This is a genomic window from Pseudomonas putida, assembly GCF_050990305.1.
In the GTDB taxonomy this organism is placed as follows: domain Bacteria; phylum Pseudomonadota; class Gammaproteobacteria; order Pseudomonadales; family Pseudomonadaceae; genus Aquipseudomonas; species Aquipseudomonas putida_AH.
The window spans coordinates 5,603,438-5,659,135 of record NZ_CP158817.1 but is presented as its reverse complement, the minus strand read 5'-3'; the positions used below and the strand labels follow the sequence as shown (position 1 = coordinate 5,659,135).

Annotated in this window: 52 protein-coding genes, 3 tRNA genes and 1 pseudogene (2 of these 56 only partly in view); 23 read left to right on the top strand and 33 right to left on the bottom strand. The window is 58.8% G+C overall.

The features are described 5' to 3' along the window. From ABTV22_RS25705 to ABTV22_RS25685, 5 genes and pseudogenes are all read left to right on the top strand, one after another. Window positions 1–70, top strand: a tRNA-Pro gene (locus ABTV22_RS25705) (it extends 7 nt beyond the left edge of the window). Between the two features lie 5 nt (window positions 71–75). Next, window positions 76–151 (top strand) — tRNA-Lys (locus ABTV22_RS25700). Window positions 152–244: 93 nt separating this feature from the next. Beyond that, a tRNA-Pro gene (locus ABTV22_RS25695) sits at window positions 245–321 on the top strand. 146 nt (window positions 322–467) lie between these two features. Then, window positions 468–1,190: pseudogene (locus tag ABTV22_RS25690) on the top strand (MCP four helix bundle domain-containing protein); the annotation flags it as partial. Between the two features lie 39 nt (window positions 1,191–1,229). Next, window positions 1,230–2,093 (top strand): methyl-accepting chemotaxis protein, encoded by an 864-nt coding sequence (locus tag ABTV22_RS25685; RefSeq protein ID WP_433741514.1) that lies wholly within the window; start codon window positions 1,230–1,232, stop codon window positions 2,091–2,093. Between the two features lie 190 nt (window positions 2,094–2,283). Here ABTV22_RS25685 and ABTV22_RS25680 read toward each other — a convergent pair whose 3' ends face one another. From ABTV22_RS25680 to ABTV22_RS25665, 4 genes are read right to left on the bottom strand one after another with little or no spacing between them, the layout of a single operon-like run. After that, the gene (locus tag ABTV22_RS25680) at window positions 2,284–3,582 is read right to left on the bottom strand and encodes an NAD(P)/FAD-dependent oxidoreductase (RefSeq protein ID WP_433737180.1); all 1,299 of its coding nucleotides are present in this window, start codon (window positions 3,580–3,582) and stop codon (window positions 2,284–2,286) included. A 60-nt stretch (window positions 3,583–3,642) separates the two neighbouring features. Continuing rightward, window positions 3,643–3,816 carry a DUF3094 family protein gene (locus ABTV22_RS25675; RefSeq protein WP_007996394.1) on the bottom strand — a complete coding sequence of 58 codons (174 nt, stop codon included), beginning with the start codon at window positions 3,814–3,816 and terminating at the stop codon, window positions 3,643–3,645. Window positions 3,817–3,867: 51 nt separating this feature from the next. Then, window positions 3,868–4,395 carry an MOSC domain-containing protein gene (locus tag ABTV22_RS25670; RefSeq protein ID WP_433737179.1) on the bottom strand — a complete coding sequence of 176 codons (528 nt, stop codon included), beginning with the start codon at window positions 4,393–4,395 and terminating at the stop codon, window positions 3,868–3,870. Further along, entirely contained in the window at window positions 4,392–5,018 is a 627-nt protein-coding gene (locus tag ABTV22_RS25665) for a DUF1780 domain-containing protein (RefSeq protein WP_433737178.1), read from the bottom strand. Before ABTV22_RS25665 ends, ABTV22_RS25670 begins: the two co-directional genes overlap by 4 nt. A gap of 220 nt (window positions 5,019–5,238) precedes the next feature. On the opposite strand from ABTV22_RS25665, the gene ABTV22_RS25660 reads away from it, so the two are divergent. Genes ABTV22_RS25660 through ABTV22_RS25650 form a run of 3 tightly spaced genes read left to right on the top strand, consistent with a single transcriptional unit; the run spans window position 5,239 to window position 9,097 of the window. Then, window positions 5,239–6,594 carry an aromatic acid/H+ symport family MFS transporter gene (locus tag ABTV22_RS25660; protein WP_433737177.1) on the top strand — a complete coding sequence of 452 codons (1,356 nt, stop codon included), beginning with the start codon at window positions 5,239–5,241 and terminating at the stop codon, window positions 6,592–6,594. Further along, window positions 6,591–7,811, top strand: a complete 1,221-nt coding sequence (locus ABTV22_RS25655) for a benzoate/H(+) symporter BenE family transporter (protein ID WP_433737176.1) — start codon at window positions 6,591–6,593, stop codon at window positions 7,809–7,811. Before ABTV22_RS25660 ends, ABTV22_RS25655 begins: the two co-directional genes overlap by 4 nt. Window positions 7,812–7,828: 17 nt before the next feature. Next, window positions 7,829–9,097, top strand: a complete 1,269-nt coding sequence (locus ABTV22_RS25650) for an OprD family porin (protein ID WP_433737175.1) — start codon at window positions 7,829–7,831, stop codon at window positions 9,095–9,097. A gap of 8 nt (window positions 9,098–9,105) precedes the next feature. Here the strand turns inward: ABTV22_RS25650 and ABTV22_RS25645 are convergent, their stop codons facing one another. Further along, window positions 9,106–9,348 (bottom strand): DUF2790 domain-containing protein, encoded by a 243-nt coding sequence (locus ABTV22_RS25645; RefSeq protein ID WP_433737174.1) that lies wholly within the window; start codon window positions 9,346–9,348, stop codon window positions 9,106–9,108. Window positions 9,349–9,469: 121 nt separating this feature from the next. Here ABTV22_RS25645 and ABTV22_RS25640 point away from each other — a divergent pair, with 121 nt between their 5' ends. Together ABTV22_RS25640 and ABTV22_RS25635 are read left to right on the top strand one after the other, a co-directional pair. Then, window positions 9,470–10,402 carry a LysR family transcriptional regulator gene (locus ABTV22_RS25640; RefSeq protein ID WP_433737173.1) on the top strand — a complete coding sequence of 311 codons (933 nt, stop codon included), beginning with the start codon at window positions 9,470–9,472 and terminating at the stop codon, window positions 10,400–10,402. A 76-nt stretch (window positions 10,403–10,478) separates the two neighbouring features. Next, window positions 10,479–11,168: an energy-coupling factor ABC transporter permease gene (locus tag ABTV22_RS25635; protein WP_433737172.1), complete on the top strand. Its 690-nt coding sequence runs from the start codon at window positions 10,479–10,481 to the stop codon at window positions 11,166–11,168. Window positions 11,169–11,213: 45 nt separating this feature from the next. On the opposite strand, the gene ABTV22_RS25630 is transcribed toward ABTV22_RS25635, so the two are convergent. After that, window positions 11,214–11,552, bottom strand: coding sequence for a hypothetical protein (locus tag ABTV22_RS25630; protein ID WP_433737171.1), 339 nt, complete (start codon window positions 11,550–11,552; stop codon window positions 11,214–11,216). A 288-nt stretch (window positions 11,553–11,840) separates the two neighbouring features. Between ABTV22_RS25630 and ABTV22_RS25625 the strand changes: the two genes are divergently transcribed. From ABTV22_RS25625 to ABTV22_RS25605, 5 genes are read left to right on the top strand one after another with little or no spacing between them, the layout of a single operon-like run. Continuing rightward, window positions 11,841–13,307 carry a c-type cytochrome gene (locus tag ABTV22_RS25625; RefSeq protein ID WP_433737170.1) on the top strand — a complete coding sequence of 489 codons (1,467 nt, stop codon included), beginning with the start codon at window positions 11,841–11,843 and terminating at the stop codon, window positions 13,305–13,307. 43 nt (window positions 13,308–13,350) lie between these two features. Beyond that, window positions 13,351–15,126 carry a cytochrome c oxidase subunit I gene (gene ctaD, locus ABTV22_RS25620; protein ID WP_433741513.1) on the top strand — a complete coding sequence of 592 codons (1,776 nt, stop codon included), beginning with the start codon at window positions 13,351–13,353 and terminating at the stop codon, window positions 15,124–15,126. Then, a complete protein-coding gene (locus ABTV22_RS25615; RefSeq protein WP_433737169.1) occupies window positions 15,123–15,815 on the top strand; it encodes a cytochrome c oxidase subunit 3 in 693 nt (230 codons plus the stop codon). Before ctaD ends, ABTV22_RS25615 begins: the two co-directional genes overlap by 4 nt. Window positions 15,816–15,821: 6 nt before the next feature. After that, a complete protein-coding gene (locus ABTV22_RS25610; protein ID WP_433737168.1) occupies window positions 15,822–16,535 on the top strand; it encodes a heme-copper oxidase subunit III family protein in 714 nt (237 codons plus the stop codon). Between the two features lie 13 nt (window positions 16,536–16,548). Continuing rightward, complete coding sequence (locus ABTV22_RS25605) at window positions 16,549–16,866, top strand: cytochrome C oxidase subunit IV family protein (protein ID WP_433741511.1); 318 nt, start codon at window positions 16,549–16,551, stop codon at window positions 16,864–16,866. Between the two features lie 131 nt (window positions 16,867–16,997). Here ABTV22_RS25605 and ABTV22_RS25600 read toward each other — a convergent pair whose 3' ends face one another. The 6 genes from ABTV22_RS25600 to pilB all read right to left on the bottom strand — a co-directional run bounded on the left by ABTV22_RS25600 (window position 16,998) and on the right by pilB (window position 22,391). Then, the gene (locus ABTV22_RS25600; protein WP_433737167.1) at window positions 16,998–17,552 is read right to left on the bottom strand and encodes a magnesium transporter; all 555 of its coding nucleotides are present in this window, start codon (window positions 17,550–17,552) and stop codon (window positions 16,998–17,000) included. A gap of 230 nt (window positions 17,553–17,782) precedes the next feature. After that, window positions 17,783–17,983 carry a DNA gyrase inhibitor YacG gene (gene yacG / locus ABTV22_RS25595; protein WP_433737166.1) on the bottom strand — a complete coding sequence of 67 codons (201 nt, stop codon included), beginning with the start codon at window positions 17,981–17,983 and terminating at the stop codon, window positions 17,783–17,785. Then, on the bottom strand, window positions 17,980–18,603 hold the full coding sequence (coaE, locus tag ABTV22_RS25590; protein WP_433737165.1) for a dephospho-CoA kinase: 624 nt from the start codon (window positions 18,601–18,603) through the stop codon (window positions 17,980–17,982). The genes yacG and coaE overlap by 4 nt, the downstream gene beginning before the upstream one ends. Next, the gene (locus ABTV22_RS25585) at window positions 18,600–19,472 is read right to left on the bottom strand and encodes a prepilin peptidase (RefSeq protein ID WP_433737164.1); all 873 of its coding nucleotides are present in this window, start codon (window positions 19,470–19,472) and stop codon (window positions 18,600–18,602) included. Before ABTV22_RS25585 ends, coaE begins: the two co-directional genes overlap by 4 nt. A 1-nt stretch (window position 19,473) precedes the next feature. Next, window positions 19,474–20,691 carry a type II secretion system F family protein gene (locus tag ABTV22_RS25580; RefSeq protein WP_433737163.1) on the bottom strand — a complete coding sequence of 406 codons (1,218 nt, stop codon included), beginning with the start codon at window positions 20,689–20,691 and terminating at the stop codon, window positions 19,474–19,476. 2 nt (window positions 20,692–20,693) lie between these two features. After that, window positions 20,694–22,391, bottom strand: coding sequence for a type IV-A pilus assembly ATPase PilB (gene pilB, locus ABTV22_RS25575; protein WP_433737162.1), 1,698 nt, complete (start codon window positions 22,389–22,391; stop codon window positions 20,694–20,696). Window positions 22,392–22,617: 226 nt separating this feature from the next. Here pilB and ABTV22_RS25570 point away from each other — a divergent pair, with 226 nt between their 5' ends. Further along, window positions 22,618–23,034, top strand: coding sequence for a pilin (locus tag ABTV22_RS25570; RefSeq protein ID WP_433737161.1), 417 nt, complete (start codon window positions 22,618–22,620; stop codon window positions 23,032–23,034). 309 nt (window positions 23,035–23,343) lie between these two features. After that, entirely contained in the window at window positions 23,344–23,697 is a 354-nt protein-coding gene (locus tag ABTV22_RS25565) for a BON domain-containing protein (protein ID WP_433737160.1), read from the top strand. 232 nt (window positions 23,698–23,929) lie between these two features. Here the strand turns inward: ABTV22_RS25565 and ABTV22_RS25560 are convergent, their stop codons facing one another. From ABTV22_RS25560 to dksA, 16 genes are all read right to left on the bottom strand, one after another. Then, a complete protein-coding gene (locus tag ABTV22_RS25560) occupies window positions 23,930–24,226 on the bottom strand; it encodes a DUF2845 domain-containing protein (RefSeq protein ID WP_433741510.1) in 297 nt (98 codons plus the stop codon). Then, entirely contained in the window at window positions 24,226–27,177 is a 2,952-nt protein-coding gene (locus ABTV22_RS25555; protein WP_433737159.1) for a DUF748 domain-containing protein, read from the bottom strand. Before ABTV22_RS25555 ends, ABTV22_RS25560 begins: the two co-directional genes overlap by 1 nt. Window positions 27,178–27,270: 93 nt before the next feature. Further along, window positions 27,271–28,287 carry a class I SAM-dependent rRNA methyltransferase gene (locus ABTV22_RS25550; protein ID WP_433737158.1) on the bottom strand — a complete coding sequence of 339 codons (1,017 nt, stop codon included), beginning with the start codon at window positions 28,285–28,287 and terminating at the stop codon, window positions 27,271–27,273. A gap of 158 nt (window positions 28,288–28,445) precedes the next feature. Next, on the bottom strand, window positions 28,446–29,318 hold the full coding sequence (locus ABTV22_RS25545) for an oxygenase MpaB family protein (protein ID WP_433737157.1): 873 nt from the start codon (window positions 29,316–29,318) through the stop codon (window positions 28,446–28,448). A gap of 128 nt (window positions 29,319–29,446) precedes the next feature. Beyond that, complete coding sequence (gene acs / locus ABTV22_RS25540; RefSeq protein ID WP_433737156.1) at window positions 29,447–31,384, bottom strand: acetate--CoA ligase; 1,938 nt, start codon at window positions 31,382–31,384, stop codon at window positions 29,447–29,449. A 170-nt stretch (window positions 31,385–31,554) separates the two neighbouring features. Continuing rightward, window positions 31,555–33,219 carry a glucose-6-phosphate isomerase gene (gene pgi, locus ABTV22_RS25535; protein WP_433737155.1) on the bottom strand — a complete coding sequence of 555 codons (1,665 nt, stop codon included), beginning with the start codon at window positions 33,217–33,219 and terminating at the stop codon, window positions 31,555–31,557. 226 nt (window positions 33,220–33,445) lie between these two features. After that, window positions 33,446–33,826, bottom strand: a complete 381-nt coding sequence (gene panD, locus ABTV22_RS25530) for an aspartate 1-decarboxylase (protein ID WP_003228271.1) — start codon at window positions 33,824–33,826, stop codon at window positions 33,446–33,448. Window positions 33,827–34,003: 177 nt separating this feature from the next. Beyond that, the gene (panC, locus tag ABTV22_RS25525; RefSeq protein WP_433737154.1) at window positions 34,004–34,864 is read right to left on the bottom strand and encodes a pantoate--beta-alanine ligase; all 861 of its coding nucleotides are present in this window, start codon (window positions 34,862–34,864) and stop codon (window positions 34,004–34,006) included. Beyond that, on the bottom strand, window positions 34,861–35,661 hold the full coding sequence (gene panB, locus ABTV22_RS25520) for a 3-methyl-2-oxobutanoate hydroxymethyltransferase (RefSeq protein WP_433737153.1): 801 nt from the start codon (window positions 35,659–35,661) through the stop codon (window positions 34,861–34,863). Before panB ends, panC begins: the two co-directional genes overlap by 4 nt. Window positions 35,662–36,035: 374 nt before the next feature. Beyond that, window positions 36,036–36,527, bottom strand: a complete 492-nt coding sequence (gene folK, locus ABTV22_RS25515) for a 2-amino-4-hydroxy-6-hydroxymethyldihydropteridine diphosphokinase (RefSeq protein ID WP_433737152.1) — start codon at window positions 36,525–36,527, stop codon at window positions 36,036–36,038. A 3-nt stretch (window positions 36,528–36,530) separates the two neighbouring features. Beyond that, on the bottom strand, window positions 36,531–37,931 hold the full coding sequence (locus ABTV22_RS25510) for a polynucleotide adenylyltransferase PcnB (RefSeq protein WP_433737151.1): 1,401 nt from the start codon (window positions 37,929–37,931) through the stop codon (window positions 36,531–36,533). 756 nt (window positions 37,932–38,687) lie between these two features. Continuing rightward, the gene (locus ABTV22_RS25505; RefSeq protein ID WP_433737150.1) at window positions 38,688–40,124 is read right to left on the bottom strand and encodes a sigma-54-dependent transcriptional regulator; all 1,437 of its coding nucleotides are present in this window, start codon (window positions 40,122–40,124) and stop codon (window positions 38,688–38,690) included. A 22-nt stretch (window positions 40,125–40,146) separates the two neighbouring features. Continuing rightward, window positions 40,147–43,101 carry a sensor histidine kinase gene (locus tag ABTV22_RS25500; protein WP_433737149.1) on the bottom strand — a complete coding sequence of 985 codons (2,955 nt, stop codon included), beginning with the start codon at window positions 43,099–43,101 and terminating at the stop codon, window positions 40,147–40,149. After that, window positions 43,085–43,261: a hypothetical protein gene (locus tag ABTV22_RS25495; RefSeq protein WP_003176118.1), complete on the bottom strand. Its 177-nt coding sequence runs from the start codon at window positions 43,259–43,261 to the stop codon at window positions 43,085–43,087. Before ABTV22_RS25495 ends, ABTV22_RS25500 begins: the two co-directional genes overlap by 17 nt. Window positions 43,262–43,338: 77 nt before the next feature. Beyond that, window positions 43,339–44,235 (bottom strand): tRNA glutamyl-Q(34) synthetase GluQRS, encoded by an 897-nt coding sequence (gene gluQRS, locus ABTV22_RS25490; protein ID WP_433737148.1) that lies wholly within the window; start codon window positions 44,233–44,235, stop codon window positions 43,339–43,341. Window positions 44,236–44,430: 195 nt separating this feature from the next. Continuing rightward, the gene (gene dksA / locus ABTV22_RS25485) at window positions 44,431–44,874 is read right to left on the bottom strand and encodes an RNA polymerase-binding protein DksA (RefSeq protein WP_095196562.1); all 444 of its coding nucleotides are present in this window, start codon (window positions 44,872–44,874) and stop codon (window positions 44,431–44,433) included. Window positions 44,875–45,207: 333 nt separating this feature from the next. On the opposite strand from dksA, the gene ABTV22_RS25480 reads away from it, so the two are divergent. Further along, window positions 45,208–46,380, top strand: coding sequence for a pyridoxal phosphate-dependent aminotransferase (locus ABTV22_RS25480; protein WP_433737147.1), 1,173 nt, complete (start codon window positions 45,208–45,210; stop codon window positions 46,378–46,380). Beyond that, window positions 46,380–47,093 (top strand): DNA/RNA nuclease SfsA, encoded by a 714-nt coding sequence (sfsA, locus tag ABTV22_RS25475; protein WP_433737146.1) that lies wholly within the window; start codon window positions 46,380–46,382, stop codon window positions 47,091–47,093. Before ABTV22_RS25480 ends, sfsA begins: the two co-directional genes overlap by 1 nt. On the opposite strand, the gene ABTV22_RS25470 is transcribed toward sfsA, so the two are convergent. From ABTV22_RS25470 to ABTV22_RS25455, 4 genes are all read right to left on the bottom strand, one after another. After that, the gene (locus ABTV22_RS25470) at window positions 47,090–47,407 is read right to left on the bottom strand and encodes a Rieske (2Fe-2S) protein (protein ID WP_433737145.1); all 318 of its coding nucleotides are present in this window, start codon (window positions 47,405–47,407) and stop codon (window positions 47,090–47,092) included. The genes sfsA and ABTV22_RS25470 overlap by 4 nt on opposite strands. 468 nt (window positions 47,408–47,875) lie before the next feature. Then, complete coding sequence (locus tag ABTV22_RS25465; RefSeq protein WP_007971093.1) at window positions 47,876–48,148, bottom strand: TfoX/Sxy family protein; 273 nt, start codon at window positions 48,146–48,148, stop codon at window positions 47,876–47,878. Window positions 48,149–48,382: 234 nt separating this feature from the next. Then, the gene (locus ABTV22_RS25460; protein WP_433737144.1) at window positions 48,383–48,727 is read right to left on the bottom strand and encodes a pentapeptide repeat-containing protein; all 345 of its coding nucleotides are present in this window, start codon (window positions 48,725–48,727) and stop codon (window positions 48,383–48,385) included. A 91-nt stretch (window positions 48,728–48,818) separates the two neighbouring features. After that, window positions 48,819–50,375, bottom strand: a complete 1,557-nt coding sequence (locus ABTV22_RS25455; protein WP_433737143.1) for an AAA family ATPase — start codon at window positions 50,373–50,375, stop codon at window positions 48,819–48,821. Between the two features lie 117 nt (window positions 50,376–50,492). On the opposite strand from ABTV22_RS25455, the gene mrcB reads away from it, so the two are divergent. From mrcB to ABTV22_RS25440, 3 genes are read left to right on the top strand one after another with little or no spacing between them, the layout of a single operon-like run. Further along, the gene (gene mrcB / locus ABTV22_RS25450) at window positions 50,493–52,817 is read left to right on the top strand and encodes a penicillin-binding protein 1B (protein WP_433737142.1); all 2,325 of its coding nucleotides are present in this window, start codon (window positions 50,493–50,495) and stop codon (window positions 52,815–52,817) included. A 16-nt stretch (window positions 52,818–52,833) separates the two neighbouring features. Next, the gene (locus tag ABTV22_RS25445) at window positions 52,834–53,568 is read left to right on the top strand and encodes a tetratricopeptide repeat protein (RefSeq protein WP_433737141.1); all 735 of its coding nucleotides are present in this window, start codon (window positions 52,834–52,836) and stop codon (window positions 53,566–53,568) included. Further along, entirely contained in the window at window positions 53,568–53,903 is a 336-nt protein-coding gene (locus tag ABTV22_RS25440; RefSeq protein WP_433737140.1) for a YqcC family protein, read from the top strand. Before ABTV22_RS25445 ends, ABTV22_RS25440 begins: the two co-directional genes overlap by 1 nt. Before the next feature lie 99 nt (window positions 53,904–54,002). Here ABTV22_RS25440 and ABTV22_RS25435 read toward each other — a convergent pair whose 3' ends face one another. Beyond that, on the bottom strand, window positions 54,003–54,425 hold the full coding sequence (locus ABTV22_RS25435; protein ID WP_433737139.1) for a DUF4124 domain-containing protein: 423 nt from the start codon (window positions 54,423–54,425) through the stop codon (window positions 54,003–54,005). 400 nt (window positions 54,426–54,825) lie between these two features. On the opposite strand from ABTV22_RS25435, the gene ABTV22_RS25430 reads away from it, so the two are divergent. Then, window positions 54,826–55,698, top strand: the 5' portion of a protein-coding gene (locus ABTV22_RS25430; protein WP_433737138.1) for an acetolactate synthase 3 large subunit. The gene runs 852 nt beyond the window's last position; the window shows 873 of its 1,725 coding nt (coding positions 1–873); its start codon is at window positions 54,826–54,828; the stop codon falls past the right edge of the window.

The following is a 55,698-nucleotide window of genomic DNA, read 5'->3' as shown; positions in this document are numbered from 1 at the left end:
TAGCGCAGTCCGGTAGCGCGCCTGCTTTGGGAGCAGGATGTCAGGAGTTCGAATCCCCTTACCCCGACCATATTTGGGTCGTTAGCTCAGTTGGTAGAGCAGTTGGCTTTTAACCAATTGGTCGTAGGTTCGAATCCCACACGACCCACCATTTTTGAGACCAGTTCGCTGGAATCGAATCTTAAGATCAGACGCCAAAAGCTCTGTTCGCAGAAGGCGCCTTTCGAAGGTGCCTTTTTTTTACCGGGGTATAGCGCAGTCCGGTAGCGCGCCTGCTTTGGGAGCAGGATGTCAGGAGTTCGAATCCCCTTACCCCGACCATACGAAAGATCCCCGTATCGAAAGATACGGGGATTTTTTTTGCCCTCAAGAAATGCAGATCACTTCAAGTCATCGTACAACTTGCCGATAACGAGCTGTCGGGGCATGGCCCTCCACTCAAGCCAATAAAAACAAAGGCGCTCGTTATGTTTCTTCGTCAGTTGAATATTGCCCCCCGTGCCGCGCTGGGTTTCGCTGTGATTGCGGTGCTTGTGGCGCTACTCGGTATCTTTGCCCTGGGGCAGATGTCGAGCATTCGAGAGAGTGAAGTGGCGGTAGAGAAACGATGGCTACCGAGCATTCGTGGCGGAGACGAGATCCGCGAAATCATGCTGCGCATCCGCACCATCTCCCTGCGCATGGCGCTGGACCAGGATCCGACGAACATCGCGCAATATCGCAGCCAGATGGACACCCGAGACAAGGAACTGAGCGAAAAAATCGCCGCCTATGACAAGTTGGTGAACACCGCTGAAGGCAAGGCCTTGTATGACCAGTTCAAAAATACCTTCACGGCTTATCGAGCCGGCATTGCCCAATCGTTCACCCTGGCCGAGCAAGGGCGCCGCGACGAACTGACCAAGCTGTTGTTGGTGGACATGAAAACCGTGGTCGACGGCTCCGGCAAGCAACTCAATGACCTCGCGCAGCTGTTCACCCAGCAAGTCGCGGCAGAAAGTGCGAAATCCAAAGAGCACTACGAAACGTCGCGCACCATTGTCAGCGTGTTTATTGCCCTCGCGGCGTTGGCGACCGTCGGATTGGCGATGTTGCTGACTCGCAGCATCGTGCGCCCGCTGAGTGAGGCAGTGGACGCCGCAGAGCACGTGGCCCGGGGTGACCTGACGCGCCCGATCGAAACCCATGGCAATGACGAAGTCAGCCGGTTGCTCAAGGCGTTGGCGGCCATGCAGCAGAACCTGCGGGAAACCCTGCAAGGCATCAGCGGTTCTGCCACACAATTGGCCACGGCAGCCGATGAGCTGAGCGCTGTTACCCTCGATAGCACCCAAGGCCTGCAACAGCAGAACAACGAGATTGAACAGGCGGCCACGGCTGTCAATGAAATGACCAGTGCCGTGGAAGAGGTCGCGCGCAACGCGGTGTCCACCTCCGATGCCACTCGTCAGTCCAGTGAATCGGCGCACTTGGGGCAGGAGCGGGTCGGCGAGACCGCCAGTGCCATCCGTTCACTGGCCCATGAGGTGCAGAGTACCGGGGAATTGGTGCAGTCCCTGGCCAATCAGTCCCAGGATATTGGCAAGGTGCTGGATGTGATTCGCGCCATTGCCGAACAGACCAATTTGCTGGCGCTCAACGCAGCGATTGAAGCGGCACGGGCGGGGGAGAGCGGTCGGGGATTTGCGGTGGTGGCCGATGAAGTACGGGCCCTGGCCTATCGCACGCAGCAATCGACCCAGGAAATCGAGCAAATGGTCCAAGGCATGCGCAGCGGTTCGAGCGTGGCTCTCGACGCCATGAACGCCAGCGCCTCCCGTGCCGCCAGCACGCTGGTATTGGCCGAACGCGCAGGCCAGGCCCTGCAAACCATCACTGCTTCGGTGCATGAGATTCACGAACGCAACCTGGTGATCGCCAGCGCAGCCGAAGAGCAGGCGCAGGTGGCCCGTGAGGTCGATCGCAATCTGGTGAATATTCGTGACTTGTCGGTGCGTTCGGCGGCAGGGGCTGATCAGACCAGTGCTTCAAGCCATGAACTGTCGCAACTGGCGAATGCGTTGCAGGGGATGGTGCGGCGGTTTCGGGTTTAAATTCGACAGAAAGCCTGTAGGAGCGAGCCTGTTGTGGCGAGGGGATTTATCCCCGTTGGGGTGCGAAGCGCCCCTAAACCCGACCAACGCAATCTTGAATGAGAATGCGCTGACCAGTTTACGATTGCTTCGCAATCGAACGGGGATAAATCCCCTCGCCACAAAGGCTCGCTCCTACAATGATCAGGGGTTAGTGCAGTTTCAGGCGCGGCTCAGTCCCGCGCCCAATCTTGCTGCCCAGCATCAGCATCGCCGTGCGGAACCAGCCGTACAGCGCCATCTGGTGCATGCGGTACAGCGACACGTAGAACATCCGCGCCAGCCAGCCCTCGAGCATCACGCTACCGGTGAGGTTGCCCATCAAGTTACCCACAGCGGAAAAACGCGACAGCGAGATCAACGAGCCGTAGTCGGTGTATTTGTACTCTGGCAACGCCTTGCCTTCGATTCGCAATTTCAGCGATTTGGCCAGCAACGACGCTTGTTGATGCGCCGCCTGCGCGCGCGGCGGCACGTTGCGGTCGGAGCCCGGCTGCGGGCAGGCCGCGCAGTCACCGAAGGCGAAGATGTTCTCGTCGCGGGTGGTTTGCAGGGTCGGCAGCACCTGCAGCTGGTTGATGCGGTTGGTTTCCAGGCCATCGATGTCCTTGAGGAAACCCGGCGCGCGAATCCCCGCGGCCCAGACTTTCAGGCTGGCATTGATGACTTTGCCGTCAGCGGTAATCAAGGCATCGGTCGTCACTTCGCTGACCGCCGCGTTGGTCATGACGTTGACCCCGAGTTTCTCCAGGGTTTTATGCACAGGCCCGCCGATACGCTCCGGCAGCGCAGGCAGTACCCGTGGCCCGGCTTCGATCAGGGTGATGTGCATGTTTTCCGGTTTGATCCGGTCCAGGCCATAGGCCGCCAGTTCATGGGCCGCGTTGTGCAGTTCGGCGGCCAGTTCGACGCCTGTGGCACCGGCGCCAACGATGGCCACGCTGATTTTCTCGACCTGATCGGTCTGCCCGGCGTGGGCGCGCAGATAGTGGTTGAGCAGTTGTTGATGGAAGCGCTCGGCCTGTTTGCGGGTGTCGAGGAACAGGCAATGCTGTGCCGCGCCCTGGGTGCCGAAGTCGTTGGTGGTGCTGCCGACGGAAATCACCAGCGTGTCGTAAGGCACTTCCCGCGCCGGCACCAGTTCCAGGCCGGCTTCGTCATAGGTGGCGGCCAGCTGGATTTTCTTCTGTGCGCGATCGAGCCCGCTCATGCGCCCCAGCTGGAACTCGAAGTGGTTCCATTTCGCCTGGGCGACATAGTTGAGTTCGTCTTCGGAAGAGTTCAGGGACCCGGCGGCCACTTCGTGCAACAGCGGCTTCCAGATGTGGGTCAGGTTCGCGTCGACCAGCATCACGCTGGCCGTACCGCGCTTGCCCAGAGTCTTACCCAGACGGGTAGCCAGCTCCAGACCGCCGGCGCCGCCGCCGACAATAACAATACGATGGGACATAGGGATAACTCGCAAGGCTAAAAGAAATCGGTGCAACTACCCTCGCGAGCGCAATGCTGCTCATAGCGTCAGGTAACTGATAAGTCGGCTCAACAGGCCCAGACCAATGGTCACTGCCAACACCAGCACCAGGAGCATCCACGGCCGGAAAGGCCGGCGCTCGACTCGGTGCTGGGACAACTGCAGGTACTCTTCGACATGCTTCTGGTCGTCTGGGTTCAGGCGGCTGGTCATAAAGGCCTCGTCAGGTAGACGTTGCTGAATGTGTAGAAGCTACAGGCTGTTTCAACGAACGATGAACGGAGCATAGCCGGTCTCGGGAATGGGCTCGACGCTCACCGTGTCGTCCAGGCGAATGATGCCACTTTGTATCACTCGGGCGGTGATTCCGCCATGCCCGCGCACGGCCTGGAAAGTCCCGCGGCCCAGGTTGATTTCAAGGCGTGCGCAAGGCTGGCACCAGCCGGTGGTTTCGAAAATCGCTTGGCCGATCCGGAAGCGCCGACCCTTGAGGCTGAACAGATTGATCCCACTGATAACGAGATTGCGCCGCAAATCTTCAGGCCTGACCGGTTGATCGACAGCGCGTCCCATCAGGGCACTGATCACGGCCAGGTGTTCCCATTGAATCAGCGTGACTTGCCGCGCGTTTCGTGTGCCGGGACGCGCATGATCACCGGTCAGGCCGGCCTCCAGCCGCGCTTCGACAGCCTCCAGTTCGAACATCGGCGAGCGTGATTGCGGGCGCACGCCGATCCAGCGGACGCGACCCTGTTGCGGCACTTCGGCAATCAATTGCTGCAATGGGCTCACAGGCTGATCCCGACATCGAAAACGATGCTGCGCCCCAGGTTGCTGCGCAGGAAGTCCGGTGCCTCCGGGTGCGCAAACAGCACGCGGGCGAAGGTCGGGCCCACCAACGACAGTGAGCGCCAGCCTTGGCGAAGGTATTCGGTGGGTGGCGGGAAATGGCTGTTGAGGTCCAGCACCTCACGCTTGAGGCTGGCGAAGGCGATGATGTCCAGCTCGCCCAGATCCATCCCGCGCTCTTTGTAGTTATGCGCTTTTTTGCGCAAGGTCGGCGCCAGTCGCAGCAGGAACTCATTGGCCGGGATACGCCGGGGTTTGGCCTCGCGCCGTACCAGTTGGCTGAGGGAAAACGCGCTGCGCCGGCGTTGCAGCTCGTCGCGCCATTCGTCATTGAGTCGCCGGCCTTCGTCGAGGACGAAAAACACTTCGAAGCTGGCATCGCGAAACAACACATCCGGCGGTTCGCCGGCCGGGGTGAACTCATCGGCGCGATAAGGAATGTTCAAGCCTTGCAGCAGGCGTTGGCACACCCAACGCTCACGCTCCCACTTGCGGGCATTGGACAGGAACGCATTGGCTTGCTCGGCCGCGATGGTCAGCAGGCGTAAGTAATCTGAGTCATCCATAGGCCCAAGCTTAGCGCTCAAATGTGATCGCAAAGAAAACAGTTTGTCGTGCCACCGCAAATCCTTGCGCGACGCCCCCACCCGTAAACCCCTCTGCACAAAACGGATAGCGATCTGCGCAGCACGGATATTGACCTGCCTCTTGCACCTCTAGCATCGGCGTTACGGACGTTCGCCGTCTTACCGACGATCTGAAAAACAACAACAAGAGATAAACGCCATGCGCAAGATCGATGTACATGAGGTTATCGACAAGGCCCGTTTCAACCGCTTTCACTGGATGGTGCTGTTCTGGTGTGCCCTGATCATCATCTTCGATGGTTACGATCTGGTGATCTACGGCGTGGTTCTGCCGATGCTGATGAAGGAGTGGGGCCTCAGCCCGCTGCAAGCCGGCGCTCTGGGCAGTTATGCATTGTTCGGCATGATGTTTGGGGCCCTGTTCTTCGGCCCGCTGTCAGACAAAATCGGTCGCAAGAAAGCCATCACGATCTGCGTGATGCTCTTTAGTGGCTTCACGGTGCTCAATGGTTTCGCCAGAAACCCCACGGAATTCGGCCTTTGTCGTTTCATTGCCGGCCTGGGGATCGGCGGTGTGATGCCTAACGTCGTGGCGCTGATGAACGAGTACGCGCCGAAGAAAATCCGCAGCACCCTGGTCGCAATCATGTTCAGCGGTTACTCGGTGGGCGGCATGCTCTCGGCCGGGCTGGGCATTGTGCTGATTCCGAGCTTCGGCTGGCAGTCGGTGTTTTACGTGGCGATCCTGCCGTTGCTGTTGTTGCCGCTGATCATGTACTTCCTGCCCGAATCAGTAGGTTTCATGCTACGCCAGGGCCGTCATCAGGAAGCGCGTAGCGTTCTGCAACGAATCGAGCCGTCCTACGTCGCGCAGACCGACGATCAGTTGCACATGAGCGAAGTGAAGGGCACTGGCACCCCAGTGTTGCAACTGTTTCGCGAGGGGCGTGCGCTGCGCACACTGATGCTGTGGCTGGCGTTTTTCTGCTGCCTGCTGATGGTTTACGCCTTGAGTTCCTGGCTGCCGAAACTGATGGCCAACGCCGGCTACAGCCTGGGCTCGAGCCTGTCGTTCCTGTTGGTGCTGAATTTCGGCGCGATCTTCGGTGCAGTAGGCGGTGGCGTGTTGGGTGACAAGCTCAACTTGCCGCGCGTGTTGTCAGTGTTCTTCGCCATGGCAGCCGTGTCGATCACCTTGCTGGGCTTCAACAGCCCGATGCCGGTGTTGTACCTGCTGATTGCCATTGCCGGCGCCACCACCATCGGTTCGCAGATCCTGCTGTATGCCTGCGCCGCGCAGTTCTACGCCATGACCATTCGCTCCACGGGCCTGGGTTGGGCTTCAGGGATCGGACGTAACGGTGCGATCGTCGGACCGCTGCTGGGCGGTGCCTTGCTCGGTATCAACCTGCCGCTGCAACTGAACTTCATGGCGTTTGCCTTGCCCGGTGCGGTGGCGGCCATCGCCATGGCGGTGTTCGCCATCAGCGCTCGGCAAGCGCTGTCGGGCTCGCTTCACAAGTCGCCAGACAGTGCTGTTGGCGAGGTCTCATGAACACGCTATTACGAGACTTTTCCCTGTCTGCGGCCGTCGCCGGATTCATCGCCACGGTGATTTCCTATGCAGGTCCCCTGGTGATCATTTTCCAGGCCGCCGACGCCGCACACCTGTCGCGAGAAGTGCTGTCGTCGTGGGTCTGGGCGATTTCCATCGGCAGCGCCGTACTGGGCATCGGTTTGAGCCTGCGCTATCGCGTACCGGTGATCATCGCGTGGTCGGCGCCGGGCTCTGCATTACTGGTGGCGCTGTTGCCGGGGATCTCCATGCCGGAAGCGGTGGGGGCTTATCTGGTCAGCAGCCTGATCATTTTCCTGGTCGGGGTGTCGGGGGCTTTTGACCGGATCATCGGCAAGCTGCCCCCGGCCATCGCGGCGGCGATGTTGGCTGGGATTCTGTTCAGCTTCGGCACCGGGTTGTTCGTCTCGTTGGAGAGCAAGCCGTTGCTGGTGCTGGCGATGTTTGCCACGTATCTGGCAGGCAAACGGCTGATGCCGCGTTATGCGGTGGTGATGGTGCTGCTGGTGGGATGTTCGATGGCGTTTCTCGCCGGTGATTTGCACAGCGAAGCCCTGGTGATCGGTTTGGCCACGCCGGTGTGGATCACCCCGGCGTTCAGCCTGAGCGCAACGCTGAACATCGCCTTGCCGTTGGTGATGGTGGCGCTGACCGGACAGTTCGTGCCCGGCATGACGGTGTTGCGCGCCAGCGGCTACGCAGCGCCGGCCGGCCCGATCATCGCCAGTAGCGCACTGGGCACGGCGTTGTTGGCACCGTTCGGTTGCCATGGGTTGAATCTGGCGGCCATCACCGCGGCCATTTGCACGGGCCGCGAGGCCCACGAAGATCCCGGCAAGCGCTATGTGGCCGGGGTCGTGGGTGGCCTGTGTTACCTGGTGCTGGGGATCTTCGGCGCCACCCTGGTTTCACTGTTTTCGGCGTTCCCCAAAGAACTGATCGCGGCCTTGGCCGGGCTGGCGCTGTTCGCTGCCATTGCCGGGGCGATGACAGGTGCGATGGCGGTGCCCAGTGATCGCGAAGCCGCGCTGGTGACCTTCCTGACAACAGCGTCGGGCATGTCGCTGTTGGGGCTGTCCGCGGCTTTTTGGGGGTTGATATTCGGCATGGTCACCCACCTGCTGTTGAACGCCCGTCGAACCATCCCTCACAGCGAAAGCACGGCGGCCAAAGCCCTTCTACCTGTCGATCAATAACAATAAGAGAAAAAACGATGAAACAGATTTTTCCAGCAACCGGTTCAGTGTTGTCCATGGCGCTCGCCTCGAGTTTTTCTTGCGGTGCGATGGCGGCCGAGGGCGGCTTCATCGAAGACACCACGGCGACCTTGCAAGCACGCAACTACTACTTCAGTCGGGACTACTCCGACATCGTCGGCGCCAATCAGCAGTCAAAGGCGGAGGAGTGGGCGCAGGGTTTCATTCTCAACGTGAAATCCGGTTACACCCAAGGGCCAGTCGGTTTTGGTGTGGACGTCATCGGCCTGCTCGGGCTCAAGCTCGACAGCAGCCCGGACCGGGTTAATACCGGTTTGTTGCCGGTGCAAGATGATGGGCGTGCGGCGGATGATTACAGCCGCCTGGAAGGGGCGTTGAAGGTGCGTTACTCCAAAACCGAGCTGAAGGTGGGGGAGTTACAGCCCAATTTGCCGGTGCTGGTGTTCAGTGATATCCGATTGCTGCCACCGAGCTATCAGGGGGCAAGCATCAGCTCGAACGAAATCAATGGCCTGACCTTGCAAGGCGGACACTTGAGTAGCACCAGCCTGCGCAACGAAGCCGGTGACGAGAAGATGCAGGCGATGCTCGGCCATATACCGCAACGGCAAGTCAGCAGCGATGGCTTCAACTTCGCCGGCGCCGATTACGCCTTTAACGATAAACGCAGTTCGGTCAGTGCCTGGTTCGGGCAACTGGAGGATATCTACAACCAGCGTTTCCTCGGTTTCAAGCACAGCGAGCCGATGGGTGACTGGGTTCTGGGCGCCAACCTCGGTTACTTCGATTCCCGTGAAGACGGCAAAAAGCTGCTGGGCAACATCGACAACCAGGCGTTCTTCTCCCTGCTGTCGGCCAAGCGCGGCGGCCATACCTTTTATGTCGGCTATCAGGGCATGTTCGGCGACAGTGCATTCCCCCGGGTATTTGCCAACATCTCGCCACTGGGTAACGAAGTGCCTACCTATGAATTTGCCTTCACCGACGAGCGCTCCTGGCAGGCGCGTTACGACTACGATTTTGCGGCCCTCGGCGTACCGGGGCTGACCACCACCGTGCGCTACATCACGGGCAACAATGTCGATACCGGCAAGGGCTTTGAAGGCAAGGACCGCGAGCGCGATCTGGATCTGGGTTACGTATTGCAGAGCGGCAGCCTCAAAGGGCTCGGTATCCGTGTGCGCAATGCGATGGCGCGTTCCAACTACCGCAGTGATATCGATGAAAACCGTTTGATCCTCAGTTACACCTGGACACTGCTATGAGCCACTGATCAGAGGTTGCTCGTGCAGTCGCCCATGACCTCGTAGGTCACCCGGCGGGTCTGCCCCTGATGATCGACATAGACCATGGTCGCCGGCACGACGCCACACGCCGTCGCGGTGTTCGACACGGACACCACTTTGGCGATGTCCAGCGGTTGTGCCGGGTTGTACAAGACAGTGAGAGGCTCATTGTCAGCGGCCATGGCCGAGGTGGCGATGAGGGTCAGAAACAGGCTGAACACTGTTTTCATCAGGGCGTGCTCCGTGTGGGTTTCGATGATTCAAGTCTAGTCTTTGCCCCCAACGGATAAAGGGGCGAACACCTGATGCAGCCTTACATAAAACGTAACAGTCACGGCCCGAGGGAGGCTTATGGATTTGCTTAACAACTTGCGTGTGTTCGTCCGTGTGGTGGACTGCGCAAGTTTTACCGCCGCCGCCGATGCGCTGGAATTGTCCACCGCGCAAGTGTCGCGACTGGTCGCGGATTTGGAGCAGCATGTGCAAGCTCGCCTGCTGCAACGCACCACGCGACGCTTGAGCCTGACCGAGGCTGGCGAGCGATTGCTTCTACGCAGCCGGTCGATACTCCAGGAGATGGAGGAGGCGACGGCGGAGGCTCGCGGCGCCCATCTCAAACCGAGCGGACGGTTGCGGGTGCACAGCATGAACGGCCTCGGTGTGCTGATCACCCCACTGATCGCCCGCTATAGCGAGCTTTATCCCGATGTGGTGTTCGAATTGACCCTGTCACAACGCAATCCGGATCCTCTGGAAGAAGGACATGACGTGGTGATTTCCATTGCCCACGAGCTGGCCGATTCGCAATTGGTCGCCCAGGCACTCGGGCAGATATACAGCGTGCCGTGCGCGTCCCCGGAGTACTTGCAACGCCGTGGCGTGCCGGGCAACCCGCAGGCACTGAACGAGCACCGATGCCTGCGCATGCTCGATCCGTTGTACAGCGATCAATGGCTGTTTCAGGACGAAGAGGGCGAGCACGCCGTCAGCCCGGCCATGACCTTTCAGTGCAACGTCGCCGAGTCGATGGTCAAGGCCTCGGAGGCTGGCATGGGCATCAGCCTGCTTCCGTTTTACACCGCCACGCGGCCCTTGAGCGACGGCACCTTGTTACGCCTGTTACCGACTTATCGCCCGCGCCAGCGCAACGTGTACGCGTTGTATCCGTCACGGCGTTTTCTCGATGCGAAGGTCAGGACTTGGGTGGATTTTCTCAAGACCGAACTGCCCAGGTTGTTCGCCGAGCATGAAACGGTGATGAACGATCCCCGGCACTGGGCGTGAAGTCGAAGGGCGGGCAAGGGGCGGTGTAGACTGAGGGCCTGTTTTCTTTGCGCAAGACAAGGGAGTGTGCCCCGCCATGATCGGCGCCGAGTTGCTGTCATCCGAAACCCTCACCCTGGGGTGGCTGATCTATGTGCCAGCGCTGATATGGGCCGTTGCGCGGGTATCCTGGGTGGAGTTGTTCAGCGATAGCCGTCGCCAGCATCTGCTGTTCGGCACGGTGTTCGCCCTGTTTGCACTCTGGTTGGTGCGCAGGGATTTCGATACCGGCGTGTCCTATCACTTCATCGGCATGACAGCAGTGACCCTGTTACTCGACTGGCCGCTGGCAATCGTCGGTGGTTTGGTGGCGCAAGCGGGACTGGTGCTGCTGGGACGTCAGGATTTGGTCGCGATGGGCGTGAATGGCACGCTATTGATTTTGCTGCCGGTGTTGGTCACCGAGTGTTGCGCGATTGCGGTGGAGAGGGCGCAACCGCGCAATCTGTTCGTGTATATCTTCTGCTCCGGTTTCTTCGCGGCGGCGCTGTCGGCGTTGCTGTGCCTGCTGCTGTCGTTGACGTTGTTGTGGTACGACGAACGTTTCGCCATGCCGTACTGGCTGGAAGATTTTATCGGTTACCTGTGGCTGATCATTTTTCCCGAGGCGTTCATCAACGGCATGGTGGTCAGCGCGCTGGTGGTGTTCTGCCCGGAATGGCTGGAGACTTTCAATCGCACGCGCTATCTCTCTGCGCCCTGGAAGGACGACGATCCGAAGTCTTGAGTCCTTTCAAGCCTGCCAAAGAATCCTTGCGCGGCTTACAGCATTTCAATCAAGTAGCTGATCAATCAGCACCGCATTGGTATAGATCAGGCTGCCATCGCTCGCTCGGTGCCCGACCAGATGGAACTGACCGCGCTCGTGGTGCAAGTAGACGCGCATCTGGCAGTCGGACAAGGGACCGTAGCCCTCTGGCACCCTCAACTCCAGGGTATCAAAGTCGACATCGACCATGGCTTCGCGCTCATGGGTCGACTGCAGGCGTTCTTCGGCTTCCTCCAAACGCTGATGGAGGGGGCCATCGACGAAAAAGTGAATCTCCCCCGTTGGGGTGGACTTCTGGTCGGCGCGGGGCTTGCACCAGCCTTCGATCGTCAGGGCGCTCATGACGAAATCTCCGTGGTGGACTGCTGGACTCTGTGGCGCTTGCCTCTTCTCAAGGCCATCACTTGTCTGACTCTTACGCCTGGTCAGGGTTCGTCTTTTTTCGGCGGTTTACGATCGATCCCTGCCATGGGTAATCCGATATTGAGTATAGCTGGCAACCGGGTTTCGCTTGCCGACCTATACTTTTCACTGACTTTGCCACCCTGGGTGGTACTTGCCTGGCCTGCCTGGATGACAGTGGCGATGCGCGCGCATCACCCATGGGCAACAGGAATAGGATGAAGAGAAATGGCAATAGCAATTATCTTGATTCTAATCGTTATTGCATCCGTGCTCTTTCATCTACTGGCGCCCTGGCATGCAGCACCCCCAGCGTCCAACTGGGGATCAATCGACACCACAATGTTCATTACGCTGGTCATCAGCGGAATATTCTTTGTCGCCATTACGGTATTCATGGCCGTCGCGATCATGCGTTTTCGCCACCGCGAGGGCGTCAGGGCGCACTACCAGCCAGAAAGTAAAAAACTGGAACTCTGGTTGATTGTCATTACTTCGATCGGTATTGCTGCGATGCTGGCGCCGGGCCTGGTTGTTTACAACGACTTCATCCGGCCGCCGAAAGAGGCGTATGAACTTGAAGTCATCGCCCAGCAGTGGCAGTGGGCTTATCGTTTTCCCGGCCAGGACGGTAAGTTGGGAAAGTCCGATATCAAGTTTGTTGATGCGGCCAATCCCCTCGGTGTCGATCCCAAGGATCCCGCCGGGCAGGACGATGTACTGATAATCAGCAGTGAAGTCAGACTTCCGCTCAATAGGCCGGTAAAAGTTTTACTGCGCTCCAAAGATGTGCTGCATGATTTCTATATCCCGCAAATCCGCAGCAAGATGGACATCGTACCGGGGATGGTGTCGTACTTTTGGTTTACCCCGACTAAAACCGGGAAGTATGAAGTGCTTTGTGCCGAGTTTTGTGGCGTCGGCCATTACAACATGCGCGGTCAAGTGATCGTCGAAGAGCAGGGCGCTTTCGATCAATGGTTGAGTACTCAACCGACCTTTGCCCAGACATTGGCGTCAGCGGCCAAGCCCAGTCGCGACAGCCTTGTGGAAAAAGGCCGCCAGCTAGCCGAAAAATACGGCTGCGTTGCCTGCCATAGCCAGGATGGCGGCAGCAGTCTCGGCCCGGGGTGGAAGGGGTTGTACGGCCGCACTGAACAGCTGTCCGATGGCAGCCACGTACAGGTCGATGAGGCCTACGTGAAAGAGTCGATTCTCAAGCCGCAGGCCCGTCTGGTACAAGGCTACCCGCCGGTCATGGTGGCCTATACTCTCAGTGACGATGAACTGGGGGCACTGGTTGCCTTGATCAGGTCACTGGGCACTGCGCAGCAAGGCAATGAAGGCTCTGCCGGCGCGGGCGAGGACCCGGTGGCGCAGGGGCAACAGCTGGCCCAGTCGCTCGGCTGCCTGGTCTGCCACAGTGTCGATGGCAAGCAAGGCGTTGGCCCCACCTGGCAGGGCCTTTATGGCTCGACCGTCACCCTCGCCGACGGTACGAGCATCAAGGCCGACGAAAGCTATCTGAGAGAGTCCGTGCTTGAGCCAGGTGCCAAAATCGTCAAGGGCTTTGCAGCCGTCATGCCGGTCTTTAAGCCAAGCGATAAGGAGCTGGCCGCGCTGATCGCCTTTATCAAATCCAAAGCCAATGCCGACACTGATGCGAGCAAGGCGCCAACAGGAAAGTCGCCGTAGAGCAGCCAGGAATGCACTGAAACTTCGACAGGAGGATGACGTGATGGCCTATGCGGAGCAAGCCGAAACAGAAGCACTGCACGAACCCAAAAGTTTCCTGACCAAATACATCTGGAGTCAGGATCACAAGGTCATCGCCGTTCAGTATTCATTGACGGCGCTGTTCGTGGGGCTTGTTGCCATCGTGTTGTCCGACTTGATGCGCCTGCAAATAGGCTTCCCCGGCAGTTTGCCATTCATGGATGCCAGTACGTATTACCAGGCGATGACCATGCACGGCATGATCATGGTCATTTACTTGCTGACGGCCTTGTTTCTGGGAGGTTTCGGTAACTACCTGATCCCGCTGATGGTGGGCGCCCGCGATATGGTTTTTCCCTACGTCAACATGCTCAGTTATTGGTTCTACCTGCTGGCGGTCGTGGTGTTGCTCTCCAGTTTCTTCGTTCCCGGCGGCCCTACCGGTTCGGGCTGGACGCTTTATCCGCCACAGTCCATTACTCAAGGAACACCCGGTGTCGAATGGGGCATCGTGCTGATGCTCGTTTCACTGGCGATTTTCATTGTCGCCGCCACCATGGGCGGCTTGAACTACGTCACCACGGTGTTGCAGGCGCGTACGCACGGTATGACCTTGTTTCGCATGCCGCTCTCGGTATGGGGCATCTTCATGGCCTCGATCATGGCCTTGCTGGCGTTCCCGGCGTTGTTTGTCAGTGCAATCATGATGCTGTTCGACAAACTCTTGGGCACCAGTTTCTTCATGCCGGCGATCATCTCGTTGGGGCAGCCGCTGGATCACCAGGGCGGTAGCCCGATCCTGTTCCAGCACTTGTTCTGGTTCTTCGGCCACCCGGAGGTCTACATCGTTGCATTGCCCGCGTTTGGCCTGGTTTCCGATCTGATCAGCACCCATGCGCGCAAGAACATCTTCGGCTACCGAATGATGGTCTGGGCCATTATTGCGATTGGCGTGCTCAGCTTTGTGGTGTGGGCGCACCATATGTATGTCAGCGGAATGAACCCGTACTTCGGCTTTTTCTTCGCCGTGACCACCCTGATTATTGCAGTGCCGACTGCGCTGAAAGTCTACAACTGGGTACTGACACTTTGGCAGGGCGATATCCATCTGACCGTGCCAATGCTGTTTGCCCTGGCTTTCATCATTACCTTCCTGGTGGGTGGCCTGACCGGGTTGTTTCTCGGCAATGTGATTGTGGATATTCCGCTCTCGGACACCTATTTCGTCGTCGCACATTTTCATATGGTCATGGGGGTCGCGCCGGTATTGGTGGTGTTTGGCGGTATTTATCACTGGTTCCCGAAAGTCACCGGGCGAATGTTTAACGACACCCTGGGCAAGATGCATTTCTGGATAACTTTTCTGGGCACCTACGCCATCTTCTTCCCCATGCATTATCTGGGCTTCCAGGGCATGCCTCGACGGTACTACGCCTATGACAACTACGCGTTCATACCGCAATCGGCGCATGAGTTGAATGCCTTCATTACGGTGGTCGCATTGACCGTCGGTGTCTCCCAACTGCTATTCGTGTTCAACATGGCCTGGAGTGTCTTCAAAGGCAAACCTGCTGGCAGTAATCCCTGGGGCGCGGCGAGTCTGGAATGGCAAACGCCGGACACTCCACCCAAACACGGGAACTGGGGCGAGAGGCTGCCGGTCGTGCATCGTTGGCCTTATGACTACAGTGTGCCGGGCATCGAACAAGACTTTGTTCCGCAAACGGTCTCCGCCGAGGCGTTGGAGCAACTTCGGCAAACCGGCAGCGGCACCACAAAAGCGGACGCTAAAACATGAACAGTCTGTTTTTGAGAAACGCCGACGACGCAGATCCCGGCGGCAGCTGGAGTCGCGGTCCTGAAGGGCCTCGGGCCGTCGAGAGGGCCGACAGGAGCCAAATCGCCAAAACAGGCCTGCGCTTGTTTCTGGCTGTCGTGAGTTCGTTGTTCTTTCTCTTCCTGATTGCCTTTATCGCCCGCTCACAAATGGCCGACTGGCTGCCTCTGACCGAGCCGTTGGCGCCGTTGGCCAATCCATGGCAACTCTGGGTGAATTCGGTTTTTCTGGTGTGCAGTTGCATCGCGCTGCAGTGGTCACGCATGGCGGTCAGGCAGGCTCGACCGGGCCCGACTGTTATGGGGTTTGCATTGGGTGGCGTATTTGCCATGGCCTTTCTGGCGGGACAACTTTGGGTCTGGCAGCAATTTGTCGCCTGGGGCTACTTTGTCGCCAGTAACCCGGCCAACAGTTTCTTCTATCTGTTGACTGGCATGCATGGGCTCCACCTGTTGGGCGGGTTGATCGCCTGGGGCTGGATCGGCGCCAAGCTTCTGCTCCACGTGCCGCTGCCGAAATTGCGTATCAGCGTGGAGCTCTGCGCCACCTATTGGCATTACCTGCTGGGTCTCTGGTTCGTGCTCTTCGCGCTACTGGCCAGCCCACCACAAACCTATGAAGCCATCGCCAGGTTCTGCGGCCTGAGGTGAACAACCATGGCATCGAATCCACAAGCCCCGGCCGAGCCCGGCACATCCATTCCATCACTCTCGCCGCCTGTACCGGGATGGCAGGGCATCGCCAGCGACTGGGCCTCGGATAAGGACGCGTTCAAGCAGGTCCCCTGGGGCAAGGCGATGATGTGGATCTTCCTGCTCAGCGATACGTTCATCTTCACCTGTTTTTTAACCGGCTACATGTCGGTACGCATGACCATCACCGACGCCTGGCCCAATCCCAGTGAAGTTTTTGCGTTGACCATCGGCGGTCGGGAAATTCCCCTTATTCTCATCGCCATCATGACCTTCGTGCTGATCAGTAGCAGCGGAACCATGGCCATGGCCGTGAACTTCGCCTATCGCCGTGATCGAGTGAAAACCACGGCGCTGATGCTGGCGACCGCAGCGTTGGGGGTGACTTTCGTCAGTATGCAGGCCTTTGAATGGAGCAAGCTCATCGCAGAAGGCGTGCGGCCTTGGGGTAATCCCATGGGCGCGGCGCAATTTGGTGCCAGCTTTTTCATGATTACCGGTTTCCACGGACTGCATGTATCAATCGGTGCGATCTACCTCAGCATCGTGGCGAGGAAAGTACTGCGGGGAGATTATGAGCGCTCCGGCAACTATCAGAATGTCGAGATCGCCGGGCTTTATTGGCACTTCGTGGATTTGGTGTGGGTGTTTATTTTTGCTTTCTTCTATTTGTGGTAGAGGAGCGCGAATGATGGCGCATGCCCAAGCTCAGCAACATCCAATCAGTTTGTACCTGAAGATCTGGGGGCTGTTATTTGTTCTCAGCACGATGTCGTATCTGGTCGACTACTTCCACTTCCACGGGTACCTCAGGTGGGCCCTGATCATCACGTTCATGCTGCTGAAGGCCGGTTTGATCGTCTCCATCTTCATGCACATGGCCTGGGAGCGGTTGGCCCTGGTCTACGCGATATTGGTTCCACCGTTGTGTCTGTTGGTGCTCGTCGGGCTGATGGCCACCGAGGCGGACTATGTGTTCCTCAGCCGGGTCATATTCTTCGGCCAATAAGCGGGTGTTGCAGGAGTGAGCATGCTCGCGATGGACTTTAAAACGCTGCGTTTATCCAGTAAGCATGCGTAATCGTTAACGACCATCGCGAGCATGCTCGCTCCTACAACAGCAGTACGCTATTGATGGCTTTAAATCGTTCGCTTGAACTGGTGCCACCTGTGCAGCCAGGCGACTGTCCAGTGGGGGGAAGCTGCTCCCGTGCCCGCGACCGTCAACTTTGGATGGTGTCCAATGACCCGTTCCAGCACCGATTCCTGGTTCGGTTCAACATCTACGAAGAAGACATGTTTGCCCGCTTCTACCATCTGTTTGAAGTTGCGGAAGTGAGCGTTTGGCACTTGGATACCAAAGAAACCGCCTTCCCAGATGCTGAAGCCCAGTACGACAACGGCAAGAAAGATAAAAGGTACCCAGCCTGCCGCGGTTTCGGTCCAGCCCAGCCAATAGGCGCCGCCGAGGATCAGCGCCGCGAGCGGCACACCGACCACCGCACCAATCTCGCCAGAGTGAACGACATCTTGTTTCATCAACGAATTAACTTCGTGGAGATGATGTTCTTCAACATCAGCAACTTTTTCACTGAGTACATGAATTTGTTCGGTGTTGATGCCGCTGGCTTCCAGCTCATTTTCAACGGCTTCGAGATCGTCGAGATTGTCACTGACGTAATAGTGTCGATTCATGCCACACCTCCCATCTCTTGTTGTTGCTGTAGACCTCCTTTGTCCGGCAGCTTTTAACTGAGACTTACCATCGGTATCGGTGCCCGCGAGGAACGTTGCGCTCTTGCAGCAACACGAAAGAAGTATAGCACTCGGTATCTTGCGGCTATTTGAGGGCGAGATGCAGCAGGCCTAAAATTGCCCGCCACATGTCATCGATTTACGGCATACGTGACGCTTGTTCATCAGCATCAGTGACGCGGGTCGAATTCGCCGCTGAACAACTCGTCCTCGGCATCGGGCGCCACCGGAATCTTGTGCTCTTCCGAGGCCCAGGCACCCAGGTCGATCAGTTTGCAACGGTCGGAACAGAACGGCCGGAATTTGTTTTCAGGACTGAATTCGACAGGGGCGCCGCAGGTTGGGCATTCGACGGTTGGGATCTGGCTCATGACTGGCCTCCACGCAAAGTAAGGTAATAGTGATGCAGGCGTTCGACCTCACTGTGCAGCCAGGCGAGGTCGCGGTCATTGACCACCACTTCGTCGGCATGGCTGATGCGGTCCTGGCGGCTGGACTGGGCCTTGAGGATCGCCTGGACCTGCTGTTCGCTGGTCTGGTCACGCCGCAGGGTGCGTTCGATCTGCAACTGTTCGGGGGCATCGATTACCAGCACCCGCTGGGTCATGGCGTACTGGCCTGATTCGATCAGCAGCGGCGAAACCAGAATCGCATAAGGTGATTTTGCCAGCGCCAGATGATGAGCGATTTCCTCGGCGATCAGCGGATGCAGCAAGGCTTCCAGCCAGCGGCGTTCATCCGGCACTTCAAAGATCAATTTACGCAGGGCGGCGCGATCCAGCTGTCCGTCAGCTTGCAACACGCCGGGACCGAAGTGTTCGGCGATTTTCGCCAGTGCCGGCCGGCCTGGCTCCACCACCCAGCGCGCGGCATGGTCGGCATCGACCACGTGCACGCCGAGGTCGATGAAGTGTTGGGCCGCCGCGCTTTTGCCGCTGCCGATGCCGCCGGTCAGGCCGAGAATCCAGGGTTTTTCCACAGGGGTATTCATTTCAAACCGACAAACTGCCAATAGAAGTCGGTTATTTGACCACCCCAGAGCAAGGCAATCCAGCCGGCAATCGCCAGATAAGGGCCAAAAGGGATCGGCGTCGAGGTTTTCGCCTTGCGCAGGCGCAAGGTCATCACGCCGATCACCGCGCCTACCAGGGAGGAGAGCAGAATGGTCAGGGGCAAAATCTGCCAGCCGCCCCAGGCCCCGAACATCGCCAGCAGCTTGAAATCACCGTGCCCCATGCCGTCTTTGCCGGTGATCAACTTGAACAGCCAGAACACCGACCACAGCGCCAGGTAGCCGGCAATGGCGCCCCACAGCGCGTCATGCAGCGGCACGAAAAGGTCGAGGCTGTTGACGATCAGTCCCAGCCACATCAACGGCAGCACCAGCACATCCGGCAATAGCTGATGCTCGGCGTCGATCAGGCTCATGGCCAGTAAGCCCCAGGTCAGGAGCAATGTCATGCAGGCCTGCCAGCCGAATCCGAAATGCCAGGCAATGAACGCCGTCAGCAGGCCGCAGGCCAGTTCGATCAAGGGATAGCGTTTGCTGATCGGCGTTGCACAGGCTGAGCAGCGTCCGCGCAGAAACAAAAAGCTGAGTACGGGAATGTTCTCCCAGGCACGAATCTGGTGGCCGCACTCCGGGCATTGTGAATGGGGCAGCAGCAGGTTGTAGGTGGGCTGGGGCGTTTCGCCGGGCAGCCCGAGGATCTCATGGGCCTGCACACGCCATTCGCGCTCGAGCATTTTCGGCAGGCGCCAGATCACCACGTTGAGAAAGCTGCCGACCAACAGGCCGACAAGCCCGGCGATGACCACGAAGGCCAGCGGGTAGTGAGTCAGTATTTCGTTCAGGGGCATGTCAGATCGCTGAGCCGAGTTGGAAGATGGGCAGGTACATCGCAACCACCAGGCCGCCGACGATAACACCCAATACCACCATGATGAACGGTTCCATCAGGCTGGTGAGATTGTCGACCATATTGTCCACCTCGTCCTCGTAGAAACCCGCGACCTTGTCGAGCATGTCGTCCAGTGCGCCGGACTCTTCGCCAATGGCCGTCATCTGTACCGCCATGTTCGGGAAGATGCCGGAGGTGCGCATGGAAAAATTCAGTTGCATGCCCGTCGACACGTCCTGCTTGATGCGCAGTACGGCGCGCTTGAACACGATGTTGCCGGTGGCGCCGGCCACGGACTCCAGGGCTTGGACCAAAGGCACGCCAGCGGCGAAGGTGGTGGACAGGGTGCGGGCGAAACGGGCGACGGCGGATTTGTACATCAGGGTCCCCACCAGTGGCAGCTTCAGCAGCCAGGTGTCCGTTCGATCGCGAAAGCCTGGTGACGTCTTGAAGGCATGGCGCACCCCGAAAAACACCGCCATCAATACGCCGATCATCACCCACCACCCATCCTGCATGAACCGGGACAGACCGATGACCATCACGGTAAAGGCGGGCAGCTCAGCACCAAACCCTTCGAAAACCGACTGGAATTGCGGCACCACTTTGACCAGCAGAATGCCAGTCACAATCATGGCAACGCAGACGACAACCAGCGGGTAGGTCATGGCTTTCTTGATCTTGGCCTTGAGGCTTTCGCTCTTTTCCTTGTAGGTCGCTACCCGCTCCAGCAGGGTATCCAGGGCGCCCGCCTGCTCGCCGGCATCCACCAGGTTGCAGTACAACTCATCGAAGTACCTGGGTTTTTTACGCAGGGCGTTGGCGAAGCTGTTGCCGGCCGCGACCTCCTGTTTGACTTCGTCCACCAGGGTGCGCATTGCCGGGTTGTCGAAGCCTTCGCTGATGATGTCGAACGACTGTAACAGTGGCACGCCGGCTTTCATCATGGTCGCCATCTGGCGCGTGAACAGGGCAATGTCCTGGGCCTTGATGCGCTTGCCCGTGTTGAACAACGAGGTGCTTTTTTTGCGGACCCTGGCGGGGTTGATGCCTTGTTTGCGCAGTTGCGCCTTGATCAATGCCGGGTTCTGCCCGCTCAATTCGCCGGTGACTTTCGTGCCCTTGCGGTCGGTGCCTTCCCAGGCGTATACGCTGATTTTCGCTGCTTTGACCGCCATGTTCAGTCCCTGGTAACCCGATTGATTTCTTCAAGGCTGGTGATGCCTTGCATGGCTTTGAGCAGGCCCGAGGTGCGCAGGTCGTTGAAGCCGTCCTTGCGCATTTGGTCATCGATCTGTAATGCATTGCCTTCGGCCATGATCAGCCGTTGCAGGTCCGGAGTGTTCTTCACCACTTCATAAATCCCCACGCGTCCTTTGTAACCGCCGTTGCAGTGTTCGCAACCGACCGGTTCATAGATCGTGAAGGTACCGATGCGTTCCTCGGGGAAGCCTTCCTTGATCAGCGTCTCTCGTGGAATGTCGAGGGGGACCCGGCAATGGCTGCACAGTTTGCGTGCCAGGCGCTGGGCGATGATCAGGCTGACGGACGTGGCGATGTTGAAACCCTGGATGCCCATGTTGTGCAGACGGGTCAGGGTTTGCGCGGCGCTGTTGGTGTGCAGGGTCGACAGGACCAGGTGCCCGGTCTGGGCGGCCTTGATAGCGATTTCGGCGGTCTCGAGATCGCGGATCTCGCCGACCATGATCACATCCGGGTCCTGGCGCAGGAACGAGCGCAGAGCCTGGGCGAAATCCATGCCTTGCTTGGGATTGACGTTGACCTGGTTGATGCCTTCCATATTGATTTCCACCGGGTCTTCGGCGGTGGAAATATTGATGTCCACGGTATTGAGGATATTCAACCCGGTGTAAAGCGAGACGGTTTTGCCCGAGCCGGTAGGGCCGGTTACCAGGATCATGCCCTGGGGCTGCTTGAGCGCGGTCAGGTACAGGTCTTTCTGGTCGGGCTCGTAGCCGAGGGCATCGATGCCCATTTGCGCGCTGGACGGATCGAGGAGCCGAATCACCACTTTTTCGCCCCACAGGGTTGGCAGGGTGTTGACCCGCAAATCGATGGATTTGCTCTTGGACAAACGCATTTTGATCCGCCCGTCCTGAGGTTTGCGGCGTTCGGAAATGTCGAGGCTGGCCATGACTTTCAATCGCGCGGCGATTCGGTTGGCCAGCTGGATCGGCGGCTTGGCGACTTCGCGCAGCATGCCGTCGGTACGCATGCGCACGCGATAGACTTTCTCGTAGGGCTCGAAATGCAGGTCGGAAGAGCCGCCTCTGATCGCGTCGAGCAGCATCTTGTGAACGAAACGCACCACTGGCGCGTCATCGGCATCCTGGCCGCCGATGGCATCCTGGCGTTCGTCGGTCGACTCGATGTCCATGCCATCCAGATCAACGTCGGCCATGTCTTCCAGACCCGCTCCATGGCTGTCGAAGAATTTTTCGATGGCGGCGCTGAGCTTGTCGTCCTCGACCAGGATCGCTTCGGTGGTCAGGCCAGTGCTGAATTGAATGTCGTTGATGGCCTGGTGATTGGTCGGATCGGAAATGCCCACGAACAACTTGTTACCGCGACGCCAGAGGGGCAGGGCGTGGTGCTGGCGGACCAGTTTTTCGCTGACCAGACCCTTGGGTTGGGTTTCCTTGTCCAGGCTGTCGAGGTCCATCAAGGCCATGCCGAAATGCTCCGAGGCAATCTCGGCGACCTGGCGGCTTCTCACCAGTTTGTTCTGCACCAGGTAACTGACCAGGGAGATGCGATTGCGTTGAGCTTGTTGCGTGGCCTGTTGCGCGCTTTTGTCCGTGAGCAGCTCGGCCAGGACCAATTGCTTGGCCAGGCCGCTGAGGGCGATGTCATTCATTGTGATACCGGGTGAAGACCGTTGGATGATTTATAGCCTAGTCAAGTGATGGAGCGAAACCTGCGACGGCGGGGTGACAAAATTCGTCAGATAGTGCGGATCCTGGAGGTAGGAAGGGGCGCTGTGGCGCTCATGCCCCCCGCCGACAGGGCATACGGCGATTGGCATGGGCTGTGCTGAGTCAGGTTCAGATCATGAGATTTCGACTCATGCACGGAGGCTGTCCATGAAGAATCAAAAAGGTTTTACCCTGATCGAACTGCTGATTGTGGTGGCGATCATCGGGATCCTCGCGACGTTTGCGATTCCCGCTTACTCCAAGTACCAGGCGCGGGCCAAGGTGACGGCGGGGTTGGCGGAGATTTCGGCGCTTAAGGTCCCATTTGAAGATGCGATGAACCAGGGGACCAACATTGACAACAAGGTTGTGGCATTCAATGCAACCACATCCAATTGTGTAACCGCTTCGACCGGCACAGGCAGTTCCGGCGATGGGTCTATCGTTTGTACGATTGCCAATGCCCCGGCACCGGTCGTAGGCAAAACCATCACCTTGTCCCGCACTGCAGCGGCCGGCTGGTCGTGTGCGACGACCGTTGCACCTGATTATTCCCCTAAAGGTTGCACTGCCAGCGGCACTTGAGAACCCGTCTTCTGCATAAGCAATGCCCCGTCTTGCAGAGGACGGGGCATTTTTTATTGCGTCGCCGACGTAAAAGAGAAAACTTCCCACAATTCATGGCCTTAGGCCTTCTTCAAAACCCGCAACTTGCATGTAGAGAATCACCCAGTCATGCATTTTGCATGATTTTGAAAGTGAGCGATTTTTATAACCTACTGATTTATAAGGGGTTATTGGGTGTCTCAAAGTTGGCACAGCGTTCGCAATATCTCTGGTAACCCTGCTGACATGACACCCGGCAGAATTTCCAGAAAAACAGGAGTTACTCGTATGAAGAAGTTCGCTATCGCTGCCGCTACTGCTACCGCGCTGACCCTGACCATGGCCAATGCTGCGTTCGCACAGACTCAAGCCACCCAGGCGCCAATGACGCTGGCAGCCGGTGAAATGACCAAGGCCACGGAAGCCACTTCCGATACCTGGATTACCACCAAAGTCAAAGCAGACCTGGTAACTGAAAAAGGCATTCCTGGCACCGACATCAAAGTTGAAACCAACAAAGGCGTTGTATCGCTGTCATCGGCCACTCCACTGACCGATGCTCAGAAAACCACAGCAGTGGCGATCACCAAGAAAATCAAAGGCGTCAAAGCGGTCTCCGCTGACGGCCTGAAAGCCGAATAAGGCAAGGCTTCTCGCCTGGACCGGGAGAAGGTGCGGTAGACGGGCCGAGTCATACGTCTGCCGCTTCTTAGTGTTCATGCGAACGGCCACAAGGATGTGGCCATTACAGGCCCCGGCATTCGTGTCGGGGCCTGTTCTATTTGAATAAAACAAAAGATCGCAGCCTTCGGCAGCTCCTACATGAGATTGAGTTCTACTGTAGGAGCTGCCGAAGGCTGCGATCTTTTGATGTTCAGTTGCCGCGTTTGCTGGTGATCTGCACCAATCGATTGCCCTCGAACCGCAAGTACTGATACATCCCGCCATGGGGCGCGTAGGTCCATTCCTCGACCTGAAACTCTTCCCGTTTGTTGGCGCTGCGTTTGTAACCCAGCAGGTCGCGGCTGACCGGCTCACCGCACTTTTGCAGCACTTCGCTCGACCGGTCGCCGACGCTGATCAACTGGCTGCCGCATCGCAGTGTGTCCGCCGCTGAGGCCTGATTCGAAACCATCGCGAGTGTCAGTACGAGCAGCAGTCGCTTGCCCATCATTCGGCGTCCAGGTGCATCGGGGTAATGACCTTGCCGTCTTTCTCCGCTTCGCCCAACTGAGCATCGATGAAGTACACGCGATCATCGGCAAGCTGACCCTTGTCGACCAGGTAATCCTTGATGCTGCTGGCGCGGTCCTGACCCAACTGGCGCAGCAGCACTTCGCTGGTACTCCAGGATTGGATCACGCTTTCGCGCATCTTGGCCGTGCGTTCCTCCTTGCCCAGGTCTTTCCATTCAGCTGGCGGCTGGGCCTTCAGGCGAGTGCGGTAAATCCCTTCCAGCAATGGGCCTTTTTCGTTGTCCGGCACGTCCAGCATGGAAGCCTGGGCGGGCACCTTGTCGCCGCGCCGCTGGAGCATTTTGTAGTAGTTGTACTGGTATTCGCGTTCCAGGCGTTGTTCGGCAATCAGCGGGCCGTCACTGCTCTTGGCAGCGGTGCCTTCGATTTCCAGGCGCAGGGCCGGGCGATCCTTCAGAGCCTTGGACAGCTTGTCCAGTGCCGCTTCGGCGTCTTTGCTCAGGTCGCTTGAGCCCGGTGCAAACGCCACGGTACCCAGGTCTTCCGAGCCGCCACCGGCCACCAGTCCACTGATGAGTTTGAACGGCGCGGCGGCGGCCTTGACGACCAGGTTTCGCAGGGTCTGCCAGATAATCGGCATAACACTGAATTGCGGGTTGTTCAGGTCGCCGGAAACCGGCAGTTCGATGGAAATCTTGCCATCGACATCCTTGAGCAAGGCAACCGCCAGTTTCAGCGGCAGGCTCACGGCGTCCGGACTGTCGACCTTTTCACCCAGCTCCAGTTGTTCGACCACCACCTTGTTTTCGGCCTGGAGCTTACCCTTGGTGATCTTGTAGTGCAGGTCCAGATTCAGCCGGCCCTTGCGGATGCGGTAGCCGGCGAACTTGCCGGAATAAGGCGTCAGCGTGGTCAATTCCACGCGCTTGAAACTGGTGGCGATGTCGAGGCTGGCCATCGGGTCGAACGGGTTGACCGCGCCCTTGATGGTCACTGGCGCATAACGGTCGACCTTGCCCTTGACGTCGACAGCGGCCGGTTTTGCCTGACGGCTGTCGATGGTGCCGATCTGGCCGTTGAGCTCTTGAATCGCGGTGGCGAAGTTCGGTGTCAGGCTGAAGTCGGCGAAGTTGGCCGAACCGTCATTGATCACGATCCCGCCGATGTGGATGCCCAGTGGCTTGTCCTTGCTGGCGACGGGTTTGGCAGCTGTTTTGGCACCGGAGTCGGCGGGCTGCGGGATCAGCAGGTCATCAATGTTGGTGGTGCGATCATCGTTGATCATGAAACGCGCGTAGGGCTGCTGCATGTTGACCTTGTCGATCGACAGGCTGTCACCGTGCTGATAGTTCAGGCCTTCGACCACCACCTGTTGCCATTTGACGAAGTCGCGGGTTTTCAGGGTGTCGAGGGTGTGCAGTTGGTCGACCTGGGCGCGGCCGGTGACGCTGAAGGCCAGCGGTTCGGTGCTTTTCAGGTTGACGGCCAGATCGCTGCTAAGCATGCCGCTGCGCAGTTCCAGGCGAATGAACGGGCTGATATAGGACTGGGCAACGCGCAGGTCAATGTCCTTGGTCTTTACGTTGAGCTTGGCACTGATCGGGGCCAGATTGACCTCGCCCTCGGCCAGGAGCTTGCCCTGCTTGCCCACGCCGGTGTCGAGTTTGAGCAGGAAGGGCGAGCCATTGAGGCTGTCGAACTTCTGCAAGTCGAGGTTCAGCGGGCTCAGGTCCACTTCTACGGCAGGCTGAGCCTTGCGGTCCGCCAGGTGCACCTTGTAATCGCGCAGTTGCACGTCATTGAGCAGCACTTGCCAAGGTTTGGCAGCGGGTGCGGGTTCGGGTTTAGGTGAATCGGCCGCCGCTGGGGTGCTGGCGGGTTCGGCCTTGGCCTTTGCCGCCGGTTTGGAAGGCTGGCTGGCGAACAACTTTTGCCAATCGAGCTGGCCATCGGCTTCCAGGGCTGCCCAGGTTTCCAGCTTGTTGCTGCGGATCTTGCCGACGACCACTTGCTGTTTGGCCAGATCGATAGTGGTCTCAGAGACGTCCAGTCTTTCCAGTTTCACCAGTGGCCGGCCTTCAGGGGACTTGATGGCGAAGGGTGCGACGGTGGCCGAGACATTGCTCAGCAGCAGTTCAGTTTCTTTGGACAGGTTGAGTTTGTAGTCAGTACTGAGGCTGATAACACCCTCTTCAAGCACCAGTGGCACCGCGTCGCGCACGTAGGGCCAAAAGGCCTTCATCTTGCCATCGGTGAGTTTCAGTTTGCCTTCGGAGGCAAGCGGGATGAGGCTGAAATTGCCGGTCCAATCGATCTGCCCACCGTTGGGACCGATGGCCGACAAGGTCATGTCGGCACTGTCTTCGGGCAGGGTGCTGAGGTTTTTCAGTTCGAAGTCGAGTTTGTCATAGAGAAATTCGATGGGTTCGCTGGGGCGATCATCCAGGAAGTGTACGGCGCCGCCCGCCAGTTTGATGCTGTCTATGCGCACCGGAAACGGCTTGGCATCGGGGGCGGCTGGAGTCGGCTCGCTGGCTGGCAGTTTGAACAGGCCTAGTAGATTGAGCTTGCCGTCTTTGCTGAAGAGCACTTCAGTCTTGGACTTGTCCAGTTCGATACGGGACAGATGCAACGCCTTGGTCCAAAGACTGTCGAGCTGCATGTCGACGTACAGGCGTTCGAAGCCAACTTGCTCCTTGCCGGGTTCGCCAATGTTCAGGCCCCAAAGGGTCAATTCAAGGCTGAACGGATTGAACTCGATCCGCTGGAGCGTGGCAGGCGTCGTGGCGTAGTTGGCCAGTTGCTGGTTGGCTACCCGCAAGGCAATGCCCGGCAAAATCAGAAAACCCAGCAGGCTGTAGAGAGCCAGAGCAGTCAACAAGGCGCCAACGACGCGAATCAATCCTTTGTACATGTTTGGGTTCATCTGTCTGAATCGGAGTGCCTTGGAGTATGGCACGCGTTTCCGGTTCCGAAACAATCCCGCTGTTCAGCACTTTTCAGATTTGTCTGACACAGATCAAAGCTGCAGGATCAGGGTTTTGAGCGGTGGTTGCTGATCCATCGACGGGAAATCGCCGCCCGGTTTCATCACGGTCCACTCGCGCACTGGCCGCCCGGCTTTCTCGGCGCAACGCAATACTTGTTCGCGCCAATCGTCCATGCTGACCTTTGCCAGGTTGTTGCAGCAGATCAGCACGCCGTTGTCGGCAGTGGTCAGCAGCGCGGGCTTGAGCAGGCTCTGATAGTCGCGCAGCAGGTCGACGGTGCCGAAGGCGCTCTTGGCCCAAGCTGGAGGATCGAGCAGCACCAGATCGTACTGACGTTGTTCCAGGCGCTGATAGCTTGGCAGCTTTTGCCCGCGACGCTGGCTGATGGGCAGGCCGGCCAATTGGCGGATGGCGGGGAAGTAGTCGGACTGGATGAACGCCATGGTCGGCAACTGCGGGTTGAGCTGACCATTTTCACGACCGACCGCCAAGTTGCCTTCGGCGAAGTCCAGATTGCACACCTCGCGAGCGCCACCGGCCGCAGCACTGAGGCCGACGCCACAGGTGTAGGCAAACAGGTTCAGCACGCTTTTGTTTTTGCTGTGTTCCTTGACCCAGCCACGGGTGTTGCGCAGGTCGAGAAACAGCAACGGGTCCTGTCCGGCATGGCGCCCGCGTACACGGTAATTGAGGCCCCATTCGTGGCCGATCAGGTCCTGAAGTGCGGCTTCATCGGCCCGGTAGACGGTGTCTTCCCGGTCAATACGCGAATTGCCACGGGAGCGGTCGTTGTAGACCAGCAAACTTTCAAAGCCCAGATGCTGATTGACGATTTCGTGCAGTTGCAGCAGCGCCTCGCGTTCCAGCGACTGGTGAAAACTTTGCACCATCAGCTGCGGACCATAGCGATCGATGGTCAGCCCCCCGGCGCCTTCCTGGCTGCCGTGGAACAGGCGGTAACAATCGGTGCCCTGGCCATGCAGTTCAGCCAACAGGTCCTGGCGACGTTCGAGGGCGGCGCGCAGCGCCTGATTCAAGGAAGACATGCTGGGCGCCTTGCAGGAGGGAATTGGGCGCGGGAGTTTAGCAGCTTGAGCGCTGTAGTACCTGTAGGAGCGAGGCTTGCCCGCGAAGGCGTCAACGCGGTTATCCAGATTCACCGCGTTGGCGCCTTCGCGGGCAAGCCTCGCTCCTACAGGGTTGATCAGGTCAATAGGCCCATTCGTCGCTTGGCCCGCTGCACCGAGCCATTACGCACCGCCCAGCGCAGCATCGGCACGCTGCGATTGACGCTGGCGCGGATCAGCTTGCGTTGCAGCGGGTTCTGGCTGACACCGAGCAGGTCACTGGCCCAGTCCGGCAGCAGGTCGATTCCGGCTTGCATCATCAGGCTGCCGAAAGGCTGGGCCAAACGGCTCGGCGATGGCGCGTTCAACAACAATCGAAGCACTTCCCGACTGCGCTCGTCGCACACCAGTTGCGGCCTGATTCGCGCAAGGTAATCGGCCACTTCCTGTCGACAGCGGGGCACATTCGTGGCGCCCAAGCGTTCGGCGATCAGCGCAATCTCTGCGTAGTAGCGGTCCTGGTCGACCAGTGACAAGTGCGGGTTGCGATAGCGCAAATGTGCGGCAAGAAAGTTACTGACTTCGGCCACATGCACCCAGGTCAGCAGCTCAGGATCGCTGGCCGCGTAGGGGCGGCCATCGGGGGCCGTGCCGGTGACTTGCAGGTGAATGGTGCGGACTTTCTCGATCAGCCAGTCGGCATCCTGGCGCGAACCGAATGTGGTGCCAGAGATGAACTGCCCAGTGCGGCGCAGCCGGCCAAGCATGTCCTCGCGGAAATTCGAATGATCCCACACGCCGGCCAAGGCCAGCGGGTGCAAGGCTTGCAGCATCAAGGCGCTGATCCCGCCGATCAACATGCTGCTGAAGTCGCCGTGCACTTGCCAGCTCACCGAGTCCGGCCCGAACAGGCCTGGATCACCCTTGGGATTTTCCAGGTCGAGCTTGCCCAGGGACAGGCCTGTCAGGCTCATGATTTGGGTTTCGATGCGACGGCGGATGAATTCCATGGTGTCCCGATGATTTCTAACACTTCTGTAGGAGCATGGCTTGCCCGCGACGAACGATAACGCGGTATGCCGATGAACCGCGTTATCGTTCATCGCGAGCAAGCTTTGCTCCTACAGACGGCAGTAGGTTATTGGTTCAGGCGTTTATCGATCAGGCCTTGTACCACGCTTGGATCCGCCAGGGTCGAGGTATCTCCCAGACTGTCCAGTTCGTTGCAGGCGATCTTGCGCAGGATGCGTCGCATGATCTTGCCTGAGCGGGTTTTCGGCAAGGCCGGTGCCCACTGGATCAGGTCGGGTTTGGCAAAGCTGCCGATTTCCTTGCTGACCATCGCCAGCAACGCTTTTTTCAACTCGTCGCCAGTTTCGACGCCATTCATGGGCGTGACGAAGGCGTAGATGCCCTGGCCCTTGACGTCGTGGGGGTAACCGACCACGGCGGCTTCGGCAATGCTGTCGTGCAGCACCAGGGCACTTTCCACTTCGGCGGTGCCGATGCGGTGTCCGGACACGTTGATCACATCGTCGATGCGCCCGGTGATCCAGTAGTCGCCGTCTTCGTCGCGGCGAGCGCCATCACCGGTGAAGTAGTAGCCGGGGTAGGGCTTGAAGTAGGTGTCGACCATTCGTTGCGGATCGCGGTAGACGCTGCGGATTTGCGCAGGCCAGCTGGATTTGATCGCCAGCACGCCGCTGCCGGCGCCTTTGATTTCCTTGCCCTGTTCGTCGAGCAGCACCGGTTGCACACCAAACATCGGTTGCGTGGCGCAGCCGGGTTTGATGCGTTGGGCGCTGACCAAGGGGCTGAGCATGATGCCGCCGGTTTCGGTCTGCCACCAGGTATCGACAATCGGGCAACGCTCTTCGCCCACCTTGTGGAAGTACCACTCCCACGCTTCAGGGTTGATTGGCTCACCGACGGTACCAAGCAGTCTTACGCTGGCGCGGGAGGTTTCCTTGAGCGGTTCAGGACCCTCACGCATCAGGGCACGCAGGGCGGTCGGGGCGGTGTAGAAAATGTTGACCTTGTGCTTGTCGATGACTTGCCAGAAGCGCGAAGTGCTCGGGTAGCTTGGCACGCCTTCGAAGATCAGCGTTGTGGCGCCATTGGCCAGCGGCCCGTAGACGATGTAGCTGTGACCGGTCACCCAACCGACGTCAGCGGTGCACCAGAAGACTTCGCCGTCGCGGTAGTCGAGCACATACCTGAACGTCATCGCCGCTTGCAGCAGGTAGCCGCCGGTGGTGTGCATCACCCCTTTGGGTTTACCGGTGCTGCCGGAGGTGTAGAGGATGAACAGCGGGTCTTCGGCGCCCATCGGCTCTGGCGGGCAGTCGTCGCCGACGTCACGCAGGGCGTGGTGATACCAGATGTCACGACCTTCGACCCAGTTCACTGGGTTCTGCGTGCGCTCGACCACAATCACAGTGCTGACATCGGGGCAGCTTTGCAGGGCTTTATCGACGTTCTGTTTGAGCGGGACGAACTTGCCGCCGCGCACGCCTTCATCGGCGGTGATCACGGTACGGCAGTCGGCATCGAGAATGCGGTCGCGCAGGGAGTCTGGGGAAAAGCCGCCGAACACCACCGAGTGGATGGCACCGATGCGCGTACAAGCGAGCATGGCGTAGGCGGCTTCGGGGATCATCGGCATGTAGATGCATACCCGGTCGCCTTTCTTCACGCCACGGCTTTTGAGCACGTTGGCCAGGCGGCAAACGTTGTGATGCAGTTTTTTGTAGCTGATCTGGGTGGATTCGGCGGGATCGTCGCCTTCCCAGATGATCGCAATTTGATCGCCGCGTTTTTCCAGGTGTCGATCGATGCAGTTGTAGCTGACGTTCAACTCTGCTCCGGCAAACCAACTGGCTTCGCCGGTTTTCAGGTTGTAACGCTGGACGGTGTCCCACGGTTTGCTCCAGTCGAGAAAGCGCGTGGCCTGTTCGGCCCAGAACTGGCTGGGGTGCTCGATGGATTCGCGGTACAGGCGGTGGTAGTCGTCTTGACTCAGTTGTGCAGCCCGGCGGACGGCATCGGCGTTGGGAAACGTGCTGATATCGAACATGACGGTTCCTTATTCTTGTTTTGCGACAAGAGGGGAGCTGCGCGACCCTCGTAGGAGCCGGCTTGCTGGCGAAAGCGGTGTGTCAGTCGACAAAAAATGTTGACTGACACACCACTTTCGCCAGCAAGCCGGCTCCTACAAGGTTAGTACCCCACAGGAACGGCGTCGGATCAGCCGCGGTGACGACCACGGAAGTAGTTGATCAGACCTTGGGTGGACGGATCTTCAGCCGGGGTTTCCTCGCTGCCGACCAGGCGGTTGTAGACGCCTTTGCCCAGTTCCTTGCCCAGCTCCACGCCCCACTGATCGAAGGCGTTGATGCCCCAGATCACGCTTTGCACGAAAACCTTGTGTTCGTACATCGCCACCAGGGCGCCGAGGCGACGCGGGCTGATGCGTTCGACCACCAGGGTGTTGCTCGGACGGTTGCCCGGGATCACCTTGTGCGCCGCGAGTTTCTTCACGTCGGCATCGCTCATGCCTTTGTCGCGCAGTTCGGCTTCGGCTTCGGCCAGGGTCTTGCCGAGCATCAGCGCCTGGCTTTGCGACAGGCAGTTGGCGTACAGCCACTGGTGGTGGTCGGAAACCGGGTTGAAGCTGACGATCGGCACGATGAAATCGGCCGGGATCAGTTGGGTGCCCTGGTGCAGCAACTGGTGGTAGGCGTGCTGGCCGTTGCAACCTACGCCACCCCAGATGACCGGGCCGGTGTCGGTGGAGACTGGCTGGCCGTCCTGACGCACGCGCTTGCCGTTGGATTCCATGTCCAGCTGCTGCAAGTGCTTGGTGATGTTGCGCAGGTAGTGGTCGTACGGCAGGATCGCGTGGCTTTGCGCGCCCCAGAAGTTGCCGTACCAGACGCCGAGCAGCGCCAGCAGTACCGGCATGTTCTGTTCGAAAGGTGCGTTCTGGAAGTGCTGGTCCATGGTGTAGGCACCGGACAGCAGTTCCTTGAAGTTCGACATGCCGATGGCCAGGGCAATCGGCAGGCCGATGGCCGACCACAGCGAATAACGCCCGCCGACCCAGTCCCACATCGGGAAAATGTTCTCTTCACGGATGCCGAACGCCACGGCGGCGGCATTGTTGCTCGACACCGCGATGAAGTGACGATGCAGTTCGGCTTCCGAGCCGCCCTGGGCCAGGTACCAGGCACGGGCGGCCTGGGCGTTTTTCAGGGTTTCGAGGGTGTTGAAGGATTTCGACGAAACGATGAACAGCGTGGTTTCGGCGCGCAACTTCATGGCCAGCTCATGGAACTCGCTGCCGTCGATGTTCGCCAGGTAGTGGCAGCGCACGCCTTTCTGGGCGTAGGACAACAGTGCCTCGGACACCAGCTCCGGGCCGAGGAACGAGCCGCCGATGCCGATGTTCACCACGTCAGTGATCGGCTTCTCGGTGTAACCGCGCCACAGGCCGTCGTGGATGCGACCCACGAGATCGGTCATCTGATTGAGTACTTTGTGCACTTCCGGCATCACGTTGACGCCGTTGACCGACAACTTGTCGCCGACCGGACGGCGCAGCGCGGTGTGCAGGGCAGGGCGACCTTCGGAGGCGTTGACGATCTCGCCGTCGAACAGCGATTTGATCGCGCCCTTGAGGTCGACTTCGTTGGCCAGGCCCACCAGCAGATTGCGGGTCTGGGCGTTGATCAGGTTCTTCGAATAGTCGAGAAACAGACCGCAGCTGCTGAGGGTGAATTGAGTGAAACGCTGCGGATCGGCATTGAAGGCCTCGCGCATGCTGAAATCCTGCATGGCTTGGCGGTGGTCATTCAACGCTTGCCAGGCGGGCAGAGCGGTAACGTCATGAGGAGTGCGGTAGTACGCCATCGCTGCGGGTTTCCTTATTACTTGAACGGCCTTTTGAACACTAAAAATCCCGGAGCGCTGTGGGTGGGCGTCCCGGTCAACTGCGTCGACACGAATTCATGGCGCAGGGCGAATACAGTAAACCCCGCGCGGTGATCTGTCTTGAGTTTGTCTGACCTGTTTCCGGTACTTTTTTAACATTGAGGTTAGGAACAGTCCGACAAACGGAAGCGAGACAGGGTTTCGATCAGGCGACCTGGACCGGAATCGCGTTGCTGGTGTGGCTCAGCTCATTGCCCGGCGCCATGTAGAGCATGCGCGGCTTGAAGTTGAGCAGTTCGGCTTCGCTGTAGTGGGCATAGGCGCAGATGATCACGCGATCGCCGACCTTGGCTTTATGTGCAGCAGCGCCGTTGACGGAGATCATGCGCGAACCTTCTTCGCCACGAATGGCGTAAGTGGTGAAGCGTTCGCCGTTGTCGACGTTGTAGATCTGGATCTGTTCGTACTCACGGATGCCGGACAAGTCCAGCCACTCGCCGTCGATGGCGCAGGAACCTTCGTAATCGAGTACAGCGTGGGTGACTTCGGCGCGATGCAACTTGGCTTTGAGCATGATGGCGTGCATGAGTGTTTCCCAGGTCGGAGTCGAACGGTGGGCGGTTGCCCTTTGATTTTTTGGGTGTGGATATCCTCTGTAGGAGCTGACGAGTGAAACGAGGCTGCGATCTTTTGATTTTATTTTTTCAAGATCAAAAGATCGCAGCCTCGTTTCACTCGTCAGCTCCTACAGGGGTTGTGGTGTTTAGGCGGGAGTGTCGAGATTCAGGTGCAGGTTGTCGATCAACCGCGTGGTGCCGAGGAACGCAGCGACCAGAATCACCAGGTCCCGGTCCTCGGGAGTCGCCGGGCGCAACGTCAGGGCGTGACGGATTTCCAGGTAATCCGGACGCAATCCGGCGGCTTCGAGTTGTTTAATTTGTGCGCTGATCAAGGCCGGGAAGTCGCGCTCACCTTGTTTAATCGCCTCGGCGATCTGGCTCAGGGTGCGATACACCACCGGCGCGACGCCACGCTGCTCTTCATTGAGGAAACCATTACGCGACGACAGCGCCAGGCCATCGGCTGCGCGAACGGTCGGTTCGCCAATGATCTGGATCGGCATGTTCAGGTCATGGACCAGGGCGCGGATCACCGCCAGTTGCTGGAAGTCTTTCTGGCCGAAAATCGCCAGGTCCGGCTGGACCATGTTGAACAGTTTGCTGACCACCGTCGCCACACCTTCGAAGTGCCCCGGGCGGCTGGCGCCGCACAGTCCTTCGGACAATTGCGGGACGCTGACGCGGGTCTGACCGGCCATGCCGTCGGGGTACATCTCTTCGGCCGTTGGCGCGAACAGCAGGTCGCAACCGGCCTCCAGCAGTTTTTCCTGGTCGGCCGCGAGGGTGCGCGGGTACTTGTCGAGGTCTTCGCCAGCACCGAATTGCAATGGGTTGACGAAAATACTCGCGACCACGAAGTCCACTCGCTGGGTGGCCTTGGTGATCAATGCGATATGGCCGCTGTGCAGGTTGCCCATGGTCGGCACTAAGCCAATTCGCTTGCCTTCGCTACGGGCGCGGGCCACGGCGGCTCGCAGTTCGCGTACGGTTTTTACGGTGTTCATGCAGAGAATCCATGTTCGATGCCAGGGAAGGTCGCCGCTTTGACTTCGGTGACGTAGGCGCTCAAGGCTGCGTGAATGCTCTCTTGGCCGGTCATGAAGTTCTTCACGAATTTAGGCACCCGACCGGTGATGGACAGGCCCAGCATGTCGTGCAGGACCAGTACCTGGCCGTCGGTGCCATGGCCGGCGCCGATCCCGATCACCGGAATCTTCACCGCCTGGGTGATCTCTTCGGCCAGCTCGCTCGGTACGCACTCGAGCAACAGCATCGCTGCGCCAGCCTGTTCCAGCGAGATCGCATCGGCACGCATCTGCCGCGCCTGGTTTTCGTTGCGGCCCTGAACTTTATAGCCGCCGAGAATATTCACCGCCTGCGGGGTCAGGCCCATGTGTGCGCAGACCGGAATGCCGCGCTCGGCCAACAAGCGGATCGATTCCGCCAGCCACAGCGCGCCTTCGACCTTGACCATGTGCGCGCCAGCCTGCATCAGCAGGGCGCTGTTGGTCATGGCTTGTTCAGTGGTGGCGTTGGCCATGAACGGCAGGTCAGCGAGGATCAACGCATCGGTGTTACCGCGCTTGACCGCCGCCACGTGGTAAGCCATTTCGGCGGTGGTGACCGGCAGGGTGCTGTCGTGGCCTTGCAAAACCATGCCGAGGGAGTCGCCCACCAGCAGCACTTCGACGCCAGCCTGATTGCAGGCGTGGGCGAAGGTCGCGTCATAGCAGGTCAGCATGGTGATCTTTTCACCTTTCTGCTTGAGGCTCTGGAGCGTGGTCAGGGTGATGGCTGGCATGTCAAAAAATCCTCGTTCAGGCGCTCTGGAAACTACTGCGAGTAACGCGCGTGATTCGTCATCTACTCAGGCGCACGGTCTTTTTGTCGTGCTTATAAGGCCTGGATTGCGCCCTTTTAGTGCCGTGTTGGCGGCAGCGGGACGCCTATAGTCGTGAGGAGAACTCGGGAAGTCAATCCGGTGTGTTACCGCATTGTTACGTTGGGGGTGTTACCGAAGGGGACTGATGCGATTCAGCAGTTGGGATATCGTGATGCGGCCCAGAGTAGGTGATTTCTGTAGGAGCGAAGCGTGCTCGCGATGGCGGTGTGTCAGCCTGCACAACTGTCGGATACAAGTCCGTGATCGCGAGCAAGCTCTGCTCCTACAGGAGGTCAGTGCTGAATCGGTGAGACGCGTTCCAGGCCGACGAACGGGCAGGCTGCGAGCATGTTGGCCAGCGTGCGGCCATCGGCCAGGCGCAGATCCGCAGGCGCCAGTTCAGCCAATGGATACAACACGAAGGCCCGCTCTTGCATATGGTAGTGCGGCACCTTGAGGCGGGGCTCGTCGATCAGGCGATCACCGAACAGCAGAATATCCAGATCCAGGGTACGAGGGCCCCAGCGCTCAAGGCGTTCGCGTCCCTGCTCGTTTTCGATGGCTTGCAGCGCATCGAGCAAGTCCAGCGGCGCGAGGGAGCTGTCGAGGGCGGCGACCGCGTTGGTGTAGCGCGGTTGGCCGGGGAGCAGCGAGTCGCTTTGATAGAAGGCGGAAACCCCGATCAGCTCCGATTGCGGTAACTGGGCCAGTGCGGCGACGGCGTTGCGCAGTTGTTCGGCGGGGGCGGCCAGATTGCTGCCCATGCCGATGTAGATGCGTTCCATGAATTACTCGCCCGAGGCCCCCGAAACACCGGCGGCGCGCTTGCGCTTGGAGCCGCCACTGCGACGGCGCTTGCGTGGTGCGCCGGTGCCGTCGTCCTTGCCGCTGAGGTCACGGATCATGTCGCGCCGCTCACTCTCGTTGGCGTCCTGGTAATCGGTCCACCATTCGCCCAGGCCATCGGTCTGCTCACCAGCGCTTTCGCGCAGTAGCAGAAAGTCATAGCCGGCGCGGAAGCGCGGGTTGTCCAGTAACAGGTCGGCACGTTTACCACTGCGCCGTGGCAGACGCTCCTGCATGTCCCAGATCTCGCGGATCGGCATGGTGAAGCGTTTAGGAATTGCTATGCGTTGGCACTGTTCGGCAATCAGTTCGTGTGCGGCTTCCTGCATCGCCGGAATCGGCGGCATCCCGCGCTCTTGCAGACGCAGTACGCGCGCAGGCAGGGCAGGCCAGAGCAGGGCGGCAAACAGGAATGCCGGGGTCACCGGTTTGTTCTGCTTGATCCGCAGGTCGGTGTTGATCAGCGCTTCGCTGATCAATGTGTGGGTGTAAGTCGGGTTGTATTCCAGCGCCTCGGCACTGGCCGGGAACAGCGGATCGAACAGTTGCAGGTCGACCAGCATCTCAAAGGTGTCCGCGGCATACCCGGAGAGGAACAGCTTGAGGACTTCTTCGAACAGACGGGCTGCCGGAATTTCGCGCAGCATCGGTGCCAGATCGCGGATCGGCAGAGCGCTGTGCTTTTCGATGCCGAAATTGAGCTTGGCCGCAAAACGCACGGCCCGCAGCATCCGCACCGGGTCTTCCTGATAGCGTTGTTTTGGATCGCCGATCAGACGGATCAGGTGATTACGGATGTCGTGTACGCCATTGGCGTAGTCGAGGATGCGCTCACTGACCGGATCGTAATACAGGGCATTGATGGTGAAATCGCGACGTTGCGCGTCTTCCTCCAGGGTGCCGTAGACGTTATCGCGCAGAATGCGCCCGCTCTCGTTGCGGGAAGACTTGTTGTTGTCTTCCTCTTCTTCGTTTTGCGGATGATTGGCGCGGAACGTCGCGACTTCGATGATCTCGCGGCCAAAGTGGATGTGCACCAGTTTGAAGCGGCGCCCGATGATTCGCGCATTGCGAAATTCGGCTCGCACTTGTTCTGGGGTGGCACTGGTGGCGACGTCAAAGTCTTTCGGCGTGATGCCGAGCAGCATATCGCGGACACAGCCGCCGACCAGATAAGCCTGGTAACCGGCGCCCTGCAGGCGTTCGACGATATTCACCGCGTAGCGGCTGAATTGCGCCTTTTGCAGCGAATGTTGGCCGCTGTTGAGCACTTCAGGCGTGCTGCGAATGTGTTGCGTACGACGCAGAGGAGTACGGAATGACTGGAACAGCTTCTTCAGCATGGGATGCACTGTTTGAAGGAATGTTCGGCCAAAACGAAGAATGACCGCATGATGGGCGGGGATTCTAGCATTTAGTCGGGGGATGGTGTAGGACGCAGCAGATTTGAGCTGTAGGAGCGAGCTTTGCTCGCGATGGTCGTGAACGATAACGCGTAAAGTCGGGTGTGCAGCGGGTTTTCCGGATTACGGAAACTACAAGGGGAGCCGAAGCTCCCCAAGAAGTAGTTGCATGCTCTATTTTTGTTATTGGTTTCGGGCTTCTTGTTTTTGTTGAGTGCCCTTGCCATGAAGCTTTCCTTCATGACCCTCCCAATCGGGAGCCAAGAGCAAACGGATTGCTTTGGTCGCTGAATTGCAGTGATCTTTCGATCCAACCAGTACAGGCTCTGTCTAAAGACAGTTTTTTGTTGTTCTCGGCCTGGTCGTGGGGCAAGCCCCAAATACAACGCCTCTCCAAAAGAATCAGTTAGCTGCGCCTCTCGCCGTCTTGTTTTTATTGTGCGTGAGTCGATTCGTCTTATTTTTATTGTCTTGTGCATTGCTTGTTATTGTTCTTGTACCAAACATATAGCAGGGTGCGTGCCAACTTTTGCAAAGCCCAGTAAAACAAGGGGTTAGGCATGCTGATGGTCATCGCGAGGGCGAAAAAAAGCCGGGGCTTCGTTACCGTAAGCCCCGGCTTCTGTTACGTGAAAAATCTGAGGTAACAGTTTCTTCACAATGTCACGTGTTACCCGCACATCAGACAGCTGGGGTTCAGCTCTCGCTGGCTACCCCGGTTTTGCGCCGTGGAATGCCCAGGCGTTGACGGCGTTCCCACAGGCACTTGCGGCTGACTCCGAGTTTACGGGCCAGTTCGGTCTCGGTCATGTGGTCCTGATGCTCGAGCACGAAGTGCTGGAAGTAATCTTCCAGGGACAGATCTTCTGTTGGCTCGTGATTGTTGTTACTGGCGCTGTTGCCCTGTTGCGGGGGTAGGCCGATGAATTCGTCCTCCTCCAGATCGCCCAACTCGATGTCGATACCCAGTAGCTCGGCGGAAATCTCCGGGCTCTCGCACAGGATCACGGCGCGCTCGACAGCATTTTCCAGTTCGCGAACGTTACCGGGCCATGAGTAATGGCGAATGGCTTGTTCGGCGTCCGGTGCGAACTTCAGGTCGGTGCGATTGATCCGTGCGCTCTGGCGCGCCAGGAACGCATTGGCAATTTCGTTGACGTCGGCACCACGTTCACGCAGGGCTGGCAGTTTCAGGGCGATCACGTGGAGGCGGTAGTACAAGTCTTCACGGAATTGGCCGATTTTTGCCAGGTTCTTGAGATCACGGTGAGTCGCGGCAATCAGGCGTACATCGACTTTTTGTGACTGAACCGATCCGACCCGACGAATTTCACCTTCCTGCAGCACCCGCAGCAGTCGGGCCTGGGCTTCCAACGGCAGTTCACCAATTTCGTCGAGAAACAAGGTGCCACCGTCCGCGGCTTCCACCAGGCCGGCACGCCCGGCGCTGGCACCGGTGAACGCGCCTTTTTCGTGGCCGAACAGTTCGGACTCGATCAGGCTTTCCGGAATGGCCGCGCAGTTAACCGAAATCATCGGTGCCTTGGCCCGCTTGGACAGGTTATGCAGGGCGCGTGCTACCAGTTCTTTACCGGTGCCGGACTCGCCTTGGATCAGGACATTGGAATCGGTCGGTGCCACTTTGCGGATCTTGCCGTACAGATCCTGCATCGGTGGGCACGAGCCGATAATGCCGATCTCGCCATTGCTGTTATCGGTGCCCGATTTAGCCGCACCGTTGGCAGCTTTGCCGGCAACCGGTTCGCTACTGGTTTGCGCCGATTGGCGGTCTCGAAGGATGCGCGCGACAGCCTGGAGCATTTCGTCGTGATCGAAAGGCTTGGCGATGTAATCCACCGCGCCCATCTTCATCGAGTCCACTGCCGAACGGAGGCTGGCATAACTGGTCATGATCAGCACCGGGGTGCCTTGGCCCAGTTTGATCAACTCGGTGCCCGGTGCACCTGGCAAGCGCAGGTCACTGACGATCAGGTCGAACGTGGGAATGGTGAAGCGTTCTTGTGCTTCCTGCACGGAACCGGCTTCGCTGACCTGATACTGGTTGCGTTCCAGCAGGCGGCGCAAGGCGGAGCGGATAATGGTTTCGTCTTCGACGATCAAAATGTGCGGCATTGATTCGATACTCTCGACGGTCTCAGTTCACAGCGGACGTCGCTTCGACATGACGCGGTAATGTCACCCGGATACGGGTGCCGCGTTGGCTCTGAACATCAGCCGGGCTGTCGATGGTGATTTGTCCATAATGCTCTTCAACGATGGAATAGACCAGTGCAAGGCCCAGGCCGGTGCCTTCACCCGGGTCCTTGGTGGTAAAGAAGGGTTCGAACAATCGGTCCATGATGCTCGACGGTATACCGCTGCCTTCGTCTTCCACGATCAGGTCGACCGTGTGTTCGCCGGCTTCGCTTTTGACGCGCACTGCACTGCCCGCAGGTGAGGCATCACGGGCGTTTGAGAGCAGGTTGATCAATACCTGGGCAAGCCGTTGCGGGTCGCCTTCGACCCAGTGTTCTGGGTCGCAGAGGTTGTAGAACTGCACTTCGAAATTACGCCGGTTCAAGGCCAGCAGGCCGATCGCATCCTGGGCGACTTCCGCCAGACAGACGGGCTCGTCACTGTGCTGGTGGCTACCGGCATGGGCGAAGCTCATCAGCGACTGGACGATGCGCGATACGCGTTTGGTCTGCTCGAGGATCTGCCCGCTGATTTCCTTGAGTTCGCCATCTTCTTCGCGCTCTTCGCGCAGGTTCTGCGCCAGGCAGGCGATACCGGTAATCGGGTTGCCGATTTCGTGGGCTACACCCGCCGCCAGGCGACCGATGCTGGCCAGGCGCTCGGAGTGCACGAGTTTGTCTTCGAGCATCTGGGTTTCGGTCAGGTCTTCCACCAGCAGCACCAGGCCACTGTTACCGGGAGCCAGCGGTTCGTCGATCGCCGCTTTGTGCAGGTTCAACCAGCGGGTCTGGCCGTCGAGGGTCAAGTGCTGTTTGTGCAAGTGCTCGTCCGGGACATTGATGAAGCCTTGCAGAAGCTCCTTCCACGGGTCGGCAATGGTGCTCAATCGCGAACCGACCACCCGTTGCGCGGCGATCCCCGTCAGTTCCTCCATGGCCTTGTTCCACATGAGGATTTCCTGATCCTTGGCCAGGGAGCAGACCCCCATCGGCAATTCTTGCAATGTCTGTCGGTGATAGCGGCGCAGGGCATCGAGTTCGGCGGCCAGTCCGGTCAGGCGCGAGTGATAATCCTCGAGGCGGCTTTCGATGAAATGGATGTCCTCGGTGACGTAGTTCTCGCCGCCGGCCTTATAGGGCAGAAAGGTTTCGACCATGTCCTGGGCCACGCTCGGTCCCATCAGGCCGGAGAGGTTGGCCTCGATTCGGTCGCGCAAACGGCGCAGCGCGTAAGGTCGGCGTTCGTCGAATGGCAGATAGAGGTCGCGCAGGGCTTGTTCGACTTCCTTCTGTGCGGCTTTGGCGCCCAAGGGTTTGGCCAGTTGCGTGGCGAATTCCTGGGGCGAGGCGGCGTGCAGTTCACGGCGCTGCGGGCGACGCACATTGTCAACGGCGCAGGCTTCGGCGGCGCTGGCCTCTTCGGTGCTGGCGTTGGTGAACAACGAAATCAGAGTGAACATCAGAACGTTGGCAGCCAGCGAGGCGATGGCCGCCATGTGCCAACTGGTGTCGTCCAGCACGTAGATCATGTTCAGCAGCGGGATATAGAAGCCCTGTAGATTGCCGACCAACGGCAATAGCATGGTCACCAGCCATACCATGATCCCGGCCAGCAAACCGGCGATGAATCCGCGACGATTGGCGGTCGGCCAGTACAGCACCGACAGTACGCCTGGCAGGAATTGCAGGGTGGCAACAAAGGCAACGATGCCAAGGTTGGCCAGGTCCTGCTCCGCGCCCAGCAATAGGTAGAAACCGTAACCGGCCATGATGATCGCGACGATCAGCGCCCGGCGTGTCCACTTCAACCAGCGGTAGATGTTGCCTTCGGCCGGCGGCTGATACAGCGGCAGTACCAGGTGGTTCAGGGCCATCCCCGACAGCGCGAGGGTGGTCACGATGATCAGTCCGCTGGCGGCCGACAGACCGCCGACATACGCCAGTAGTGCCAGGGCCTTGCTGTTGGCGGCGATGCCGATGCCGAGCGTGAAGTATTCCGGGTTGGTGGTGGCACCGAGTTTCAGCCCGGCCCAGAGAATCAGTGGTACCGCCAGGCTCATCAGTAGCAGGAACAGCGGCAAGCCCCAGCTCGCACTGACCAGCGAACGTGGATTGAGGTTTTCGGTGAACGTCATGTGGTACATGTGCGGCATTACGATCGCCGACGCGAAGAACACCAGCAGCAGCGTGCGCCACGGGCCTTCTTGCAGTGGTGTGTGCAGCGCAGCGAGGGCGGTCTGGTTTTGCAGTAGCCACAGTTCCAACTGTTGCGGGCCGTCGAACACGCCGTACAGCGCATACAGACCGACACCGCCGAGGGCAATCAGCTTGATCACCGACTCAAAGGCTATGGCGAACACCAGGCCTTCATGCTTTTCGCGGGTGGCGATGTGCCGGGAGCCGAAGAAAATCGTGAACAACGTAATCAGGGCGCAGAAGCTCAGGGCTACGCGGTGCTGCACTGGCTCGCGGGTAAGGATGCCAATCGAGTCGGCCACCGCCTGAATCTGTAAGGCCAGCAGCGGCAGCACGCCGACCAGCATGAAAATCGTGGTCAGCGCGCCGGCCCACGTGCTGCGAAAGCGAAACGCGAACAAGTCCGCCAGGGATGACAGCTGATACGTGCGAGTGATCTTCAGGATCGGATACAGCAGCACTGGCGCCAGCAGGAATGCCCCGGACACCCCGAGGTAACTGGACAGGAAGCCGTATCCATATTGATAGGCCAGGCCCACGGTGCCATAAAACGCCCATGCGCTGGCATAGACACCTAGCGACAGGGTGTAGGTGAGCGGGTGGCGAATGATCGCCCGGGGAATCATGCCCCGTTCACTGATCCAGGCCACGCCGAAAAGCACCGCCAGGTAGGCGGCGCTGATCAGGATCATCTGGGTCAGGCTAAAGCTCATCGGCATCTTTTTGGCTCTGCAGGATGAAGGTCACGACGATCAGGATCAGCCACAGCAGATAAGGGCGATACCAGGCGCCTGTGGCGTCGATCCACCAATCCATGATGGCCGGGGAAAACAGATAAATCCCCACTACCAGGAGCAGGACCAAGCGATAGATGTACATCCCGGCCTCTCTTTTTTATGCGCATGCCCGAAAACGTGCGGCGATGGTAACGGATGGGCGCGCCACTGCAAGTGTGTTCACTGTAGCTGCGCCTCGGGCAGGCTCAATGTGCGTGGGATCAGGTTGGCATCCCAGTGCACGATACCCCACGCCAGCACTTCCTTCGGCGTGGCGTCAGAGAGCTCGGAACCCGGAGTCTGGCCCAACGCACGCAAGGCGCGCAGCAATAAAGGGGTGGCCTGGTCTTCGGTCAGTGGCGGTGAACGGTAGGATTTGCCGAGTTTGTTGCCATCCGGCTGGGTGATCAGCGGGATGTGCAAGTAACGCGGTTGCCGCAGGCCGAGCAATTCCTGCAGGTAAAGCTGGCGTGGGGTTGAGTCGAGCAGATCGGCGCCGCGCACGATATCGGTGATGCCTTGCCAGGCATCATCGAGCACGACCGCCAGTTGATAGGCGTAGAGCCCGTCGCGGCGACGGATCACGAAATCCCCGACATCCCGGCCCAGGTGCTGATGGAACTCACCCTGCACACGGTCGATGAAGTGGTAGTCCAGTTCGGGAACACGCACCCGGATCGCCGCATCCTTGGCGTCATGCCCGGCATTGCGGCACAACCCCGGGTAGATGCCGTGGTACGGCTCCAGTTGCTTTCGCGAACAGGTGCAGGCGTAGGCCAGGCCGTGGTTGAACAGGCGACTGAGCACTTCTGCATAAGCATCGTGCCGGTCACTCTGGCGGACCATCTCGCCATCCCACTCGAAACCGTAGCTCTCCAGGGCCTTGAGGATGGCTGTCTGGGCGCCGGGCTCCTCCCTGGGCGGATCGAGGTCCTCCATGCGCATCAACCAGCGACCGCCTACCGAGCGCGCGTCGAGATACGAGGCCAGCGCGGCGACCAAAGAGCCGAAATGCAGGTGGCCACTGGGCGTGGGGGCGAAGCGTCCGATGTAGGTGGGAGTTGCGATAGCGGTCATAGGGGGCTGTAAGGCTGTCCAATCGTTTGAGCGCGGTTTGAAGCCGCCTTCGCGAGCAAGCTTCGCTCCTACGGGTCAATCTCTGTAGGAGCGAAGCTTGCTCGCGAAGGCGATTGCCTAGAAGTCTAGAGTTCTGGCAAATGTCAGAAACAAAAACGGAGCGTTCGCACGCTCCGTTCTTCTTTCAAGTCGATATTACTTGCCGACTTGTTTTTCCTTGATTTCAGCCAAGGTCTTGCAGTCGACGCACATGTCGGCGGTAGGGCGGGCTTCCAGGCGCTTGACGCCGATTTCGACGCCGCAGGATTCGCACCAACCGTACTCTTCGTCTTCGATCAATTGCAGTGTCTTGTCGATCTTCTTGATCAGCTTGCGCTCACGATCGCGAGCTCGCAGTTCGAGGGCGAACTCTTCTTCCTGGCTGGCACGGTCTGCCGGGTCCGGGAAGTTGGCTGCTTCGTCCTTCATGTGGTCAACCGTGCGGTCGACTTCCTGCATCAAGTCCTGTTTCCACTTGTTCAGGACTTTGGTGAAGTGCGCACGCATGGGCTTGCCCATGTACTCCTCACCCGGAACTTCTTTATAGGGTTCGAAGCCGCTGATCGACTGGACTGCCTGTTGCTTTGCTTGGGTGGACATGAAATAGACCGCCTCTACTCTTATAATCCATCTGCGCAGGATTGCTCCATCACCGGCACCCGCCGGCCCTGCGGCTGCAAGCGGGCGAACTTACCAGATCAAATCAGCCCGCGCTACTCCCGGATGTCGAGGCCCCGGCCTGCGGCGCTTTTGAGTGATGGCAAAGCGCTGTCTGGTGGCACTGGAGCCCTGATCAATTATTGATTTTAGTCAAACCTGGAGCACTCGTTCGAGTCGTTTCAGGCTTGGGTTATACGGCTCTGACCGCTTTAGGTTCTCGCTCGTTCCTGTGCTTGGGTAGAATCGGTTCTTTTCTTCGTTGAAGGAAGGCTAATGGCTCAGTCCTATAGTGCCCGAAGTCGTGCGATCGAACCTTTCCATGTCATGGCGTTGCTGGCGCGGGCCAATGAGTTGCAGGCCGCAGGTCACGATGTGATCCACCTGGAAATCGGCGAGCCGGATTTCACCACGGCCGAGCCGATTATCCGCGCCGGCCAGGCCGCATTGGAGTCGGGGAGAACGCGCTACACCGCCGCGCGCGGCATTCCTGAGCTGCGGGAGGCCATTTCGGGCTTTTATCAGCAGCGTTACGGCTTGAATATCGATCCGCGACGCATCCTCATCACCCCGGGAGGTTCCGGCGCGCTGTTATTGGCCAGTGCCTTGCTGGTCGATCCGGGCAAGCATTGGCTGTTGGCGGATCCGGGCTACCCATGTAACCGGCATTTCCTGCGATTGGTGGAGGGCGCTGCGCAATTGGTGCCGGTTGGCCCGGACGTGCGGTATCAATTGACGCCGGACCTGATCGAGCGGCATTGGGACCATGACAGCGTGGGTGCACTGGTGGCATCCCCGGCGAATCCAACGGGAACGATCCTCACGCGTGACGAACTGGCTGGGCTGTCTACGGCTATCAAGCAGCGTCACGGCCATCTGGTGGTGGACGAGATCTACCATGGGCTGACCTACGGCACTGACGCGGCCAGCGTGCTCGAAGTCGATGACAGTGCCTTTGTGCTCAATAGTTTTTCGAAATATTTCGGAATGACCGGATGGCGTCTCGGGTGGCTGGTGGCGCCCGATGGGGCGGTGAGTGAGTTGGAGAAGCTCGCCCAGAACCTTTACATCAGCGCCCCGAGCATGGCGCAGCATGCTGCGTTGGCTTGCTTCGAACCGGCAACCATCAGCATTCTCGAGGAGCGTCGCGCCGAATTCGGTCGTCGTCGCGACTACCTTTTGCCGGCTTTGCGCGAATTGGGTTTCGGTATCGCCGTCGAGCCAGAAGGTGCGTTCTATTTGTACGCCGATATCAGCAAGTTCGGCGGTGATGCCTTCTCATTCTGTCGTCATTTTCTGGAGACTGAACACGTGGCTTTCACCCCCGGGCTCGATTTTGGGCGCTATCAGGCAGGGCACCACGTGCGCTTTGCCTACACGCAAAACCTGGAGCGATTGCAGGAAGCGGTGGAGCGTATCGGACGTGGCCTGCGGAGCTGGCAAGGCTGATGCGTTTTCATCCTCCTCTGGAAGAAGGTCGCCTGATTCGCCGTTACAAGCGTTTTCTTGCCGACATCGAAACTGTTGGCGGCGAGTTGCTGACCATTCACTGTCCGAACACGGGCTCGATGCTCAATTGTCAGGTCGAAGGCGGGCAGGTCTGGTTCAGCCGTTCCAACGACCCCAAGCGCAAGCTGCCTGGTACCTGGGAGATCGGCGAAACCCCTCATGGCCGGCTTTTTTGCGTGAACACGGGGCGGGCCAACGCCTTGATCGAGGAAGCCCTGCAGGCCGGCGTGATCACCGAGCTGAATGGCTTCACTGAGTTCAGGCGCGAAGTGGCTTACGGTCAGGAAAAGAGTCGGATCGATTTCCGTCTCGAGTACCCCGACGGGCCGGCTTATGTGGAGGTCAAAAGTGTCACGCTCGGTTTTGACGGTACCGCAGTGGCCGCGTTTCCCGACGCGGTGACCCAGCGTGGGGTCAAGCATTTGCGTGAGCTGGCCCATCTGGCTCGAGACGGGGTTCGTGCGGTGCAGTTGTACTGCGTGAACCTGACTGGAATCGACGCCGTGCGTCCGGCGGAAGAGATCGACACGGTCTATGCGCAGGCGCTGCGTGAGGCCGTGGCGTGCGGGGTTGAGGTGTTGGCCTATGGCGTGCGCCTGACCCATGAAGAGATGGTGGTGGATCGGCGGCTTGAGGTGTTGATCGGCGATTAAAGGTTGACCCAGATGCCCTGTGCATCCTCGCGACAATCGACGCGGGTCAGCGATTGTCCTGCGCAGGGGCCGGCGACACACTCGCCATCCTCGATCAAAAACAGGGCGCCATGGGTGGCGCACTGGATCAGGCTGTTGCTCGGGTCCAAAAACTGGTCGGGCGTCCATTCCAAGCCAACGCCGCGGTGCGGGCAGCGATTGATATAGACGTACACCTGACCGCCCCGGCGCACGGCAAACAACTTTCTCCCTTCGAGTTCGAACCCGCGACTACTGGCGTCGATCAGCTCAACGCCTTTACACAGAAACTTCATGCCTACCCTCAAATAGCACCGACGTGAGCGGAATTGCCCGAGCTTGATGTGCATATGCAAGCAAATATCAAACGGCTGATCCGCCCAGCAGGAGCAGTTGTCAGGTGTATAGGATACTTGGCCTGCTCACCTTATGCCCGGGAAACTCTAAAAGGATGCTGATTGTGCGCCTGAGCCCCCGCACGTTTTCGACAGGCAAAAAAAGACCCGGCAAGAGCCGGGTCAAATAACCGTGATTAGCCTGATGAGGAGATAATCTGAGAGTCCGAACCAAGGGCTATTCAGAATATCGACCAGTCTCGCGACCAGTTGTGATAATCATATCGATTCTCATTACCAAGTCAACAGCTCATTTTCCATTTGCTTGATTTGTGTCGCACGTGTCTTGCAAGTCCTTGTAAGGGTTAGGTATTGGTCTGTCGTTTTTAGTGCGCTGATTTGAGCGAATGACAGGCATTGCGCACCGACTCAATTCTTGTGACGGGAAGATATGGCTTCCAGTTGTTTGTTCAGGGCCTCTTTGCGCTCGGCGGGAATGTCGTTCCAGTGCACGTCCATCAGGGCGCCTTCGATTGCATACAACAACACCTTGGACGCCCGAAACCCCCGCGTGCGCACGGCCCGGTAAGCGTCCACCGCTCCCAGGCGACGCAAGTCCGAGGCGCTGTGGATGCCCACTGCATGCAGCCACTGCGCCGACGTCTTGCCAAGATTCTTAAGGTGTTGCAGTTCATCATTCATCAAGCCTCCTTGCGATGGCCGAATGGTGCGTGGGCAAGCTTCTGAGGAGTGTAGCCATCAGTAGGAAAAGCGTGATTGTTTGGTCGTTTTCGACGCAAATGCTTCTAAGCGGCAGGCGGTTGTTGAGGGGTGAAAATCCACGAAAGGCGCAGTGGAGCGGCTGGATTTTGGCGTGATCCAGGCCGAAGTCCAGTGCGAAGCGGGGGCACCGGACTTGTCAATTTACGCTGTTGCTCAGCGGGTGCGATAACGCAGCCGGGTGCCGAAGTTCATTGACATGAGTATTTCGTCAGCACTCAGTTCTGGCGGAAAGTACGCACCGGAAATCTGCGCATGGGCCAGGCTTGCGCCTTCAAGTATTGCTTGGCGAAAGTCGATGCCGCGCAGATCGGCGGAGCGGAAATAGGCGTCGGTGAAGTCGATGCCATCGGCGTTGAGTTCACGCAAGTCCAAGCCCCTGAAGTCTCCGCCGACCATGTCGATCGGACCCTCCTTCGGGCGTTCGTTGTTGAACCCTGTGATGTCGTCTTTGTGCAGCAAGGCATAAAGCGCGGAGTCGAGAAGCTTCGGCTGGCTCATATCACGTCACCTGTTGGTTTTATGATGCCAGTATAGTGCCACTATTTGGCAGCCGTGAAGCCGGCGATGGCTTCACGGCTGAAATAGTTTCTTACAGGCCTGGCAAGCGCTGGCGAATTTGCGCTACGACGGTGTCGAGCGTTCCGCTTTCATTGGTCTGTACGCGTTTGCTGCAGAGGATTTCTGCTGGCGTCAAGGCTTCACGGCTGGCTTGTTGAGCTTCGATGACGGCTAGCGTCGCGTCGGATGGGTCGGTTTTATCGGCCTGACGCAGGGCCAGCCAGCTCTCGATCACGGCTTGCGGCGCATTGCAGTCGAGGATCAGGAAGGGCGCACCGGTAGCCTCGGCAATTTTCGCTGCGCTCTCGCGCTGGGCCTGCTTGAGGTAGGTGGCATCGATCACTACCGGGAAGCCGGCGTGGAGGATAACGGCGGCAATTTCATGTAGGTGGTTATAGGTTGCGGTGCTGGCGTCGGCGCTATAAATGCCGGCTTGCAGGTCATTCGCGACAGTTTGCTCGCCGAACAGGCGTTTGCGTTCAACGTCGGAGCGCAGGCGGATCGCGCCGAGCGCTTCCACCAGGCGCATCGCAACGTGGCTTTTGCCGACAGCGGAAACGCCGTGAGTGATAGCCATGAAGCGCGAAGGGATAGTGCTGTAGCTTTCCGCCAGGTTGGCGTAGGTGCGGTACTGGCGCAGGGTGGTTGCGCGCTGAACTGCAGTGGCGTCGGCCGGCATGCTGAACAGGCTGACCTTGGCGCGAACCAATGCACGGTAGGCCTTATAGAAGTTGAGCAGTTCCAGACCCTGGTAATCACCGGTCAGCTCCAGGTACTGGCTGATAAAGCGGCGAGCCAGGCACTTGAGGCCGCGGTCTTCCAGGTCCATGGCCAGAAAGCCTGTGTCGGCATACACATCGGTAAAGCGGAAAGGTTCGTTGAATTCGATGCAGTCGAAAATCACGACCTTGCCGTCGATGACCGTGGCATTGCCCAAATGAATGTCGCCATGGCATTCGCGGATAAAACCGTCGGCCTTGCGCTGGGTGAGTATGGGTTTGAGGCGGTCAAAGCTGCTTTCGGCCCAGGCGAGCAGGGCGTCGAGTTGCTGCAGGTCGGCCTTGTCGCTCAGGAATGGACGGATTTGTTCGAAGTTCTGCCGCACCGGCGCCATGACGGCGTCAGGAGTGCCGGCTTCGTGTTCGGCCGGGACTTTGGGGGCGCTGAGGTGGAAGCGGGCGATTTGTGCCGCCATCGCGTCGATATGCGCGGTGGTCAGTTCGCCATTGGCCTGCAGGGTGCTGAGCAAGCCGTTTTGTGGGAATTGGCGCATTTTCAGCGCGTACTCAATAACAGGACCCTCGCCACCCAGTTGCGGGGCCTCGCTGCTGCCAGTGATCGGCAATACTTCCAGATACAAGTCGTCTGTCAGGCGCTGGTTCAGACGCAGCTCTTCACCGCAGAAATGCTTGCGAGCCTCGAGGCTGGTGAAGTCTAGGAAACCGAAGTTAACCGGCTTCTTCACTTTATAGGCGTAGGAGCCGGTGAGCAGTACCCAGGAAATATGGGTCTCGATGACCTGGAATCCGTCTACGGGATGCGGATAGAGGGCCGGGTTTTGCAGGGCGGCGATCAGGGACTGGCTCACGGGGGTGGTCCTTCAGAGTCTGGAAAAATTCAGGTCGTCATTATGGCGGCTAGCCAGCCTAACGCAAACGCGGAGGGCTCCTGTTGAGTATCCATAAAGTGCGTATAATCCGCCGCCATGACTCGTACTCAATCTCCCCGCACCCCTAAAAAACCACCTTCCCGAGGCCTGCGGCCTTGGCTGGGCTGGGCCCTTAAACTCAGTCTGGTCGGCCTTGTGGTGCTGGCCGGATTCGCGGTTTACCTCGACGCCATCGTGCAGGAGAAGTTCTCCGGCAAGCGCTGGACCATTCCGGCCAAGGTATACGCGCGCCCGCTTGAGCTGTTCGTCGGACAAAAGCTGAGCCGGGACGATTTTCTGACCGAGCTCGATGCCTTGGGCTATCGGCGCGAAAGCGTGAGTAACGGCCCGGGCGCGGCGGCGGTCAACGGTAATACGGTTGACTTGAATACCCGTGGCTTCCAGTTCTATGAGGGCATGGAGAGTGCTCAAGCGGTGCGTGTGCGTTTCTCCGGCGACTATGTCGCCGAGCTCTCGGCGACGAACGGCTCGAAGCTGTCCGTGGTACGCCTTGAACCGCTGTTGATCGGCGGGATATACCCGAAGAACCTCGAAGATCGCATTCTGATTAAAATCGATCAGGTCCCGCCGTATCTTCTGGAAACCCTGGTCGCCGTGGAGGACCGGGATTTCTATAGCCACTGGGGCGTGTCGCCCAAGTCGATTGCACGAGCCGTCTACGTCAATACCTCTGGCGGCAAGATGACTCAGGGCGGCAGTACGCTGACCCAGCAATTGGTCAAGAATTTCTACCTGACCAGCGAACGCAGCCTGAGCCGTAAGCTCACCGAAGCCATGATGGCGATGTTGCTTGAGTTGCATTACGACAAACGAGAAATTCTTGAGGCTTACCTCAATGAAGTGTTCGTCGGTCAGGATGGCCAGCGAGCTGTGCATGGTTTCGGCTTGGCCAGCCAGTTCTTCTTCGGGCAGCCATTGTCCGAGCTGAAGCTGCATCAAGTCGCGATGCTGGTGGGCATGGTCAAGGGCCCGTCTTACTACAACCCGCGTCGCAATCCTGAGCGGGCGCTTGAACGGCGCAATCTGGTGCTCGATGTGCTTGAGCAACAAGGCGTTGCCACTGCCGAACAGGTTGCTGCTGCGAAGAAAATGCCGTTGGGAGTGACAACGCGGGGCAAGTTGGCCGACAGCTCATTCCCTGGCTTCCTCGATCTGGTCAAGCGTCAACTGCGCGAAGACTATCGCGACGAAGACTTGACCGAAGAAGGCCTGCGAATCTTCACCAGCTTCGATCCGATCCTGCAGATGAAGGCTGAAGCGTCAGTCAATGACACCTTCAAGCGCCTGGCCGGGCGCAAGGGCTCCGATGATGTTGAAGCGGCGATGGTTGTGACCAATCCGGAAACCGGTGAGGTCCAGGCCATGATCGGCAGTCGCCAGGCCAGTTTTGCCGGCTTCAACCGTGCACTGGATGCGGTGCGTCCAATCGGCTCGTTGATCAAGCCCGCGGTGTACCTGACGGCGCTTGAGAAGCCGAGCCAGTACACCCTGACCAGTTGGCTGTCAGATGAATCATTCTCGGTCAAAGGCGCGGACGGTCAGGTCTGGAAACCGCAGAATTATGATCGTCGTTCCCATGGCACGGTCTTCCTTTATCAGGGGCTGGCGCATTCCTACAACTTGTCGACGGCGCGCCTCGGGCTGGCGGTAGGGGTGCCGAATGTCCTCAAAACCCTCGGGCGTCTGGGTGTGAGCCGCGAATTTCCGGCGTTCCCGTCGATGTTGCTGGGGGCGGGCGGTATGACTCCAATAGAAGTGGCAACCATGTACCAGACCCTTGCCAACGGTGGTTTCAATACGCCGATGCGCGGGATTCGAAGCGTACTGACGGCCGAGGGGGAGCCGCTCAAGCGCTATCCGTTCCAGATTCAGCAGCGTTTCGACCCGGCTTCGATCTATCTGATTCAAAGCGCCATGCAGCGGGTCATGCGTGAAGGCACCGGTAGTTCGGTTTACAACGTGCTGCCCAAGACCCTGACGTTGGCAGGCAAGACCGGTACCAGTAACGATTCGCGAGACAGTTGGTTCGCAGGTTTCAGTCAGGATCTGCTGGCGGTGGTCTGGTTGGGTCGCGACGACAACGGTAAGACGCCATTCACTGGTGCTACGGGTGCGTTGCAAGTCTGGACCAGCTTCATGCGCAAGGCCGACCCGTTGCCGCTGGACATGCCGCAGCCGGATAATATTGTTCAGGCCTGGGTGGACTCCCGGACCGGACAAGGCTCTGATGCCAACTGCCCCGGCGCGGTACAGATGCCGTATATTCGCGGCAGTGAACCACCTCCCGGAGCCGCTTGCGGTGGCGAAAGTCCTATCAACGGTGAAACGGTGATGGATTGGGTCAAGGGCTGGATGAATTAAGCAAAGAGGGCTTCAAGTGAACAAGTGGTTGATTCCAGCGGTTGCCGCCGTGGCTTTGCTCAGCGGCTGCTCCACCGTACAGCGTGGCTCGATTCCGGTTGAGGATGCCGGCACCACTGTCTCCAACAGTGAGCGGATCTCGGCAAATGGCGGTTTCCGTCAAACGACGGTGAAACGTCCGGTGCAAGCCAAGGTGCAGGAAATTCCGCAAGGCGATACCGGTGTGGTGGTGATGGTGCCAGGCGGTGGTGCGACGACTTCGACGCCGATCAGCACTACGCCTATCACCCCGGGCCCGATTACGCCGGGGCCGATCGATACCTCGCCGGTTCAGTCCGCACCGATCAATCAAGGCAGCTACAGCCTGCCGCCGACGCCGAGCGGGATTCCGTCAGCCAGCGCCGGTGGCCTGTCTGCCGATGAGCAACTGGATGGTCCGGTATTGGCCCTGTTGACCACGGCTCAACAGCAGCAATCCAGCGGCGATCTCAATGGTGCGTCTTCAAGTCTCGAACGCGCCCAGCGTGTTGCTCCGCGCGAGCCGCAAGTGCTTTATCGACTGGCGCAAGTGCGCATGGCTCAGGGCGATGCCGCTCAGGCTGAGCAATTCGCCCGTCGCGGTCTGACTCTCGCCAATGGTCGTCCTGCACTTCAGGCCAGCCTGTGGGAATTGATCGCTCAGGCGCGTGAGAAGCAGGGTGACTCATCTGGCGCGGCACTGGCACGTCAGAAGGCTAAGGTTACGTCGTGATGGATATGCGCTTTCCGAAGATTGCCGATCAGTTGCTGTTGATCGAGCGTGAGCTGCGGCTGCAAGGTTGGTGGGACGAGGCCTCGCCCTCCGCTGAGGCGCTATCCAGCGTAGAACCCTTTTCGGTCGATACACTGGATTTCGAACAGTGGTTGCAATGGATCTTTCTGCCGCGGATGAAAGCGATCCTCGAGCAAAATCTGCCCTTGCCAAACGCTTCAGGGATTCAGGAAATGGCCGAAATGGTCTTCGCCTCTCGTAATGTTCAGGGCAAGGATCGACAGCTGCAGGTGCTGCTTAAAGAGTTCGATCAGCTGATCGCTGCGGCCCGCTGATCCCCTCCCTTCTGTAGGAGCAGAGCTTGCTCGCGATAGCGGTCCTCCATTCAGCAAATGTGTTGAATGTCAGGTCGTCATCGCGAGCAAGCTTTGCTCCTACATGCAGTTGTCCGCGATCTGTTTCTGCGTTTCGCCTATGCGCTCTTGGCGCTGAGTGTCGTCCAGGCGACGCAACTCTCCCTCCACTTCCTCTCTGAGCCGCGGATTGTTCTGCAACTGCGCGAGATTCGTTCGTGCCTGTTCACAAAACACTTTCAGTTCTGCCTGTTGCTCGGCGACCTGCTTTTTGACGTTTCTGTCGATGGCCTGTTGATCGCCTATCGTGCTGCTTTTTGTCGATGTGGCAGGTTTGACGATGGCCGGGGAGGGCGTCACGACAACGGCGGCTGGCTGGCCCGAGGGCGGTTGCGCATCGAAATGGGTGACGCCTTGGGCATCGACCCACTTATAAATCTGGGCGGCCATGCTCAAAGGGCTGAGGCTGATCAGCAGGCAGGTGCTCAGGAAAAACGATCGCATGTCATTTCCTTGTCTCAGGTTGCGCAATTGAAGCTAACACACTTGAGGTTTCACGGTTTTTTCTTGCTTTCTCATGTGCTTAGTTCAATTAAGCACATAGACGACTTGACTTGCAGGGGACGAAACAGAAGAATCCAAAGTCCGCTGTAGAGGGACTGCCAGAAGCAGACCCACTCAGCAGATCATGAGGCGCATATCCGCGTCGACCTGTTACACCCGCAACGCGTTACCTCGCGCTGGGTGGGAAAGGCCCGCAACACTTGGGACGATCCCAATACTTGCTCAGTCAGTGCTGACGTAGTCGGCGACCACCGTCGCTCATGCTCTGCTGAGAAGTAAACCTATTAAGACCCGTCCCATCTTTCGTGGGCGGTATTCTGGCGTTTTAGAGGTGAGCAACGTGGAGCTTTTATCTGGCGGTGAGATGCTCGTCCGCTTTTTGCGCGACGAAGGCGTCAAATATATCTACGGGTACCCGGGTGGTGCTCTTCTTCATGTTTACGATGCCCTGTTCAAAGAACCGGAAGTGACCCATATCCTGGTTCGTCACGAGCAGGCTGCTACCCATATGGCTGACGGTTATGCCCGTGCCACCGGCAAAGCTGGTGTGGTACTGGTGACGTCCGGTCCGGGCGCAACCAACGCCATCACCGGTATCGCCACAGCCTACATGGACTCCATTCCGATGGTGATCATTTCCGGCCAGGTGCCAAGCACCATGGTTGGTACCGACGCTTTCCAGGAAACCGACATGATCGGTATTTCCCGGCCGATCGTGAAACACAGCTTCATGATCAAGCACGCGTCCGAAATCCCGGAAGTCATGAAAAAAGCGTTCTACCTGGCGCAATCCGGTCGTCCTGGTCCAGTCGTTGTCGATATCCCGAAAGACATGACCAACCCGGCCGAGAAGTTCGAATACGTCTTCCCGAAAAAAGCCAAGCTGCGCTCCTATAGCCCTGCTGTTCGTGGTCACTCCGGACAAATTCGCAAAGCGGCAGAAATGCTTCTGGCGGCCAAGCGTCCTGTGCTGTATTCGGGCGGCGGTGTGATCCTCGGTGGTGGTTCCGCGCCGCTGACCGAACTGGCCAAGATGCTCAACTTGCCAGTGACCAATACCCTGATGGGCCTGGGTGCCTACCCGGGCACCGACCGTCAGTTCATCGGCATGCTCGGCATGCACGGCAGCTACACCGCCAACCTGGCGATGCACCATGCTGACGTGATCCTGGCCGTTGGTGCGCGCTTCGATGACCGTGTTATCAATGGCGCA

Bases quoted from the DNA above. Each gene is read 5' to 3' on its own strand.
- ABTV22_RS25685 (WP_433741514.1), top strand. From the start codon at position 1,230: ATGCAGCAGAACCTGCGGGAAACCCTGCAAGGCATCAGCGGTTCTGCC.
- ABTV22_RS25680 (WP_433737180.1), bottom strand. From the start codon at position 3,582: ATGTCCCATCGTATTGTTATTGTCGGCGGCGGCGCCGGCGGTCTGGAG.
- ABTV22_RS25675 (WP_007996394.1), bottom strand. From the start codon at position 3,816: ATGACCAGCCGCCTGAACCCAGACGACCAGAAGCATGTCGAAGAGTAC.
- ABTV22_RS25665 (WP_433737178.1), bottom strand. From the start codon at position 5,018: ATGGATGACTCAGATTACTTACGCCTGCTGACCATCGCGGCCGAGCAA.
- ABTV22_RS25660 (WP_433737177.1), top strand. From the start codon at position 5,239: ATGCGCAAGATCGATGTACATGAGGTTATCGACAAGGCCCGTTTCAAC.
- ABTV22_RS25655 (WP_433737176.1), top strand. From the start codon at position 6,591: ATGAACACGCTATTACGAGACTTTTCCCTGTCTGCGGCCGTCGCCGGA.
- ABTV22_RS25650 (WP_433737175.1), top strand. From the start codon at position 7,829: ATGAAACAGATTTTTCCAGCAACCGGTTCAGTGTTGTCCATGGCGCTC.
- ABTV22_RS25645 (WP_433737174.1), bottom strand. From the start codon at position 9,348: ATGAAAACAGTGTTCAGCCTGTTTCTGACCCTCATCGCCACCTCGGCC.
- ABTV22_RS25640 (WP_433737173.1), top strand. From the start codon at position 9,470: ATGGATTTGCTTAACAACTTGCGTGTGTTCGTCCGTGTGGTGGACTGC.
- ABTV22_RS25635 (WP_433737172.1), top strand. From the start codon at position 10,479: ATGATCGGCGCCGAGTTGCTGTCATCCGAAACCCTCACCCTGGGGTGG.
- ABTV22_RS25630 (WP_433737171.1), bottom strand. From the start codon at position 11,552: ATGAGCGCCCTGACGATCGAAGGCTGGTGCAAGCCCCGCGCCGACCAG.
- ABTV22_RS25625 (WP_433737170.1), top strand. From the start codon at position 11,841: ATGGCAATAGCAATTATCTTGATTCTAATCGTTATTGCATCCGTGCTC.
- ctaD (WP_433741513.1), top strand. From the start codon at position 13,351: ATGGCCTATGCGGAGCAAGCCGAAACAGAAGCACTGCACGAACCCAAA.
- ABTV22_RS25615 (WP_433737169.1), top strand. From the start codon at position 15,123: ATGAACAGTCTGTTTTTGAGAAACGCCGACGACGCAGATCCCGGCGGC.
- ABTV22_RS25610 (WP_433737168.1), top strand. From the start codon at position 15,822: ATGGCATCGAATCCACAAGCCCCGGCCGAGCCCGGCACATCCATTCCA.
- ABTV22_RS25605 (WP_433741511.1), top strand. From the start codon at position 16,549: ATGGCGCATGCCCAAGCTCAGCAACATCCAATCAGTTTGTACCTGAAG.
- ABTV22_RS25600 (WP_433737167.1), bottom strand. From the start codon at position 17,552: ATGAATCGACACTATTACGTCAGTGACAATCTCGACGATCTCGAAGCC.
- yacG (WP_433737166.1), bottom strand. From the start codon at position 17,983: ATGAGCCAGATCCCAACCGTCGAATGCCCAACCTGCGGCGCCCCTGTC.
- coaE (WP_433737165.1), bottom strand. From the start codon at position 18,603: ATGAATACCCCTGTGGAAAAACCCTGGATTCTCGGCCTGACCGGCGGC.
- ABTV22_RS25585 (WP_433737164.1), bottom strand. From the start codon at position 19,472: ATGCCCCTGAACGAAATACTGACTCACTACCCGCTGGCCTTCGTGGTC.
- ABTV22_RS25580 (WP_433737163.1), bottom strand. From the start codon at position 20,691: ATGGCGGTCAAAGCAGCGAAAATCAGCGTATACGCCTGGGAAGGCACC.
- pilB (WP_433737162.1), bottom strand. From the start codon at position 22,391: ATGAATGACATCGCCCTCAGCGGCCTGGCCAAGCAATTGGTCCTGGCC.
- ABTV22_RS25570 (WP_433737161.1), top strand. From the start codon at position 22,618: ATGAAGAATCAAAAAGGTTTTACCCTGATCGAACTGCTGATTGTGGTG.
- ABTV22_RS25565 (WP_433737160.1), top strand. From the start codon at position 23,344: ATGAAGAAGTTCGCTATCGCTGCCGCTACTGCTACCGCGCTGACCCTG.
- ABTV22_RS25560 (WP_433741510.1), bottom strand. From the start codon at position 24,226: ATGGGCAAGCGACTGCTGCTCGTACTGACACTCGCGATGGTTTCGAAT.
- ABTV22_RS25555 (WP_433737159.1), bottom strand. From the start codon at position 27,177: ATGAACCCAAACATGTACAAAGGATTGATTCGCGTCGTTGGCGCCTTG.
- ABTV22_RS25550 (WP_433737158.1), bottom strand. From the start codon at position 28,287: ATGTCTTCCTTGAATCAGGCGCTGCGCGCCGCCCTCGAACGTCGCCAG.
- ABTV22_RS25545 (WP_433737157.1), bottom strand. From the start codon at position 29,318: ATGGAATTCATCCGCCGTCGCATCGAAACCCAAATCATGAGCCTGACA.
- acs (WP_433737156.1), bottom strand. From the start codon at position 31,384: ATGTTCGATATCAGCACGTTTCCCAACGCCGATGCCGTCCGCCGGGCT.
- pgi (WP_433737155.1), bottom strand. From the start codon at position 33,219: ATGGCGTACTACCGCACTCCTCATGACGTTACCGCTCTGCCCGCCTGG.
- panD (WP_003228271.1), bottom strand. From the start codon at position 33,826: ATGCACGCCATCATGCTCAAAGCCAAGTTGCATCGCGCCGAAGTCACC.
- panC (WP_433737154.1), bottom strand. From the start codon at position 34,864: ATGAACACCGTAAAAACCGTACGCGAACTGCGAGCCGCCGTGGCCCGC.
- panB (WP_433737153.1), bottom strand. From the start codon at position 35,661: ATGCCAGCCATCACCCTGACCACGCTCCAGAGCCTCAAGCAGAAAGGT.
- folK (WP_433737152.1), bottom strand. From the start codon at position 36,527: ATGGAACGCATCTACATCGGCATGGGCAGCAATCTGGCCGCCCCCGCC.
- ABTV22_RS25510 (WP_433737151.1), bottom strand. From the start codon at position 37,931: ATGCTGAAGAAGCTGTTCCAGTCATTCCGTACTCCTCTGCGTCGTACG.
- ABTV22_RS25505 (WP_433737150.1), bottom strand. From the start codon at position 40,124: ATGCCGCACATTTTGATCGTCGAAGACGAAACCATTATCCGCTCCGCC.
- ABTV22_RS25500 (WP_433737149.1), bottom strand. From the start codon at position 43,101: ATGCCGATGAGCTTTAGCCTGACCCAGATGATCCTGATCAGCGCCGCC.
- ABTV22_RS25495 (WP_003176118.1), bottom strand. From the start codon at position 43,261: ATGTACATCTATCGCTTGGTCCTGCTCCTGGTAGTGGGGATTTATCTG.
- gluQRS (WP_433737148.1), bottom strand. From the start codon at position 44,235: ATGACCGCTATCGCAACTCCCACCTACATCGGACGCTTCGCCCCCACG.
- dksA (WP_095196562.1), bottom strand. From the start codon at position 44,874: ATGTCCACCCAAGCAAAGCAACAGGCAGTCCAGTCGATCAGCGGCTTC.
- ABTV22_RS25480 (WP_433737147.1), top strand. From the start codon at position 45,208: ATGGCTCAGTCCTATAGTGCCCGAAGTCGTGCGATCGAACCTTTCCAT.
- sfsA (WP_433737146.1), top strand. From the start codon at position 46,380: ATGCGTTTTCATCCTCCTCTGGAAGAAGGTCGCCTGATTCGCCGTTAC.
- ABTV22_RS25470 (WP_433737145.1), bottom strand. From the start codon at position 47,407: ATGAAGTTTCTGTGTAAAGGCGTTGAGCTGATCGACGCCAGTAGTCGC.
- ABTV22_RS25465 (WP_007971093.1), bottom strand. From the start codon at position 48,148: ATGAATGATGAACTGCAACACCTTAAGAATCTTGGCAAGACGTCGGCG.
- ABTV22_RS25460 (WP_433737144.1), bottom strand. From the start codon at position 48,727: ATGAGCCAGCCGAAGCTTCTCGACTCCGCGCTTTATGCCTTGCTGCAC.
- mrcB (WP_433737142.1), top strand. From the start codon at position 50,493: ATGACTCGTACTCAATCTCCCCGCACCCCTAAAAAACCACCTTCCCGA.
- ABTV22_RS25440 (WP_433737140.1), top strand. From the start codon at position 53,568: ATGGATATGCGCTTTCCGAAGATTGCCGATCAGTTGCTGTTGATCGAG.
- ABTV22_RS25435 (WP_433737139.1), bottom strand. From the start codon at position 54,425: ATGCGATCGTTTTTCCTGAGCACCTGCCTGCTGATCAGCCTCAGCCCT.